Raw genomic sequence first — 57,671 nt, 5'->3', positions numbered from 1 at the left:
GAGCCGTTTACTGAGTTTTCGTCAGATAATCATATAAAAAATCTTCCAAACAGTAGAAATAATAACGTCCCAATTGTATAAATTGCAAAACGTGTTTGAATAGTTTAGAGAAGGAAATTTTTCTATAAAAGGAAACTTAAATTTAACTCCCGAGCAACAAATTTAGTTAACAAAAACTTATTAATAATAATTTAATAGTAATTCTATTTTACTTTTGCAGAAATTTTCTCTTAATTTTATACTAATAATATATCTTTGTTCACGAATTGAATTATTTTCACTTTATATTTTAAGAGGGAGTAGTCAAAAAATAGTTGTATTTTCAAGTTAATTTTTTGTAATTTTTCTTTTAAAAGCACTATTTGTTTACTTTTCATGAAAGCTATATTTAATTGAAAAAATCTAGTTCCCTATGGTTGAATCTAAATCAAAAAAAAATTTAAAAAATTTAAAAAATGATTAAAGTAGTTACTTTTGGTGAAATATTATTACGTCTTTCAACAGATGGTCATTTAAGATTTTCTCAAGCGGAATCATTTAAAGCAACTTATGGTGGGGGAGAATTTAATGTTGCTGTGTCTTTAGCAAATTTAGGTATAAATGCTGAATTCGTTACGCGATTGCCCAAGAATGAAATGGGAATGTGTGCAGTCAAAGAAATGCGAAAATTAAATGTAGGTCATGAAAATGTTTTGCTAGAAGGAGATCGAATAGGTATTTATTTTTTAGAAACGGGAACAGGTATGCGAGCTAGTAATGTAGTTTATGATCGAGCTCATAGTGCAATGGCTACTTTAGAAAAAGGTAAATTCAATTGGAAAGAGATATTTAAAGAAGCATCGTGGTTTCATTGGAGCGGAATTACTCCAGCGCTTTCTGAATCAGCTTCTGAAGCCTGCTTAGAAGCCATAGAAATTGCACACGAAATGGGAGTGTTTATCTCAACAGATTTAAACTATCGTTCGAAACTTTGGAAATATGGAAAGAATCCTACTGAAGTTATGCCAAAAATGCTGCAGTATAGTAACATTATTTTAGGTGATATAGATACTGCTTATTTTATGATGGGAATTGATACTGTAAAACCGGATTATAATGATAAAGAATCTTTGCTATCGTTATACGACGTTTTTTTTAAAAAATTTCCAAGTTTACAGTACATGGCAACTACTTTGCGGTATTCTATCAGTGCTTCGCATCAAAAAATAGGTGGCATATTGTACGATGGTAAAGAAATTTATAAATCAGATGTAGAGGAAGTTTTCCCTGTTGTGGATAGAGTAGGTAGCGGAGATGCATTTATGGGCGGTTTAATTTATGGATTAATTAATAAACCTTTAAATAAGCAGCATGCGCTAAACTTTGCTGTTGCAGCATGTTGCCTGAAACATACCATTTTAGGAGATTATAATTTAGCAACCAAAGAAGAAATCGAAAAATTAATTGAAGGTGATTTTTCAGGAACTGTTTCAAGATAAAAAAGATTTAATATGGCACAATTCACAAGAATTGAAGTGGCACAGGCAATGAAAGATACAGGGATGGTTCCTTTGTTTTTTAGTACTGATGTCAATTTAAGTAAAAATATATTAAAAGCGTGTTACGATGGTGGAGCACGATTGATGGAATTTACCGCTCGAGGTGATTTTGCGCATGAGATTTTCGCCGAACTTACAAAATATGCTATTAAAGAACTGCCAGGTATGATTATGGGTGTTGGATCAGTGACCGACGCTCCGGCGGCATCACTTTACATGCAGCTTGGCGCAAATTTTATTGTAACGCCTGTTCTAAGGGAAGATATTGCCGTTGTTTGTAACCGTAGAAAAGTATTGTGGTCTCCAGGTTGCGGAACTTTGACCGAAATCGCCAGAGCTGAAGAGTTAGGTTGTGAAATTGTAAAACTTTTTCCAGCTGACTTATATGGTGCAGAATTTATCAAGAACATTAAAGGTCCACAGCCATGGACTTCTATTATGCCTACAGGCGGAGTGGATCCATCCGCAGAAAGTTTAAAGTCTTGGTTTCAAGCTGGAGCAACTTGCGTGGGTATTGGCTCGCAACTTATTAGCAAGGAGATAATTGCTACAAAAAATTATGCCGAATTGACTAAACGAGTTAAAGAAGTGATAGAAATTATTTCGAAATTAAAGTAATTTTTGTTGAAGATATTTGTTAGAATCAAACGAAAAGAATGGATAATAATTTTTTAATTGGTTACAAAAAAATTAATTTTTACAGCAGCCAATTAATGATTTTTGCAATTTTTCATATAATGGGATCACTAATTATCCCTTTTGGATCTTAAAATATGAATTTTTAATTCGGTGAAATTTTTAAAGAAGTCATATAATTTAAAATCAAAATGTAAAAGCAGTACTAATTTGTTTTTGTTATAAAACAATGCTTTTTTCGTTAATATCTATTAGTAAATTTTCTTTCGTAATTATCTCTGCAGGAATTGTAACGATAACTTCAGGTATTTGAAATGTTGCCAAATATCTATAAATGATTTCGATACTTTGATAGCCTTGCTCGTATGGTTTTTGATTAATTAAAAAATCAATGATTCCCTCTTTTAGTAACTTGACATTATCATTAAGTAAATCATAGCCCAGAAACCTAATTGATTTATTTTTATCTAAGAATCGGGCAATATAATGTGATTTAGAATTAGGAATAAATATACCATCGTTATCATTCAGCTCTTTGATCTTGTTAGAAATTTTGATAGATATTTCAGGATCATTTATACTTATTTCGACAATTTCAATTTCTGGCTGGAAAAATTTTTGTTCTTTAAAAAAACAAGTAAATCCCTGAATTCTATTTACCACATTTGAATTTATGTTTTGTTCATTATAGATATTAAAAATTACATACTTTAAATTTAAAGACTTGCTTTGACCATAATGAATTAGCTTGCCCGCAAGCCTGCCACCTTGCAATGCATCTTGACCTAAATTAGTCAATGAACCGTATTTAGAGTCATTTGATCCAACTAAAACAAATGGAATCTTCTTTTTTTTACATTTCGCTAAAAACAACTTGAGTTGTTTATTTTGTGGCTGCGAAGTAATTAGTGCGTCGTATTTATTATCAAAAAAGTCTTTTTCTACATTTTTGAAACTCAATGTATCTACAAGATTAAAATAGAAGTAATCTACTTTTAAACCTAAATGTAAATAATTTTCTGTTGCAGCAACGGTACCTTTTATTAATGGATCCCAATAATCACCAACAGAATGCTCAGGTATTAAAATTGCAATTTTTGATGTTTTATTTAAAGATAAATTTCTACCATGCGCATTTGGGATAAAATTGCGCTCATCAATAATATTCTGAATTTTTATTCTCTTCTCTTCAGAAACGTAGCCTCTGTTGTTCACAACACGATCTACAGTTCCTCTTGAGACATTTGCAATTTTAGCGATATCATTAATGGTTAACGTTTTACTCATATAGAATTTTATTTATGATTAAGTCGAGAAATTCTCTACTTGTGCTTTGCATTATACTTTATTTAAAAAGCTTTAATTAAATATTTTAAAAATTAATACGAAGCAAATTATTTGAATTAGTTGAAATCATTAATAGTACTAATTTTATTTTTGTAATTTTTTCAATAATACTACTATTAATCACGCTCTCGTTCATCTCTAAATTTGAGGTGAGAGGTTTAACAATTTGTTAGACCACAAAATAAAACCTGTGCACAAGCACGGAACAAATAAACAAAAAATAATTAAAAGATAGTAACACGATGTAGAATTATCTTAAACGTGAATTAATTTAAAATTATACTTTTTTATTATTCCAACTTATTGACTTATTAATGATATTTATTTTGAATCGATTTGTTAAAATTTACGTAATCGATGTAGTGAAAATTGATATTTAGTCAAATGTTTTCCTGAAAGCATTATATAATTGTCAAAAAAAAAGTTAATGTTAAATCCATAATTATATATAACCCAATCAACTTCACTATTATTTAAATATTTCACAAAATTAGTTCTTAAAAATTATTTTATATAAAAAAAATTTGGATTATTTTAGAATTGCTGTATATTTGCCTTAACAATCTGTGCACGGGCACACATGAATAATTTTTATTAAATTTACTTTTTGAAAATAGTATTTATGTTTACTCTGGCTAAGGTTGTAACTAACCAAAAATTTAATATCAATTAAAGTATTATGAAAATGAAAAAGCAATTTATTCTTTTAGTTTCATTTATATTATTATTTGTTATGCAATCAATGATTGCACAGACAACTAATGTAAGTGGAGTAATTTTGGATCAGGCTGGCTTGCCTGTTCCCGGAGTAAATATTTCTGAAAAGGGTGCCAAAAACAATACCTTATCGGATTATGATGGAAAATTCTCCATTAATTCTTCAAAACCTAATGCGGTCTTAACTTTTTCCTTCATTGGATTTAAAACTAAGCAGGTCACCGCGGGCAGTTCAAAAACGCTGCGTATTGTGATGGAAGAAGAATCTTCAGTTCTAGATGAAGTTGTAGTAGTAGGTTATGGAACGCAGAAAAAGAAAGATTTGACAGGGGCTGTTGCTTCAGCAAATTTGAAACAGTTTGAAGATTCTCCAAACACTAGTATTTTACAATCGCTTCAAGGATCTCTTCCTGGAGTAACTATTGGACAGACCTCAACTGCTGGTGCAGAACCAACAATTTTAATTCGTGGTAGAAGTACTTTAGGCGGAAATACTGGCGTTTTAGTAGTCTTGGATGGTGCTATCTATCGTGGCGCTTTTACAGATTTGAACCCAACGGATATTGAATCGGTAGATGTATTAAGAGATCCCAGTAGTAAAGCAATTTATGGAGCTCAGGCAGCTAATGGAATCATTATGGTAACTTCTAAAAAAGGGAAGAAAAACCAAAAAACAGAGGTGAATTATTCTACTTTTTACTCTTTACAAACTCCAATTAAAAATAGAAGAACATTAAATAGGGAGGAATTTATTGAATCATCTAGGCTTAACCAATATACTAGAGGTTTTACTGCTGTTTCTGGTTTTACTGCTCCAAATCCAAATTATGATTACTTGAACGATAGTGGTGGTGCTTTTACCCCTGATGTTCAAAATTCAATTAATAGTGGAACGGATTTTAATTGGTTTGAAGCGGGACAAAATGCTAGTCCATATATTGTTGACCATCAATTTAGTGTAAAAGGAGGCAGTGAAAAAACTTCATTATTTCTTTCTGCTGGTTATACCGATCAGCTGGGTTGGATATTGAACGATAATTACAATCGAAAATCAGTACGTATTAACGTAGATCATCAGGTAAATACGTGGCTAAAAGTGGGAGTAAATACCTTTGGAACTTTTTCAGACCGTTCAGGTAATTCACCTAATTTACAATCATTTGTTTTAATGAGTCCTTTAATCGCTCCTACAACAAGCGATGGTAAGTTTGTAATAAATCCATCAGGAAGTTCTTTAACTAATCCTTTTTTACAAATTGAGGCAGATAACTTAAATAAGCAAAATAACATAGGTGCACAAGCCTATTTGTCTATCGATATTCCTGGAATAAAAGGATTAAATTACCGATTGAATTTTAACAATAATTACCGTTGGAATCAAAATTATAATTCAAATATTTATGAATCCAATGGTTTAGGAGCTGCGAGAAAAGAAAATTCTTACACTTTTGACACCGCCATGGATCATATAGTAAGTTATAACACAAATTTAGATAAAGATCGCAGGCATAATTTAAATGCTCAAATCATTTATGGGTATAATAAAATTGAAAATGAAAATACAGTAGCAGCGGCGACTCAGTTTGCTAATCAATCTTTAGGATATAATAATTTAGGGGTTGGTCTTATTCCCGTAATTCGATCAGGTGGTTATAGAGAGCAATTTTTGTCAACAACTGCCCGTGTTATTTACAACTATGCAGGAAAGTATTTGTTCAACGCTAGTATCCGAAGAGACGGTCACTCTGCTTTCTATCCAGGTAAACAAATTGGTTATTTTCCAGCAGCTTCTATTGGTTGGGTAATTTCAGAAGAAGGCTTTTTAAATAATTTCAAAAAAATTGATCAATTAAAGCTTAGAGCAAGTTACGGATTAAATGGAAATACTTCTCCACGTTACTCTTCTCAAAACACGTATTCGTCTAGAGTAAGAGATCAATATGTTTTTGGTGACAATGCGAATACAGTTAATAGTTTTGTTTTGGAAAGATTAATTAGTCCTGATTTAACTTGGGAAAAGACGGCTGGATATAACGCTGGACTTGATTTTGGATTTTTTAATAATAGAATATCTGGTAATTTAGATTATTATCTTTCAGACACTAAAGATATGCTCTTTGATCGATCATTAAGTGCCACTAATGGTGTAGATACTGATAGGATTAATATTGGCGGTATTAGAAATACAGGACTAGAAGCAGTTGTAAATTTTAATCCTGTAAGAACGGAGAACTGGAATTGGAATTTTGGTTTTAACATTTCTAAAAATGATAATTCAATTACTTCTTTGACAGGAAATGATATTAACAACGATGGTAAAGAAGATGATTTAGTTCAAAACGGATATTTTATTGGTAAAAGTATAGGTACGGTCTTTACTTATGTAGAAGATGGTATTTATCAGTTAGGCGATGATATACCAGCGGGACTTGAGCCAGGTGCATATCGTTTTAAAGATCTTGACGGCAATGGATTAATCAATGAGGCTGATAGAACACATATAGGAAGAAGAGAAGCTGATTATCAGTTTGGTATTACGAACAGCGTGACTTATAAAAACTTTTCATTACGATTTTTTATTAACTCTATTCAAGGTGGAATTAGTGAGAATGATCCTTGGGCTGGGGCTGGTGGTTTTTATGGAATAAACACTTTTGTTGCTAATAATAAATTTAGTGATATTGATTATTGGTCACCTAGTAATCCTAACGCCGAATATAACAGAGCCAATTCAGGATCATTAGTAAGTTACACTCCTTTTAGAGATAGAAGTTTTGTTAGATTACAAGATATTTCAGTAGCCTATGCATTCGATAAAGCACTTGTTAAGAAAGCTGGATTAGCCAATGTGAAGTGTTACGTAAGTGGAAAAAATATTGCCACTTGGACAAATTGGAAAGGTTGGGATCCTGAAACATCTTCAGGTTTAGGAATTTCTCCAATATTAGCTGGAAACAGAGCTGCATTTTCGGCCTTGCCCGTTATGATGAGCGTCAATTTTGGACTTGATATTACTTTTTAATTATTAAAAATTATTTTATGAAAACAAATTTAAATAAATTTTTTATAGGGTTGCTAGCTGTAGCTTCCTTCACATCTTGCAACGAGGAGGAATTTTTGAAGGAAATTCCTGTGGACATTTACACTGCTGAAAATGTTTTTAGCACTCCATCGGGTATAGAAGCTGTTTTAACTAATTTTTATGTAAGACAACGCTATATTTATTACGTTGGTGCTTCAGACGTGTCCTATACTTTATTGTATGCAACAGACGTTTTCTTTTCTGCACGTGGAGGATCTGGAACTAACGAGAAACCGGTATCATTACTTACCTCTTTAACACCTTCTACATATCCAGCAAAATTCTTTTATGAAGAAAACTTTAAAGTCGTAGCAGCGGCTAATTTATTAATTGATAATGTTAATAAATCAAACTTGACCGGAGAACAAAAAATAAAGGTGATTGCTGAGGCTAAATTCTTTAGAGGAAAGGCCTATCGAGATATGGTTTATTTGTATGGTGGAGTTCCATTAGTTACTGAATTTGCATCACAACCTGTTTTAAACAGAGTGCGTGCATCGCGAGAAGAAATTTTAAATCAGATGGTTTTAGATTTTACTGATGCAGCAAATGGAATGGATCCGATTAACAAAGTGAAAGATGGAAGGGTTTCTAATATAGTAGCAAGTTTTTATTTGGGAGAAACTTTAATTGCATTAGGACGAAATGCTGAGGCTGTTACAGAAATTTCAAAAGTATGTAATGATCCTAATGTAGGGTTGATGACTGCCCGATTTGGTTCTCGTCGTAATGTTTTTGGTAAAGATGTATTTTGGGATTTATGGCAAAAAAACAATCAAAATAGAGGGTCAGGTAATCGTGAGGCACTTTGGGTTTGTCAGTTTGAGGTAGATGTTCCAGGTGGACTTTTGCAGAATACCGGTTCTAATGGAGCAAATCAGATGGAACGCAACACCGTACCTGCAGTATGGAGTATTCGAGATCCAAATAATGCTCCGGGTTTCCTTGGTAGACGTTCTAACGACAATGTTGGTGGGAATGGAGTTGGTTTTATGCAACCCCTTGCCTTTACTACCAATTCAGCAAATATGACAGGTGGAGGAATTTGGCCTAATAACTATGTCGGAGATATGCGCTGTAATGATAACAATTTAATTAAAGATGCTATATATGACAATCCAGCGTCTACGTTTTTCGGACAAAGGGTATCTTTGAACAGAGGAAAAAACATGGGAGCTCTGACTACAAACTTGGCTGCAAATGCACTTGCAGGTGCGTGGAGATTTTATCCTTGGTTTGTTAAAGCAACTACTCCTGGAGATCATCCTTCTGGACTTACTGATCCAGCTAATCCGCTTCTATTATCAAATTTTGCTTCTGCTACTTACCATGATAACTATTACCTTCGTTTATCAGAAGCTTTTTTATTAAGAGCCGAAGCTCATTTAAACCAAGGAAATACACCACTTGCTGCAGCCGATATAAACGTGGTTCGCAGACGAGCTGGCGCTATTGATGTATCAGCTGGACAGGTGGACTTAGACTATATTTTAGATGAGCGTACAAGAGAAATTAATTTAGAGGAGCAGCGTCAAATCACATTGCGTCGTGTAGGAAAATATAAAGAGCGTTTATTGAGATACAATTGGCAAACTGGACCAACTTATCTTCCAAGACATGATTTATTTCCAATACCTCAAAGTGAAATTGAAGCGAATACAGGTGCTGTACTTACACAAAATCCTGGTTACTAAAAGCAAAATTGCTAATAAACAAGCCCTTTTAAGTGGGGTTTGTTTATTACCATAAAAATGATATCCCATTTTTCACCTTGAAGAAAGATAGAAGACTACAAACCAAAGCTTTTTTTTAAACTTTAAATAGTACACTTGATCAGTGAGAATTTAATTAAGTTTTTTAAAAGACAATGCAACTATCTGAGCTTTTCCTTAACGGCTTTATTCTATTAATTTTTTTTATTATTTACATGTCAAATTATAGTTTCCTTGGTGAAAATTATTTTTTAGAAAATTCGGCTGCAATACATTTATTTCATAATGTTGCTAAGGATTTACCAATTATCGATTATCACAATCATTTAAATATAAATCATTTACTAGACAATCAAAAATTTGACAACATAGCTCAAGTTTGGGTTGTTAATGATCCATATAAACACCGTGCAATGCGCATTGAAGGTGTACCAGAATATTTTATTTCTGGCAATGCTACAGATAAAGAGAAGTTTATGGCCTGGGCAAATGTCTTTCCACAAACAATAGGAAATCCATTGTTTCATTGGTCGTGTTTGGAACTGAAAAAAATCTTCGGAATAGATTACCTTTTAAATGTTGATAATGCAGAAGTAGTTTGGAATCACTGCAATAAACTACTTGAAACGGATGATTTTAGAAACAATTCGTTGTTAGATAAGTTTAATGTAGACACGCTGTGTACGTCTGATGATTGGTTTGATGATTTATCAAAGCACAAAAATGCTACTGAAAATGCGAATTTTATAGTATTACCGTCTTTAAGAAGCGATGCCGCATTAAATATTGAAATGTGGATTTCAAATGGATTTATCGAACGATTAGAAGAGAGTACTACTATCGCAATTAGTTCTTTGGAGAAATTGCAAGAAGCTCTTGAAATAAGAATTCAATATTTCAATGAAAATGGATGCAATTTAGCAGACCAAGCATTGGATTCAGGCTTTAAATTTAGATTGCCAGCGTTAAATGAGGCGCAAGCGTTGTTTAAAAAATGGCTTTTAGAAAAAAAACTTACTAATGAAGAAGTTGTTGGTTTTAAATCCTATATTTTAAATTTTATAGGTAAATCTTTCGCCCAAAAAGGATGGACCTTACAGTTGCACATTGGAGCGCATAGATTTACTAGCTCTCGATTACGAGAATTAGCAGGAAGTGCAGGCGGGTATGCTGCTATAGGAAATACAGCTGATATTTCTGGAGTAGCAAGTTTACTCGATTCTTTAGAAAAAGATAAGCTGTTACCTAATATTATTCTGTTTACGCTAAACCCTGCCGACAATAGTACTTTTGCGACATTGACAGGTTCATTCTCTCAGGATAATGTACCAGCAAAAGTGCAATTTGGACCAGCTTGGTGGTACAACGATCATTTTGATGGAATTAAAAATCAAATAATTGCAACTGCAAGTTATTCAATATTACATAGGTTTATTGGAATGACTACTGATTCACGAAGTATTTTGTCATTTTCGAGACATGATTATTTTAGAAGAATTCTTTGCAATATTATAGGAGAATGGGTTGAAAAAGGCTTGGTGCCCAATGATGAAATTTTACTGAAAAATTTAGTTACAAATATATGCTACACCAATAGCAAAAATATGATAGAAAATGGAAAATAGAAATGAAGGTAAAGTAGCTGTTGTTACAGGAGCAGGAGGCACTTTATGCTCAGAAATGGCAAGGAGTTTAGCAAGTCAAGGTTACAAAGTAGCGCTTTTAGGAAGAACTATAGAAAAGCTTAAAATTGTAGAAGAACAAATCCAGAACAATGGAGGAATTGCTGTTTCAATTAGTGTGGATGTTTCCGATAGACAATCCATAATTAGCGCTAACGAAATAATCAAAGAAAAATTAGGGATATGCAGTGTTTTAATCAATGGTGCCGGTGGGAATCAACCAGATGCATTAACAAATATTACGGAGTTTGATGAAAGAGAACTGGAAGAAACTCCAGAGGTTAAAGGTTTTTTTAATCTTGATATGGACATTTTTCAAAACGTGATTAATGTAAATACTATGGGAACTGTCATTCCATCTTTTGTTTTTGGAAAAGAAATGGCAAAACAAAAAGAAGGCGTGATAATAAATATCGCGTCTATGAATAGTTATAGGCCATTAAGCAAAGTAGGCGCTTATGGAATGGCAAAGGCGGGTATTGCTAATTTCACACAATGGCTCGCTGGATATTTAGCTCCTGCTAATATTCGTGTAAACGCAATTGCACCAGGCTTTTTTTTAAATGAGCGTAGTTTAAAAATAATGTATAATGAAGATGGATCACAAACTGATCGTGCAATCAATGTTCTAGGGCATACGCCAATGAAACGTTTTGGTGAGGCCTCGGAGCTGATTGGTTGTATGAACTGGTTAATAGATGCAAATGCAGCTGCATTTGTCACAGGAATAGTTGTTCCCGTTGATGGGGGGTTTTTAGCTTCATCAGGAGTTTAATTTAAATATATAGATATTATGAGTGTAGATCAATACAAGAAAGAGGTTAGCATGATGAAATTGGATAAACTCATTGAAATGCGTGAAAGTATTTCAAAAGTTACATTCCCTATTTCTGATAATGAGTTATTGAGTAGGTTTGAAGAATTGTATACCGGTGCAATTAATGATGTTTTGAGAGAATATTGTTTATTAAATCAAGCACTTCCTAATTATATTATTCCGTTAAGAGAATACCGCACAGTTGCCGGATTTGCTTTTACAGTAAAAAGTTCTTCAAGCACTAAAGTTTCTGGTGAGATGGAATTTCGCACTAAAATGCTCGATGAAATGCATGAAAACGCCTTTGTAGTTTGGGATAGCAGCAAAGATGAAGAATCAACCTCATGGGGTGGTGTGATGACTGCAACTGCTAAAGGGAAGAAAATTAAAGCAGCCTGTTTAGATGGAGGTATTCGAGATACACATCAAATTCTAGAAGCTGATTTTCCTGTTTTTTACAAATATCGTTCATCGAACGGAAGCTTAGGCAGATGTTTAATTACTGATTACCAAGTGCCATTACAAATTGGAACCGTAATATTAAAACCAGGAGATATTGTTTTAGGAGATGTTGACGGAGTTTTAGTAGTTCCAAGAGATATTGCTTATGATGTCCTAATACGTGCGGAAGAAATCAAGGAAAATGAAAAGAAAATTTTTGGATGGGTACATGAAGGACAATCGGTAAAAGATATTACTGATAAAGGTGGCTATTTTTAAGATAATATATTTAAAACAATAGAATGAAATTAGCTTTTTTATTTTTTGGAAATCAACCTGATGAGAAATGGCAGTTGTGCAAACAAATGGGCATTGAGTACGCTATCGCAAAATTAGCGCCTGAGCTTACAAATTTGCCATCAATTGATAATTTTGAGTCGTTTGAAAAATCTAAAGAAATTTATCAGAATCAAGGTTTTAAATTATGGGGGCTGGAGGGAGATCAATTTGATATGCACCGCATAAAGCTGGGATTAAAAGGAAGAGAAAATGATATAGAAAAGTATTGTAAAATGCTTGAAAATATGAACAGGTTAGACGTTCGCCTTCTTTGTTATAATTTCATGGCAACTGGTTGGTACAGAACTAATAAAAATATTAAAGAAAGAGGCAATGCAACAGTAAGTGGTTTTTCAATGAAAGAAGCACAACTGGAGCCACAGTCACCTTACGGGGTGTTTTCTGAAAACCAAATTTGGGATAATTATCAATGGTTTATTGAACGCGTGATGCCAGTTGCTGAGGCTAATAAAATTAAAATGGCACTACATCCAGATGATCCCCCTATTTCTCCTATACACGGAATTAGTAGGATATTAACTTCTGCAGAGGCAATTGATAGAGCTTTGTCTCTGTCAGATAGTTCGTCGCATGGCTTGACTTTCTGTCAAGGTACATTTACCACGATGAATGAAGATGTTTTGCAAATGATTCATAAGCATGGGAAGAACAATAAAATCTTTTTTGTTCATATTCGCGATGTTATTGGATCACCTGAAAATTTTAGAGAAACTTTTCATGATAACGGACCAACAGACATGCTAAAAATGATGAAAGGATATTATGATGTAGGTTTTCAAGGAGCAATTAGATCAGATCACGTTCCAACTATGGCGGGTGAATCCAATGAAAATTTTGGGTATGAAATGAAAGGCAACTTGTTTGGCATTGGGTATATGAAAGGTTTGATGGAAGTTTGTAGAACCAGTTAGTGTTTTCAATGAAAATGATTGATCAAATTATTTTCAAATATATAGGTGGCAATGCTACTTTTCAATTTTTGATTAATCTATTTTTATAGATATTTTTTAGAAGTAAGGTTCCTGTTTATATTAGGGTAGTATTATGATAGGCAGTTACATATTGTTAACGTTTTTATTTTTTTCGAACGGATTCTGATTTCTGACATAAATTTAATATCTCAAAAATGCTCTCAGGTAAATACAAAATTTTATATAATAAATTCACTCGTGTCATCGATGCAAATCGAGTATTCATCGATGAATTATCCACGCTGGCATATGGAACTGACGCCAGTTTTTATAGGCTACTACCTAAAATTGTTGTGAAAGCACAAGATGAAAATGAGGTGTCATTTTTATTAAAAGAATGTGCTGATTTACTAATTCCCGTGACTTTTAGAGCTGCTGGAACTAGTTTATCAGGGCAAGCCATTACTGATTCCGTACTCATAATTGCTGGATACCATTGGAAGAATTTTAAAATATTAGATGATGGAAAACAAATCCGGTTACAACCAGGATTAATTGGGGCAAGAGTCAATGGATTACTGGCAAAGTACAATAGGAAAATAGGTCCAGATCCAGCTTCAATAAATACTGCAATGATCGGCGGTATTGCAGCCAATAATGCTAGTGGTATGTGCTGTGGTACCGCTCAAAATTCTTATAATACTTTAAGTAGTATGCGTATTATTTTTTGGGATGGAACTTTATTAGATACGGGTTGCAGTGCTAGCAAAGAAGCCTTTTCAAAATCTCATGCTCTATTTTTGCAAGACCTTCTTTTAATTGTAAAGGATGTGCGTTCAAATCAAGAGCTATGTCAGCGAATTGAATCAAAATTTAAAATAAAAAATACAACAGGATACAGCTTAAATGCCTTGATTGACTTTAAAGATCCGTTTGAGATTATCCAGCATTTAATGATTGGATCAGAAGGTACTTTGGGCTTTATCTCAGAAATTACATATCATACCGTAATAGATCTGAAAAACAAAGCAGTAGCATTAGTGATCTTTAATTCAGTAGAAAATGCATGTAATGTTGTTTCCGTTTTAAAAAATATTGTTGTTTCTGCAGTAGAATTAATTGATTATGCAGGATTAAAATCTGTTAAAGATAAAGACGGAATGCCACAAGCGTTACAGAATTTACCTATTACTGCATGTGCTCTTTTAATCGACACGAGAGCAAATAGTGAAGATCACCTAAATAATCAAATATTGGAAATCATTAAAGTAGTGCCTAAGGAATTACTCTTATTTCCAATAGTTTTTACCACGAATGCAAGTGAATATGCTTTGTTGTGGGAAATTAGAAAAGGACTTTTCCCATCGATTGGAGCTATCAGAAAAATGGGTACCTCAGTAATAATTGAAGATGTTGCTTTTCCATTAGAAAATTTGGCAGTTGCAACTATTGTATTACAAGATTTACTTAAAAAATGGGGATATAATGAAGCAGTAATTTTTGGTCATGCCTTAGAGGGAAATATTCACTTTGTTTTTACTCAGAATTTCGATGTGCCTTCGGAAATTGAGCGATACTCTGGTTTTATGGATGAAGTTGCCAATATAGTGGTAAAACAATTCAACGGTTCTTTAAAAGCAGAGCATGGTACAGGACGTAACATGGCCCCATATGTTTTATTGGAATGGGGAGAACAAGCTTACGATTTAATGTATCGAATTAAAAAATTATTTGACCCTTATACCATATTGAATCCAGAGGTTATTCTTTCAAAAGATAGCGGTATTCATTTAAAAAATTTAAAACCTATTCCGCAGGCTGATCCAATAATAGATAAATGTACCGAATGTGGTTTCTGTGAACCGAATTGCGTTTCTGCCGATTTTACTTTATCCCCTAGACAAAGAATTGTCGCTTTTAGAGAGATAAGTCGCTTGTCAACATTTAAACAAGGAAAAAAGCAAAAAGAAATATTATTAAAGCAATATCAGTATAGCGGTAAAGATACTTGCGCAACAGATGGCTTATGCGCAGTAAGCTGTCCAGTAAATATTGATACAGGTAAATTGATTAAAAATTTAAGAACTGCAGAATTTAATTCGAATGCAAAAATCGCAAGATATGTTGCTGCTAATTTTTCCTTCGTACTTATAGTTGTCAGTAAATTGTTGGCAATGGCAAACTTTTTTCAAAAAGTACTAGGCAATCCCAACATGCTTGCAGTAAGTACAGCGTTTAGAAAAGTAAGTATAAAAAAACTTCCCCAATGGAATCAATTTTTGCCTAATGGAGCAGAGGCATTACTTTCGAATAAAATCAAGTCAAGTGAAAGTAGGAAAGTGGTTTATTTCCCTTCTTGTATAAATCGGACAATGGGACTTAGTGCTAATGATAAGAATGAAGAACAGTTAAGTCATAAACTTTTAAAGCTATTGAACAAGGCAGGATATGAGGTGATTTATCCGCAAAATGTTGCTAATTTATGTTGTGGAATGCCTTTCTTGAGCAAGGGATATAAAGATGTAGGGAATTTTAAAATCAGAGAAATAGAGAAAGCACTTTATATAGCGAGTGAAAATGGTAAACTTCCAATTATTACAGATATGAGTCCTTGTTTATTAACACTTAAAGAGAACAATTGTTTAGGACTTAATTTATATGAAACTGTTGCATTTATTGATGACTTTTTATTGCCTTACCTTACTGTTAGTCCTTTGAAGGATACCATAACAGTTTTTCCAGTTTGCAGTATAAAAAAGATGGGAATGACAGATAAATTAGAATCTGTCGCAAAAAAATGTGCAGAAAATGTTATAATGACTGAAACGACATGTTGCGGGTTCTCTGGAGACAAAGGATTTGATTTCCCAGAATTGAATCAATTTGGATTAAGCAAATTGAGGGACGACATTCCTGGTAACGTTACACGAGCTTATTGTACCAGTAGAACTTGCGAAATAGGTTTAAGTTTACACACTGGTTTATCTTATAAATCCATTGTTTATTTGGTAGACGAAGTAACAAAATCAATAAAGTAAAAGTTTTTTAATGTGCTTAAAAAGATTGAAAAGAAAGACAAAATAATTTGTAATTAAATGGTTAGTAAATAGGTTTAAAAATAGTAAAGGAATGAACAAACTACAAGAATTGGATTATATCACAATAATTATTTACATGCTTTTAATGGCAGGAATAGGTATTTTCCTTGGAAAATATATCAAAAACATAGGTGATTACTTTAAAGGTGGCAACGGAATTTCTTGGGTTGCTGGTGGTATCAGTAATTTTATGACAAAGTTTAGCACTTTTGTATTTGTTGCTTATGCAGGGATTGCTTATTCTGACGGCCTTGTGGCGATAACGATTATGTGGTCAACAATATTTCCGTCGTTAATTGCGGTTTTTGTTTATGCTAAGTTATGGAAAAGGGCAGGTATTATTAGTCCTGTCGAGTTTTTGGAAACTCGTTTTAATAGTTCCATTCGTCAAATTTTTTCTTGGGGTGGTGTCATGTTGAAGCTTTTGGATGATATGATTAAATTATATTCCATTGGAATATTTGTTATGGCGGCTTCTGGAATCCCTTTTCAAACAGCCATTATTTATTGTGGTTTAGTAGTTTCTATATACACCGTCGTTGGAGGATTTTTAGCGGTAATTGTTACTGATGTGGTACAGTTTGTAATTCTTCTTTTCTCAACTTTAATTTTAGTTCCGTTGGCGTACGACGCGGCTGGTGGAATTTCAAACATGCAAGAGGTTATTCCTGCCAATATGAATTGGTTTAATGGTGATCGAGGGATGCCAATTTATCTTTTAGTTTACTATGTAACTATTACGATTAAATATTTAGGAAACTGGACCTTTATTCAACGTTTTTACAGTGCGAAAACAGAAAAAGACGGACAAAAAATTGGAATATTATCGGCAGTTTTATTTCTTATTTTTCCCGTAATTTTTCTTTTTCCAGCAGTTGCGGCGAGAGTTATCCTACCTAACCTCGAAAACCCTGAAATGGCTTATGTTTCCTTATGCTTAAAATTACTTCCGCCAGGAATTATGGGATTAATGATTGCGGCTATGTTTGCAGCAACAATGTCAGTTTTAAGTGCTGAGTTCAATGTAACTGCCAGTGTGCTCACAAGAGATATTTACCAACGACTTTTTAGAAAAAATGCGTCACCAAGAGAATCTTTATGGGTGGCTCGAATTATGACTCTTGGCATAGGATGCGTCGTCTCATTTGGAGCTTTATATATTGAAAAGTTAGGAGGAGCTTTTGAGGTGAATCAGTATTTATCGGGTATTTTTTCAATTCCAATGATAATCCCTGTGATAATGGGTGTAATTTTCTGGAGACCGCAGCCGTGGGGTGCGCTTGCTTCAATGATTGTTGGGGTTAGTTTAGGTATATTTTTAAATTCGACAGACTATTTCAGTTGGGAGATGGCCACACTTATCGAAATTATAGTTTGTATTGCGATATTTATGGGGTCAGGATTTTTCTTGTCAACTGATCGAACGTATAATGAAAAAGTAAAAGCATTTTTTATAAAATTAGCAACACCGGCACCAAAGGATTTTGATGATGATAATAATATCGTGGGCGGATTATTAGGACTTTATGCGGTGGCGTTTGTTATAACTGGAGCCATGTTTATTGTTATGGGTATTCCATCAATCGAAGCTACGAGTGGAAAATTATCAGTTGGATCAGGAATAATTTGTGTAATAGGAGCATTAATTTTCTATCAAAAAAGTAGAAGTAATAAGCGAAATGCTTAAATCACTGCTACCATAAATATAATTTCTTTCTATAAATTAAGGTATCGCTATAAGTTGTATTAGAGCTTTTTTGCTCAACAATATTGAACACGATCATTTTTGAAGGTAGTTTGATCCTGCCTAAAAAGATTTGTCACAAGATTAAAGATTTGAAAATCATATAATTTTCAATTTATAAATCTGTTGCTTTTTGATTATTGTTAGTTAAATCTTTTACTGGTTTTTATTTCAATTTAATTTTTCTAAAAGCTTTAAAACGTACTAATAACTAAAATTTAAATTATGAATAAATTTCTTGCTATAAAATCCGAAGGGAAGGTATTGCTGCATTTAATGATTGCACTGCTAATTTCAAATGCAGTACTTGGACAAAATTTACCAGCTCTTGACTCTTCAATCCTTGATAAAAAATCTAATACTGTTTTTAAGCTTTCCAAAAATAGTTTGTACGAGTATAATAATGGTGTAAATAGTGAAGATAAAAATAATTTTTTAATCCATGAAATTGGTAAAAATAGCTTGATTACTTCTGAAACAAAGGTTGCTGCTAAAAGTCATTATGGAATTCAAGCTAACTTTAAAACCGAGGGCGATATTGAAAAAGGAGATCATCTTTTAGCTCGATTTGCTATTCGCTCCATATATGCAAAGCAGGAGTCAGGAGATGCAATTGTTTATTTTTTTGTGCAAACAGCGACAGGTTCTAAAGACAAAAGTATAATTATTGATATTAGTGCTGGTCCAGAATGGAAAGTAATTAATCTGCCGTTTAAGGCCTTAAACACAATGAAATCTGGTGAAGGTTTAATTAGTTTTAGCTTTGGGGCATTAGCTCAAAAGGTTGAAATAGCAAATGTCGAAATTATAAATTATAAAGACAAAGTTGCAATTGAAGAGCTTCCTGTGACTAGATTGTCATATAACGGTAGAGAAAAAGAGGCACCTTGGAGGCAAGAAGCGTTAAATAGAATTGCAAAATTACGAACTGCACTATTGCAGATTACAGTTATTGATAAAAAAGGAAAACCAATAATAGGAGCAGTGGTTAATGCAAAATTGATAGAGTCAAAGTTTATTTGGGGAACTGCAGTCAATGAAAGATTAGTAGCCCAGCGTTCACCAGACTCCGAACAATATAAAAATATATTAAAAGAATTTTTTAATACAGCAGTTATTGAAAATGGTTTTAAAGCAGGAAAATGGAGCGGAAATCCAGAGTCTAGGATAGAAACCATGGCTGCGTTCGATTGGCTCGAAAAGAATAATTTTCGACAGCGAGGGCATAATTTAGTTTGGCCTGCATGGAAATTTAATACTAAAGAATTTAAAGAACTAGCTATCAAAGATACAGCCGCGTTTTCTGCTTTTATAAAAAATGATATTGAGAAAAAAGTAGAACTCTTAAAAGGAAAAGTAATCGCATGGGACGTTGTAAATGAAATTATACATGAGCGCGATATCTTTAACTACCTTCCTGAAAATGCTGCAGTAAATTGGTATAAAACTGTAAAGAAAATAGATCCAAATGCCCAATTATTTATGAATGAATACGGAATGCTTAACAGTATTTCTAGTCCAAAATTTATTGATGAATATGTAGATCTAATTAAGAAAATGAGGAATGATGGTGCTCCTATTGACGCTATAGGAATTCAAGGTCACGTAGGAAGACAGCCCAGGGATCCCGCTCTTGTCCTCACTGATCTTGATAAATTTAACGAGTTGAATTTACCAGTTCAGCTTACAGAATTTGATATAAACATGACCGATGAAGAACTTCAAGGCGATTACACTAGAGATTTTTTAATAGCTTGTTACAGTCATCCTGCTGTTACTGGTTTTACAAAGTGGGGATTTTGGCAAAATGCGCATTGGAAACCGGATGCCGCAATGTTTAGAAAAGATTGGACTATAAAACCAAATGGTTTGGCATGGAAAGAATGGGTAACTACAAAATGGAAAACTGAATTTCAAGTTAAAACAGATAAGCAAGGTGCCATAAATAAAGCGGGACATCTAGGAATTTACGAAATAGAAGTGACTTTTGGGAAGGTTAAGAAAAATATTCAATATAATTTAACTAAGGAAAGTGAACCACTTACGGTGAAATTATAGAAAATATGAATAGAAATTATTTATTAATTTTTTACACATTAATTTGTTGTTTTAGTTTCTCTAAAACACTTGCGCAAACACCAAATAATTTTGAATTAGGGGCACAAGTTTTTATAGAACCGGGTCAAAACCAACAAGAAACCGAGCAATGGTTCAAAACTTTGAAGGAAAATGGCATGAATGTTTGCCGCATTCGAATGTTTGAATCTTATATGCGCAAGGCTGATGGGAGTTGGGATTTTAGTTTGTTCGACCGAGCATTTTTATTGGCCGAAAAATATGATATTAAAGTGTATGCTACTTTTTTTCCTGCCACTGACAAAGAGGATATTGGTGGTTGGAAATTTCCTAAAAATCAAACTCAGCTGCAAGAATTCAGTCGATATATAAAAAAATTAGTTATTCATTTTGGTCAGTATAAATCATTGTATGCGTGGGTTTTAATCAATGAACCTGGCGGAGGTTTAAACAATACTGAATTTTCAAATAAAATGAGAAGTGACTGGGACAAAAATAATCCGTCAATGGAGTATTTACCCAATGGATATCCTGTTTTGGTTGACATTCAGGAATATCGTTTTAAAAGATATATGACCTCATGGATGCTAAACTGGATCGCATCTGAGGTGAGAAAAAATGATTCAAAAGTAGGTTTGCATGTAAACAATCATGCGATATTTTCAAATGCTCAGGAGTATGATTTTCCTTATTGGAGAACTTTTTTAACAAGTTTAGGAGGTTCAGCGCATGCTAGCTGGCATTTTGGACAATTCAAAAGGCAGGAATATGCTTTAGCAATGTCTGCCAATAGTGAAATGTTACTTTCAGGCGCAGGCAGATTACCTTGGATGATGACTGAATTGCAAGGAGGGAACAACACCTTTAGCGCTTACAATCCTATGTGTCCCACAAAAGAGGAAGTTTCTCAATGGTTGTGGACAGTTATTGGTAGTCAAGGTTTAGGAGGTATTTTTTGGTCACTCAATGCAAGAGCATCGGGCATAGAATCTGGTGAATGGGCATTAGTTGATTTTCAAAATAAGCCTACCGAAAGGGTAACCGCTATCAAAAATGTTAGTGATTGTTTAAAAGAAAATAAAGCCGTTTTTCAAGATATTGAAAAAGCAGAAACAGGGATTAATTTACTATACATCAGAGAATCGATTTGGACAGAAAACATTATTACAAAAGGTTTGCCAGCTGAAAAAGATGGACGAAAAACAGAGATGAATGATCTTTTAGGTTATTTTCAAGCATTTTCAGAAATGGGAATTTCTCCAAATATTAAAGCCTTTGAAGAGTTTGATTTCACAAAAAATGATTACACAGGAGCTACAATAATTTTAGCAAATCAGTTGGCTGTTCCCAATAACTATAAAAGCCTTTTAGAAAGTTTTGTTGAAAAAGGAGGTAAATTAATTGTAGGTGGATTAACGGCTTTTTATGATGAAAATGTTCATAATACGATGCTCACAGGTTTTCCTTTTAAAGAATTGTTTGGAGGGGAAATTTCTGAATTTCGATTTTTAGAAACCCCGAAGGAGTTTACTATAAACAATCATCAGGTTTACGGCGAAAAGTGGGAAGCCTTTTTGAAACCCAATAAAAATGCTGAAATAGTATCTAGCGCTGGAGATAAAATTTACGCAATACGTTCAAAACATAAAAAAGGATCAGTTGTGTGGATTCCAACTTTATTAGGTGTTTATGGCAGAAGCCACTCTTGTAAACAATTGTCCGAATTACTGTTGTCAATTTGTGATGCTACCGTAGATTTTAGATTTAGTAACCATCATGCTAATGTATTAATGAAAACACTCAAAAGTGGAAATGGCTATGTGACGATAATAATCAATAAAAATAAAGAAAAACAAATAATAGACATACAAAAAAAAGATGTCAAGTTGCAGTCTAAAATTTTGTTTAATGACGGAGGGGGAACAATTATAAATGGCAAAATTAATATTAATCCCGAAGAAACGCTTGTAATACATTGGAAATAATAAGCTGGTAAAAGAAAACAAGTTATATAGAACGTCCACTATTTGAAATTGACTTTTAATAGGATATGGATTAAACCCATTAATTGAATATTTATAATCGAAAAATATAGCAGTAAAAAATGAAAAGTATATTTTTAGCATTTCTTTTTGCTTGTGCAAGTACTGGGACTGTTTTTTCGCAAGAGTTGTCTATTAATGGCAAATGGAAATACATCACAAATACTGATCAACCTGAATTTAGTAAGGCCAACTTTAATGATTCGAGTTGGGCTGATCTTGATAGATTAGAGTGGAAAGATGACATAAAAACTACAGCAGTTCGGGTTTTATGGCTGCGAAAAAAAGTTTTTATTCCGTCTAGTTTAAAAAAGGAATATGAAAAAACAGGATCGTTAAGTCTTTCTATGGGTAAAATTAGACAAAGTGATGAAACTTATTTGAATGGAAAATTAATTGGATCAAATACATCAGGGGACACAAATAGAAATTACTTAATTGAGCAAGATCATATTTTATGGGATAAGGAAAACATATTAGCAATTCGAATGACACATTGGGGACATTTTTTAATATCTAAAACACCTACTTTTAAATCAGCCTCAGCTGATCTATTTTTTAAATATTCAACTAATTTAAAAAATGGAGATATTGCAACACCTATTGCCAACGAATCTTTATATTATCAAATAAATATTAGTAATAGCTCTACTAAAATTTTAAAAGGAAAAGTAGTAGCTGCTTTTTACAGTTTCAAAGGTGAAAAGGTAAACGCTTTTGAAAAGGATGTTGAGCTTGTGGCAGGGACAAATACAATTACCTTCCTATATAAAGCTGTTACTCCTTTCATAAAAGTAGTTTATACATTGACAATTCCTCAGTTTCAATATTCTCAAAGTTGGAATGCTGAATATGGTTTTGAAAACATCGTTTACAATAAGACAGTGCCACAGACGGCATATTTAGTAAAGGAGAAATTTCAGAATCCAGAAATTAATCATTTAAAAATCGAAGGTTGGCTAGGTGAAAAAATTGATATAAATACAAAAAAGAGGTTATATAAAGTCGATGAAGAGGCAATTTTAACCGGATTTATAAATCGTCCTGGTGCACATTCTTGGATTGGGGAACATGTGGGTAAATTTTTAGAAGCCGCATGCAACACTTATGCTAACAATGGCGATGCTAGGTTGAAAATACAAATTGACAGGACAGCACAACAGCTCATTGCAGCTCAATTACAAGATGGGTATTTGGGCACTTATGATGAAAACAGTCATTGGACAAGTTGGGATGTTTGGTCTCACAAGTATAATATAATTGGATTACTAAGATATTATGAACTATCAGGATTTGAACCTGCATTACAAGCTTGCAAAAAAATAGGTGATTTAATATGTGCCAAATTTGGAGAAGATCCAGATCAAAAAAACATTATTAAATCGGGGGCGCATGTGGGTATGGCGGCGACCAGTATTATTGATCCAATGACTGACTTATATCGTTTCACCGGAGATAAAAAATACTTGGATTTTTGTTACTATATCATAAAAAGTTACGATAGCTCAAATGGACCCCGCATTATTACGGATCTCGATTCATTGAAGAGGGTGGACAAAATAGCAAATGGTAAAGCTTATGAAATGATGTCCAATATTGTAGGCATCATCAAGCTATATCGAGTTACAAACGATCCATCATTCTTAAAACCCGTGCTTTTGGCTTGGAATGACATCGCCTCCAAAAGATTATACATTACAGGAACAACGAGTTCAATGGAACATTTTCAAGATGATTTTGTATTACCAGGTGAAAATCATGTGCATATGGGCGAGGGCTGTGTTACCACTACTTGGCTTCAATTAAATTATCAATTATTTTGCACAATGGGAGATATTAAATATTTAGATGAGTTGGAACGTTCTGTTTATAATCATTTAATAGGAGCGGAAGATCCACAAACTGGTGGTGTGAGTTACTATACGGCTCTTATGGGCAAGAAGGAATATGGTACTAATATAACCTGTTGCATGTCTAGCATTCCAAGAGGAATTGCAATGATTCCTATGTTTGTAAATGGCGAAATTAATGAAACTCCTGCATTTCTATTTTATGAAGCGGGAGTTTATAAAACAAACTTAAGAGGTGGAGTAAAGGTGACATTTAAAACTACAACAAATCTCGCAACTGATGGCAAAATCTTAATATCAGTCAGTCCTTCTAAAACCGCAAAATTCAAAGTTTTATTTCGTAAACCGTATTGGGCAAAAAACTTCGTAATAAAGATTAATAATAAAATCGAGAATTCGGAAGGTGAATTAGTATCGATTGAAAGAACGTGGAAAAAAGGAGACCAAATCGAAATTAGCGTTTCAGTTCCTGTTGAAATATTAGAGGGCGGTAAAAGTTATCCAAACCGAATTAGCTTTCAATTAGGACCACAAGTCCTTGTTTTTGATCAAAAATTAAATAAAATTTTAGCTGAAGAAATTGTATTAAATAAGGATACAATTTCCTTGGTTAAGACCTCTGACAAAATATTACCAGAAAATTGGTGCGGAAATCAGGTTTACGCCATGGATGGCGAAAGTAAAGGTCAAGTTATAAAAATTTATTTGGTACCCTTTGCCGATGCAGGCCAGACTAAAGGAATAATAACTACTTGGTTAAAAACGAAATAAATCAACATGCAAAGAAAGATTTTAGTTGTAGGTAGTTCTAATACGGACATGGTTTATGAGGTTCGCTTAATAAAAGCAAATTCAATGAACAAGTTAGATAATGCCTCTTTTTATTTTAAGGCAATTTAAATAAAATAATAGTCCTGAATTATTAGATTAGCACAAAGAATAAATTATTATAATTAAATAAATATAAAAATGAATCACAAAAACGTCTGGGCAATTTTAGTGTTAATGATAGCAACATCGCAAACAATTGTTGCTCAAAATAAATCTATTTCCAATCCTAAAATAGAGGCTTTATTAAAGAAAATGACCTTGGAAGAAAAAATAGGTCAGTTGAATTTAGCCACTTATGTCAATGAGAACAACTCAACAAATTCCTTAAATGATCAAATTAAAAAAGGGGATATTGGCTCAATTCTTAAAAGTAACGGTGCCAAGAAAAATTATGACTTGCAAAAAATTGCTGTAGAACAAAGTCGATTAGGCATACCTATGATGTTTCAAGAAGATGTGATTCATGGATATCGAACTATTTTCCCAGCTCCTTTAGGAGAATCAGCGAGTTGGAATTTACAAAACATTGAAATGTCTGCTAGTATTGCGGCTAAAGAAGCTGCTGCTGGAGGAATTCATTTAACTTACGCGCCGATGGTAGATATTACAAATGATCCACGATGGGGACGAATTGTTGAGGGCGCTGGTGAGGATCCATATTACGGTAGTTTGGTTTCAGCCGCAAGAGTAAAAGGTTTTCAGGGTAAAAAATTTACTTCAGGAGAAAATGTTATGGCGTGCGTTAAACATTTTGCTGGCTATGGAGCAGCTTTAGCGGGGAGAGATTATAATATTTCAGATTTCTCTGAAAGGACTTTACGGGAAATTTATCTTCCTCCTTTCAAAGCAGCGATTGACGCAGGTGTAGAAAGTGTAATGTGTGCTTATTCCACTTACGATGGCGTACCAGCAACAGCCAACAAAAAGCTGCTCGATGACATTTTAAGAAAAGAATTAGGTTTTAAAGGCATGTTAATAACCGATTGGTCAACGATTAATAATCTTGTTAAAATTGGTGCGGCTGCGAATCAGAAAGACGCAGTACTGATGACAATAAACTCCGAAGTTGATCTAGATATGACAAGTGGATTGTATCTAAAGTATCTAAAAGAATTGGTAAATGAAGGTAAAGTTAAAGTCGCAGTCATTGACAAAGCCGTGAGAAGAGTTTTGATAGCCAAGCAAAAATTAGGTCTCTTTGAAGATCCTTATAAATTTTTTAACGAAGCACGTGAAAAAGAAACATTATTAAATCCTAAACATTTAGAATTTGCTAGAAAAACCGCAGTAGAAAGTATGGTTTTGCTAAAAAACAAAGACGGAATTCTGCCACTGAAATCGTCAGTTAAAAAAATTGCAGTAATTGGTCCTTTGGCTACCCGCAAAAAAGATATGTTTTCTTGGTGGGGAGGAGATTATTCTCAGGGAAAACCAGAAGATGTTGTTTCACTATTGGAAGGATTAAAGCAAACTGTTGGTAAAGATGTTGTAATTGAATATGCCGAAGGAATTATATTAGAAGGCTTTGAACCAAAAGGACTAGAATTGATTCCTGCAGCAGTAAAATTAGCCTCTCAATCAGATTTAGTTATTTTAGCATTAGGAGAAGAATACTGGATGAGTGGAGAAGGTGGAAGTATTTCCAATATTGATTTACCCGGTGCTCAGGAAGATTTGCTAAAAGCTATTGCAGAAACAGGAAAGCCTATCGTGACTGTGTTGTTTAACGGTCGTCCTTTTGATTTACAACTGGTAGAAAAACACAGTACTGCTATTTTAGAAGCTTGGTTTCCTGGAACAATGGCTGGTTTAGCGGTTTCGGATGTGCTTTTAGGGAAATACAATCCTTCTGGAAAATTAACTGTTTCATTTCCAAGAAATACGGGACAAATACCAATTTTTTATAATTACAAAAGAACTTCACATGATGTAAACGGACAACCAAATCCAAACCGATGGAATAATAAGTACTTAGATATTCCAGCAACGCCACTTTACCCATTTGGTTACGGATTAAGTTATACAAATTTTGAATATTCTAATTTAAAATTGTCTTCTGAAACTATTAAAAAAGGAGATAGTGTTGAAGTAAGTATAGAAATTACAAACACAGGTAAAATTTTTGGTGAAGAAGTCGTTCAATTGTATGTAGGTGATGATGTTTCATCAGTTTCAAGACCTATGAAAGAATTAAAAGGATTCAAAAAAATAGGCTTGCAGCCTGGCGAAAAACAAAAAATCGTGTTAACATTGACACCATCAGATTTATCATTTTATAATCAAGATATGAAATGGGTTCTTGAACCAGGAACCTTCACAATCATGGTTGGAGCTTCGTCTGAGGATATAAAATTTTCAAAAAAGTTAAATGTAATTGAGACAAAATAAATTCTGACACAAATTAGCGATAGCTTGTAAAAAATACAAGATATTTTATAACATTTTTTTTTTGAAAGGCTACTTCACAATACAGTGAGCTAGCCTTTTTCATATAAAGGTTCTACACTATTGTTAAGAATTAAACTTTTTTAAAAAAAGCTCTAAAATGAGATAAATCCTTTTAAATGCAAAAAATTTTTTAAATATCTTAGCTCTATATCTATTCCTTATTTTAAATGACTTTCATTTTTTACTGTTTCGCTTTAAGTCACGAAAAACAGTTCGCACAGGCACCAAGTGTGTAAAAATAGTTTTAATCTAGAAAATTCATCTAATTTAATTCTACCATTTTAATTCACAAATTAATATATTTCGAGACGTATTTTTCATCCTCTTAAGAACTGATAATGCTTTGTTAGTGATTGCATTTCTATTACGCTTTAAACTCAAATTATTTTAACCGTATAATTTTATCCTGTTGAATTATTAATGAAATTGACCACATTTGATTATGATATTCATTATAATTTTCGAATAATTAAATTATATCAGAAATAAATTTGGTTATAAATTTTATTATTCATTCTTTTGTTAGAACAATTAGGCATTCTTATAATTGTGTGCCCGTGCACATAGCAGTAAAGGTTGTCTCATTACCAAAACAAATTTAACTCTCCCTAATATTCTTCAAAATGAGTCTTGTAAAACAATTAATAATTATAGTGCTAACTTTCTTGACTTTTGGCTGTAGCCAAGCTCAAAATGCTGAAATAAAGTACCCGCTTTTAGGTAAAATCAAATCACGAAATGTTAAAGATATTAAAGCCTCAAATTGGATCATTGGTTGTGAAACACTTGATCGTGATTATGCTAATTATGATTCTTATAAAGATTATTTAGCGCCACTTGGAATTAAAAGAATTAGGGTTCAAACAGGATGGGCAAAGACGGAAACAGTAAAAGGTGTTTACGACTGGTCTTGGTTGGATCATATTGTAAATGATGCGACAAAAAAAGGATTACAGCCTTGGCTGCAGTTATCTTATGGAAACTCGATTTATGAAGGTGGCGGAGGCGTCAATTTATCAGCAGGAATTCCAAAATCAGAAGAGGCACTTAAAGCATGGGATAATTGGGTTACTGCAATGGTAAAACGTTATAAAAATAAAGTAGTAGAATGGGAGGTTTGGAATGAACCAAATTTTGGTGACAATACTATCAATTCTGCAAAAATTACAGCTGAATTAAATATTAGAACAGCAGAAATTATAAAAAAAATTCAGCCTGAATCGAAAATTTCTGGATTGGCCATGGGACATATTGATTTAGATTTTGCAGAAGATTTTTTTGAAATTATCGCAAGTCAGAAAAAGATGCATTTGTTTGATAACATGGTATACCATGATTATGTGTATAACCCCGATTCCAATTACGATAAAGTTGAAAAATTAAAAAGTTTACTACATAAATACGCCCCAAAAATGACTTTGCGACAAGGAGAAAACGGAGCTCCTTCCAAGGGAGGCAGTAATAGAGGCGCAATTGGTGATCATGATTGGTCAGAGATATCTCAAGCTAAGTGGAATACTAGACGAATGCTTGGAGATTTGGGTCATGACGTAGAAAACAGTTTGTTTACTATTATAGATATTGCTTACACAGGAGGTCCTATTACTAAACTAAATGTGAAAGGAATTATTGAATCAGATTCAACTAAAAAAGCCATCCGACTAAAAATGGCATACTATGCGGCTCAAAATGTGGCTTCGGTTTTTGATAATACGTTGGAACGTATTGAAGAGGTAAAAGAAACTCATAACAGGAATTATGTGCCTGAAAATCCACTTCATTTAGCGATTACTAAAAGTACCGACAGAAGATTTGAGGTTTACGCTTACCAAAACAAAGAGTCTAAACAGCAGTTGTTTACTATTTGGGAAAGCGAAGGAATTCCCTCCAACTCATTGGATAAAAAAACATTTGATTTTACAATTGCTAATGCTAATATTAGCGATCCAGTATATGTTGACATTATTACAGGTTCTATTTATCAAATCCCAAAAGATCAATGGTCAGTGAAAAATGCAGTTTATACGTTTAAAAATATTCCTATTTATGACAGTCCAATTTTAATTGCTGATAAAAGTCTAATTCAATTAAATCCGACAAATTAAATGCGAAAATACAGCATAGATTTTTATCTGTGACTTTTATCAAACAATCAACTAATATGAAATACTTATTTCTATTGTTTTTGTTAGCTAACTGGAATTCTATTTACAGTCAAGAGTTTGACAAAATGTCTGTTTTTCCTAACAAAGAGGAATATCCAGTCAAAAGCTATTCGAAGGAAAATACTTGGATATTTATTTTAGCTGGTCAGTCAAACATGGCTGGACGAGCGATTGTAGCTCCGAGGGATACGATTGCTAATGATAGAATAGTAGCAATTAATATTGAAAATAAAATTATAATGGCTAAGGAGCCAATCAGTTTTTTTGAATCGGACAAAAAGGGACTAAGTTGTGGACTTGCTTTTGCGAAAGAATTGATAAAGAATGTTCCAGATTCTATTTGTGTTTTGCTAATTCCCGCGGCGGTTGGAGGAAGTTCGATCGATAAGTGGATTGGTGATTCAATACATCGCAATGTAAAATTGCTTTCTAATTTAAAGGGTCAAGTTTCATGGGCAAAGAAAAATGGCATTATAAAAGGAGTTTTATGGCATCAGGGCGAAAGTGATGTTTTATCTAAAGAAATATTTAATTATAAAACCAAGTTAAAAAAGTTATTTACTGAATTTAGACGTACGACTGAAAATGATAAATTAATCATTTTAACCGCTGAAATTGGGATGTTTAGAAAAAATAATTCAAAAGAAAAAGTAATTAACAAACAAATACAGCAGAATGTTTTTTTAGAGCCGTATGCCTTTTTGGTAAAAAGTAAAGATTTTAAAAGTATTGGAGATGATTTACATTTTGATTCTAAATCTCAAAGGATGCTTGGTAAACGATTTGCCCAGAAATATTTAGAAATTATACGCAAGTAGATTTTTGTTATTAAGTGAGAGCGGTATGCAGAATATGTTTTGAATCTCATTTTATTACAGTTAATGGTGAAATTAAATAAAAAGCAACAGCTAAATGCATAAAAAAATTTGGTTTCATTTATCCATAATGGATAACGAAATATCATAAAAAGTTCTAGATATAAAATCAGTAATTGCAAAATAGTAATAATAAAATGAGAAAAAGAATAATACTAACTTCAAGTTTTTTTTTAACACTGTTGATCATGAATTCGTGTTCAAACAAGGTTTTACACGCTCATTCTTTTCAGGATTCAACTTTGCAATTGGAGGAACGAGTAGATAATTTAGTTTCTCTTATGACTATTGAGGAAAAAATCAGTCAAATGGTAAATAAATCGCCAGCCATTCCTCGTTTAGGGATTCCTGCATACAATTGGTGGAATGAAACATTACATGGAGTTGCTAGAACGCCATATCATGTAACATCCTATCCTCAAGCTATAGGAATGGCTGCGGGCTGGAATCCATCGGCAATGCAAACCATGGCTGATTATTGTGCAACTGAAGGACGAGCTATCTATAATGATTCTCAAAAAAAAGGAAATACTGGTATTTATTTAGGTTTGACTTACTGGTCTCCGAATATAAATATTTTTCGTGATCCACGATGGGGTCGAGGCCAAGAAACCTATGGAGAAGATCCATTTTTAACTGGCTCCTTAGGTAAAGCCTTTGTGAGAGGTATAGAAGGTGATAATCCTAATTATTTAAAAGCATCGGCATGTGCTAAACATTATGCAGTACATAGCGGTCCTGAATGGAATAGAAGTACGTTTAATGCGGAAGTGTCAGATTATGATTTATGGAACACATACCTGCCAGCTTTTAAAGATTTAATTGTTGATGCAAAAGTAAGTGGAGTTATGTGTGCTTATAATGCATTTGATGGGCAGCCCTGCTGTGGTAATGATAAATTAATGACTTCCATTTTAAGAGAAAAATGGAATTTTAAAGGATACGTCACATCGGACTGTGGGGGAATTAATCATTTTTGGAAAACTCATAAAACCCATCCCAATAAAGAAAGTGCCGCCGCAGCCGCGGTATTGCATGGTACTGATTGTGAATGTTCGGGCGATCCTGCTTACAATGCCTTATCAAAAGCACTTGCAGATGGGTTGTTGACAGAAACCGAAATCAATACCTCAGTTAAAAGGTTATTTACCATCAGGTTTCGTTTAGGGATGTTTGACCCTTTATCTAAAGTTCCTTTTTCAAACATTGATTTGAGTGCCTTAGAGGCGAAAGAGCATAAAGCACATGCGTTAAAAATGGCACAAGAATCTATGGTTTTGTTAAAGAATGAAAGTAATACATTACCGATAAATAAAAACATAAAAAAGATAGCGATAGTAGGACCTAATGCAGCAGATGAGTCTGTTTTATTATCAAATTACTATGGGTTTCCATCAGAGTTAGTATCTGTCTTAGAGGGGGTTAAATCAAAATTTAAGGGTGAAATAATTTATGAGCAGGGAGTAAATATAGCAGATAATGAAGTGTTTAAATCGCAGTATAAGCCGAGCCAATTTAATTATAAAGGGCAACAAGGTTTTAATGGAGAGTATTTTAAAAACACAAAATGGGAGGGTGTACCAGCTGTAGTAAAATTAGATAAAAAGATTGATTTTCAATGGGGTGATGGTGAACTTGTTGCCGAAGGTGTGATCGCCAATAGTATTTCAATGCGTTGGACTTCGGAATATATTCCAGACAGTTCAGGAGAAGTATCTTTTGCTTTACAAGGAGATGACCGCTGCAAACTATTTATTAATGGTGAAAAGAAAATTGAAACCGATTTAAAGACGGGATATTATACTTTCAATGCGATTAAAGGACAAAAATATAAAGTAGTAATTGAGCATTTGCAATATACAGATAATGCAGAAATTAAATTTGATGCAGGTAAAATTGAAAAACTATCACCCGAACAAATTGCGGAACGTGTAAAAGATGCAGATGTTATTGTGTTTGTAGGAGGGATTTCGGCAAAGTTAGAAGGAGAGGCCATGCCAGTTTCTGTAGAAGGATTCAAAGGAGGAGATAGAACAAATATTGAATTGCCAGCAGTTCAAACGGCAGTTCTAAAAGCTTTAAATGCAACCGGGAAACCTGTGGTGTTTATTAATATGTCTGGTGGTGCTATGGGGTTTGAATGGGAAGCCGAAAATATTCCAGCAATTATTCAAGCGTGGTATCCAGGACAGGAGGGAGGAGAGGCTATCGCAGATGTCTTATTTGGAGATTATAATCCCGCAGGTCGCTTACCGGTCACTTTTTATAAAAATGTTAGTCAATTACCTGATTTTGAAGATTACAGTATGCAAAACAGAACCTATCGTTACTTCAAAGGAGAGCCATTGTATCCCTTTGGTTTTGGATTAAGTTATACTACTTTCGAATATAATGAGCTTAAAATATCAAATGCTTCTAATAGCGATGAAATTATTATAGAAGCTAAAGTCACAAATACAGGAGATAGAAATGGCGATGAAGTTGTGCAATTGTATGTTACCAATAAAAACAATGACAATAATAATTCTATCAGAGATCTTAAGGGTTTTGAACGTATTGCATTAAAAGCTGGTGAGAGCAAAAAAGTTGTTTTTAAAATTAACAGAGATAATGTTTCTGCTGTAGATAATAATGGGGATAGTAAACCTTTGAACGGAATTTATGAATTTTCGATTGGCGGAGGCCAACCTACTGAAAAATCAAGGTTAATAAACAAAAATGTTATGCTCCAAAAAGAATTTTATTGATTGCAATTTTAGAATATTTTTAAAAAGAAGTTGCAAAGTAATAGTATAACTATTGCTGATTATATAACAGGATTAAAACACAAATAAAAAATTTGATTAACGTCTAAAATATAAGAAAATGGAAAAAAATTATTTTAAAAAAATGAAATTCAAGCTTATTTTAGTATTTCTTCTAAGCTTAATGTCTGGTCATTTATGGGCCACAGACTATTATGTTTCAGCACTTACCGGTGTTGAAGAGAACAATGGATTAACACCTGCTACTGCTTTTAGAACCATTCAAAGAGCTGCCAACTCGACTAATCCAGGTTCAACGGTATATATTATGGATGGAAACTACAATAGCACTAATGGACCATTATTAACAATTAATAGAAGTGGTAATGCTAGTAATTACATCACTTTTAAACCCCTCGCTGGGCATTCACCAAAGTTAACGGCATCAGGAAACGTATGGGATGCTGTGGTAATTGATGCGTCTTATATTGTTTTTGAAGGTTTAGAGTTGGAGGGTAATAATGCCAACCTTACGCTTGCAGGTGCGCAAGCATCTTACGAACAATCTAAGATATCACCGCCTACTTTTAATGCAAATTTTAATACGAACGCTATATCGGTAGCTAAAACAGGAAATCCACATCACATTATCATTAGAAATTTAAAAGTTCATGATTTTCCCGCAGGAGGCATTGGTGTTGGTGCAGCAGATTATATCACTATAGAAAACAACCTAGTTTACAACAATTCTTGGTATACTATGTATGCTACCAGCGGGATAAGCATTTTTGGGCCACAAGCAATTGATGCCGTTACTACTTACAAAATAATCATCCGTGGTAACATTTGTTACGGCAACAAAACCCAAATTAAATGGAGAAGGTCTTTAAGTGGAGTTGATAATTTATCAGATGGAAATGGAATTATTATAGATGCAAATAACGGAACTCAAGGTAAACCAGTCTACACAGGTCGCACATTAGTAGAAAACAATGTGTCCTATAATAACGGGGGAAGCGGTATTCATGCTTATCAAGCTGTAAGAGTTGATATCATCAACAATACCGCATACAATAACGGAACGGTAGTGGGCTATGCAGAGATTTTTGGACAGGAGTGCAGTGATGTAAAAATATTTAACAACATCATGTTTGCCCGCACAGGAGGAAACTGCAATGCAAATGATGCTGGTGCTGTCTACGACTATAACTTGTATTTTAACGGGCCATCTTTTAGAAATGGGTCTAATGACAAAACTGGCAATCCAAACTTTGTTACCGTAGCGTTAGATGCGACTGCAAACTTTCGGTTACAAAACACTAGCCCCGCGGTTAACAATGGGAGTAATACAGCGGGACAGTTTGCTGCCAACGATGTTTTAGGGCTTGCTCGTCCAATAGGTTTTGCTAGTGATATGGGCGCTTATGAAAACCCAACAGTTATTGCACGTCCAGAAATGCTGGTAAAACAAGGAATTGTAAATATTCCTGACAATACTGGAAGTTTTGATTTTGGTGATGTTGCATCGACTGCTCCTCAAATAGTAACATTTACCATCCAAAACATTGGTGATTTAGTGCTAAACTTGACAGGTACGCCAAAGGTTGTAGTTGCAGGTACGGGATTTTCACTAGAAACAGATGCGCCTGCCACGGTCTCTGCTAATGGTTCGGTAACTTTTCAGGTAAGATTTGCCCCTACGTCGGTGGCGGTATTTCCAGGCACGGTAAGCATTGCCAATAACGATGCTGACGAGAATCCTTATAATTTTGCAATAACGGGCTATGGTTATGATGGTACTAAAATATTGCAAACTATCACATTTAATTCATTGCCGACAAAAGTGGTTAACGAGGCAGATTTTAATCCTGGAGCCATTTCCTCTGCGGGTTTACCAATAACTTATACGAGCTCTGCAGGTGGCGTGGCAACAATCGTATCTGGTCAAATTCGTTTGGTAAATCCAGGTACTACTACTATTACTGCGTCACAAGGTGGTGATGGCAATACAAATCCTGCAAAAAGTGTGACTCAAATACTCACAGTAATACCTGTGCTTCCACCTGCTGGCACAAATATGGTTACTAACCCAACCTTTGATGCAGATACCACAGGATGGAGCTTAACGTATCGTAATGGCGGGGCTGCCACTATAACTTCTGTGGCTTTGCCTCCGTCAACGACAAATGTAGGTAAGGTTACTGCTTCTAGCCTAGGTACAACTACTGGAATTGATAACATACAATTAAGTACGAGAGTATTTTTAGTAAAGGATAAAAACTATATAATATCCTTTAAAGCAAATGCTGATGCGGCTAGGGTCATTACATTTAGATTATTGCAAGACGTATCGCCTTTTGGCACCCTTCACACTATTGGCAATATTCCATTAACAACCACGCAAACGAGTTATGGACCGTACACTTACACCAGTAGTTTTACAGGCTTTGTTGCACTAAGGTTTTTTGTAGCGGGTGTAAACATACCTGCATATTTTGATGATGTTTCAATTGTAGAGGAAAATCTTACTCTTTCAGTAGATAAATTTGAGGCTTCGACTGATGTTGTATTTGCGTATCCTAATCCTGTGAAAGATTTATTAACAGTCTATTTTTCTGGAAAGTCAAAAGATAATATGACTTTAGCTTTATACGATTTACAAGGTCGTGTACAAAAAGAAAATAAATATTCTCAAATAAGTGAGGGCACAAATGCAGTTGAATTTAATGTAGATTCAATTATAAACGGAATGTATTTTTTAAAAGTATCTGATGATAACGGTTTAATTAAAACGTTAAAAGTTATGATTCAGAAATAATATTTTAATAAACAGAGTAATTCATTTTATGTTTGTCATTCTGAGCTCGCTCTAATTAACTGGTCAAAGGATTTATTCCGCACGATAGTTATGCGAGCTTTAAGTGAATTATAAATATGTACTTTTTTTGCATTTTTTTATATGGGAAGTATTTCTCAAACATATTTTTGTAAATAAGCTATTTTAAACATAAGTTTTTATAATAAATAAATTTTTTCACAATCAATAATATATCACTAAATGAAAACAACAGCACTAACAATACTTCTTTTTTTGGCTCAAATTACGATTGCTCAGTCTTACCCCGTTGGTAAATTAGATTTAAGTATTGAAGGCGAGGATAAAAATTTTAGTCGTGCTGTAAAAGTTACTACAATTGCTCCGGGTATTGAAGAAGTTGAAATTAGTCTATCTACTCAAAAGAAAGCAATTCCGGCGCCTATCACAATCAAGTTCAAGCAAGCTTCAATTGATATTCAAAGTTATTTAGGTCCTTACGGTGCCGATGGTTTAAATGAACCAACATCACTTTATCATTACCCAATTTCGAGGATGATACCTGTAAGTTTTAACGCTAAACCAGCTTTTACCTCAGCTATGATGGATCAGCCCAGCATGACCTTAATCAATAATGATAATACGAATCGATTAACACTTGCTGTATCTGAACTGGTTTATCCAACTACTTTACAAATTGGTGAGAATGAAGAAAATGGTGTAGGATTTGATATTAAAATTGGACTTTTTTCTTATGTAACCACCGCTTTAGAATCCTATAAAGTGAAAATTCGATTTGACAACAGGGCAATTAATTATAACGATGCACAGACGGATTTACTAGAATGGTGGAAAGTTGAAAACCAATTAAGTTTTGCTTCAATCCCTAAAAAAGCGCACGCTCCTTTTTATTGTACTTGGTATGCTTTAAAAACAGATGGATTAAACGCCAAAAATATAGAACAACAAGCAGAACTTGCTGTAAAAATTGGTTGTGAGACAATAATTGTTGATGATGGATGGCAAAAAGCTTATGATGCTAAATCAGGTTATTGTGCCTATAATGGCGATTGGAAAATTAATACTCAAAGATTTACTGATTTTAACCAACACGTTGAAAAAGTTCATGACCTTGGTTTGAAATATATGCTGTGGGTCGCACCAAGTATGATAGGTGAAAAATCAGAAATATATGAAAAACTGAAGGATAAAATGCTTTACAAGGCCGACTGGGCAAGCGCATGGGTTGTTGATCCACGTTTTCCAGAAGTGCGAAAACATCTTACTGATCGTTTGGTTTCGTTGCTAAAAGATAGTAAAATAGATGGTTTCAAAATCGATTTTATGGATTTGATAAATTCAAGATTCGCTCCTAAAAATCTACCAATGGGAAATGGTCGCGACTATGAAAGTGTTGAAGAAGCAACTGTAAAATTATTAGCAGATATATACAGTCAAACCAAAGCTATAAATCCTGATGTTCTTATCGAATACAGACAATTTTTTACAAATCCAGTATTGCAGCAGTATGCTAATATGTTTCGGGCGATAGATTGTCCTAACAATATATTAGAGAATCGTACGCGTACATTAGATGCTCGTAATTTAAATAAGCAAGTTATACACGCCGATCCACTAGCTTGGAACCAAAATGAAGATACAGAAATAGCAGCATTACAATTGTTACAAACCTTTCTATCCGTGCCGCAAATTTCTACAGATTTAACCAAAATGAGTTCATCTCATTTAAAAATGCTTCAGTTTTTGTTACTACAGTGGAAAGAATTTAATGAAGTGCTGACCCGAGGACAAGCTTATAATTATGGCCCAGAAGCAAATTACAGATGGTCAGAAGTATCTTTGGAAAATAAAACAGCAGTTGTTGCTTATCAGCCCACTGTGATATCGCCAAAGAATATAAATAAAAATTTGCTGATCGTTAATGCAACTCACAAAAATAGTTTGGTATTTGATTGCAACAAAGATTTCGGCATTCGCAATGTTTTTATTTACAACTGTACAGGTGAATTTATTCGAAAAGAAAAAATTAGATTCAATGGTTTGGTTAAAATTAATGTACCAACTGCGGGTATTATAAGAACAAATTAAATCATCTAAATAATGCTAGAGGTAAATTATCAAAAAGTAAATGATACTTAAAATTGAAAAAATTATAAATGAAATTACTGATTAAATGGAAAGCTTTTTTAATTCTTTTTTTATTATTATTTACGACTCTCAACAGTTTATCCCAAAATAATAGTAACGAATTAGTTGATTATGTGGACAACTTTATTGGCGTAAGAGATACTCACAGTAGTAATGTTATTGGCCCTCAGCTTCCAAATGGTAGTATAAATCCAAGTCCACAAACTCCTGGAGGTGATAATAAATATGATATGGATTGTTACAATATCAATCAACCCATAAGAGGATTTGGTCAACTTCATGTGAGCGGTTCAGGATGGGGAAAATATGGGCAAATTTTTTTATCGCCACAAGTTGGTTTAGCTGTTGGAGAAACGGAACATGACTCGCCAAAAGAAAATGAAAAAGCAACCGCTTATGAATATGGTGTAACACTTAGTCGCTATAAAATAAAAACAGAGGTAACTCCTGCAACACATTCGGCTATTTACCGATTTACTTTTCCAAAAACGGATAAAGCAAATATTTTATTAGATATATCGCATCAATTAGGAGATATAGCAACCGGAATGCCTGAAAAATATGTACACTTTATAGATGGTGAAGTACAATTTTCATCTAAAGGTGGAGACGAATTAAAAGGTTACGGCATATATACAGGCGGATTTTCTGATGGAAATTATAAAATCTACTATTGCGCAAGATTGAGTAAAAAACCTGCAACTATTGGAACATGGTATAATGGTGCTATTTCCGAGGGTTCACTTTTGCAGAAAGCACAGAAAAAAATGGATCGTATAGGTGCTTACGTTAATTATAATACAAATGAAAACGAGGAAATTTATTTGAAAATTGCCATTTCTTTTAAAAGTATTGAACAGGCAACTTCGTGGCTTGATTCAGAAATACCAGCTTGGGATTATAATCAAATTAAACAACAGGCTCGTGACAAATGGAATCATGAACTTAGCAAGTTAGTCGTTGAAGGTGGTACTGAATCTGAAAAGCGAATTTTTTACACTGCAGCTTATCATGCGTCTTTTCAGCCTAGGAATAAAACTAATGATACTAATATATTTGGCAAAGATGTTCCTGTGTGGGACGACCATTTAGCCGTATGGGATACTTGGCGAACATTGTATCCTTTGAAGGTATTAACAAATCCATCAATGGTAAGCGGTACTATCAATTCATTTATTGCTAGGCAAAAGATCAATGGAAGAGTTAAAGATGCTTATGTAGCACTGAATGACAAGGATGATGATCAAGGAGGAGACAATATAACTAATATTATTGCCGATGCTTATGTAAAAGGTGTGGAAGGAGTCGATTGGAAAGAAGCTTACAAATTAGTAAAATATCAGGCAGATAATAATAGAAAAGGTATTAGTTACGGTAGCAAGGCTGATAGCAGTGCCATGTACAAAAAATTAGGTTGGATTCCTGCTGGTAAAATGAGCTGCTCAGTCTCATTAGAATATTCGTATAATGACTTTTGTGCGGCACTTATGGCAAAAGATTTAGGTACTAAATCGGATTATAAAACGTACCTCAATCGCAGTAAACAATGGGTAAATCTTTGGAACCCTGATGCCGAAAGTGACGGATTTACTGGATTTATCGTTCCTAAAAAATGGAATGGTTCTTTTATCCCTATTGATATAAAGAAAGAGTGGGGATCATGGAAAAATTATTTTTATGAAGGCAATTCTTGGACGTACTCTTATTTTATTCCACATCAATTTGAAAAACTAGTAAAAATGTCAGGAGGAAAAGAAAAATTTTCCCAAAAACTGCAGTATGCCATTACAAATAATTTAATAAACTATGGAAATGAGCCAGCTTTCCTTGCTATTCAAGCATTTCATTATGCTGATCGATCTGATTTAGCTAGTTTTTACGTTAGAAAATTAATGAAAGAGCGTTTTTCAGAAGATGGTTGCATAGAAAACGAGGATAGTGGTGCAATGAGCAGTTGGTATATTTTTTCCTGTATGGGCTTTTTTCCAAATGCAGGTCAGAGCTTATATTATCTTACAGGTTCCACTTTTCCTAAAATCATATTAGAACTGGAAAATAAAAAAAAACTAATAATTACTTCGACTAATTTTTCTACTGAAAATATATACATACAATCTATTAAAATTAATAGTAAGCCTTGGCACAAGCCATACTTTACGCACGATATGATTAAAAATGGAGGAACAATTGAATTTGTAATGGGTGATAAAGCTTTTAAGAAATTTTAAAAAATTTAATATATGATGCAATTTAGAAAGTTAACAATCTGTTTGTTATTTATTTTGGTCAGTGCGATGCAAGCCCAACCTGTTAAACGCATTTATCTGGGTAATGATGACCACACCGATTTCATGTGGATAGCTAATGAAACCGATTATAATGCAGCATTTGTTAAAATGCTCGATTATTACTTAGACCAAATCGACGCAACTAAATCCAACCCCGAAGATTTTCAGGCACGTTTCAATTGTGATGGAAGTTATTGGATGCAGGCATACCAAAAGCAACGTACGCCAAAACAATTTGAAAGGTTGATCGCTGCAATAAAATCAGGACATATTAGTATGCCACTTCATCCATTGATCAATTGTTATGGCGGTATGCCAACTGAAGCGGCTTTTCGTGGAATGTTCTACGCTGGTCAAATAGAACGAAAGCATGACTTAAGATTTTCGATGGCCGGAAGCATGGAAAATAATACCATACCGCTAGGAATGAGTTCTATTTGGGCTGGTTCAGGAGCCAAATACAGCTGGTATGGAATAGGAGGATATGGTAGTCAGTTGAGCTACGATTACAGAGCAGATCGACGAAATCAACTTTATAAATACACTGGCCTTGACGGTTCTGGAGTATTGATGAAATGGTATATGTACGATGAAAAGAAAACCGCTCCTCTAGGCGGTTATGCCGAAACTCGAACTGCTATTCCCGCTAAAAATCCCGTACAGGAAATTAGTACTATGATTCCTCGTCTTGAAGCTATGTGCGATACTATTTCTGCTAATTCAAAATATCCTTTTAATGCAGCAGCAGCATTTGGATATGGTCATGATGATTTAGAAACCTATCTCTCGCCTGAGTTTATTCAAGTTGCCAAAAATGGCACAACGCCAAGCAGAAAAGTTCGTGTTGCTATTTTAGAAGATTTCTTTAAAGATATTGAGAAAAATTATCCAAATCTTCCTTCTGAAACAGTTACTTACGGTAATGAATGGGATTTATTGTCTGCTTCTATGAATGAAACTACGGCAAAAATGAGACGATCAACTGAAAAACTCCGTTCGGCAGAAGCCCTAGCGAGTATTGTTGGTATTAATCAACCTGATTTTGACAATGATTTAGAGGATTTAAAAAATACAGCATGGAATTCTTTTGCTTCTTATTGGGAACATGACTGGACCGGTGATAGCAAAGTAGCGATGGAACAACGTCCTGCTTGGCAAATAAAAATGCAAGAAAACTTGACCGTTTATACGGATTCGTTATTTAACCGGTCTCGTAAAAGTTTAGGAAATCAATTGCAGAAATCTAAAAATCCTCGTTTTTATGTCTTTAATCCTTTAGGCTGGTCAAGAAGTGATGTGGCTGATTTTGAATGGGAAGGCGATTATCCATTTAAGGTTATCGACCTTGAACAAAATCAAGAAGTAAGCAGTCAAATTATAATGAAGTCAGGTAAAAAATACATTCGTCTATTGGCTTCCAATATTCCATCTGTAGGCTACAAAGTTTTTGAAATCAAAAAAAGAACAGCTAAAAAAGTTGTAAATGAACTCACAGTTGCCAATGAAACTATCAGTAATAAATACTATCAGTTGACTCTAAGTCCTTCAGGTGCCATAACAAATATTATTGATAAGCTTTCCAATCGTGAAATGGTGAAACCCGCAAAAGGCAAATACTTCAATGATCTTGGTGTTGAAGATATTAACCATGGGAGTCCAATTGTAGTAGAAAATTCTGGGCCAATTTCAGTTACTTTAAAGGCAGTTTCCGATTTGCCAATTAAGCATACAACGAGAGTAACTCTCTTTGCTAATAGTCCGGATATTGTAATAGAAAATAGTATTGAAGGCAATTTTGATGATGTAAAAACGTGGTCATTTTCATTTAATCTCAATAATCCTACAACACAATTTGAAGAACTTGGTGCTGTATTGAAAGCCCGACTTGAAACAAATGGTGGACATTATGCTTCTCAAAATGCGCGCTACGATTGGCAAACATTCAATCATTTTGCTGATTTAAGTGAAGAAAATTATGGAATAACTATTTCTAATTTAGATTGTAGTTTCTTTAAACTTGGAGAAAGTTCCATCTATTCTCTTGATGAAAATGCGTCACAAATTCATGCTTTGGCAGGTGGCAGGATCGATAAAAAAGTAGAAGATGGAAATTATTTAGGTTTTCCAAAACAAAATGGGGAAGTAAATTTCAATTATAATTTTGCTGTAACCAGCCATCAATCTAGCTTTGATGCGACCGCTGCGATGAAATTTGCAATGGAACATCAAAATTCATTCGTAACTGGAATCGTGGAAGGTGCGAAAGGAACCTCAAAGAAAACTTCATTTTCATTACTATCTGTATCGAATCCTGATATTTTACTATGGAGTGTAAAACCTTCAGAGGAAGGTATTGAAAACGGATTGATAACGCGTTTCTGGAACATGAAGAATACTGCACAAACGGCTACAATTACCCTAAAAAGTCCAATTACCGAAGCATGGAAAACAACTCACATTGAAACAAATGAAATGAAATTAATTCCGTCTGTTGACGAATTAAAAGTAGATTTTAAACAAAACCAAATAAATACTTTCAGAGTTTTAATAAAATAATGGAACGTTTTAAATCTAAGTAAACAAGAATAAAATCAAATAGGTTGAAACTATTTCTACTTAGTAAAAATTAAAAAAAGCTTTAAAACTAATAACCTTAAAGCCAAGTGCATAATCAATAAAGAATTCAATGAATAAATTTGTAGTAGGAATAGATATTGGCGGAACACGAACAAAAATAGGTTTAGTAGATCTTAAAATTGGGAAAGTTCTGGATTTAAAAATCGTACCTACTGAAACTGTTGACGACAGGCTGTTTTTGAAATATATAGTAAAAACTGTGGCAAATTTAAAGCTAATTGTAGCAGAAACTAAGGCTGAGATTGTAGGAATAGGATTTGGAATACCAGGTTTTGTTTTTGAAAATGGAGTGGTCGATTCCACTTACGGGTTTCTTGAATTTATGGAAGATTACCCGCTTAAAGACATTATACAAAATACTATTGGATTGCCTTGTCTATTAGATAACGACGCAAGATGCATCGCTCTTGGAGAAGCGTTGTACGGAGCAGGTAAAAATTCTAAACGTATATTGGTGCTAACATTAGGAACTGGTCTCGGTTTTGGATTTGTAACCAATGGCAAATTTGAAACTACTTTACCTTATGCGCACATGGGCGGTCACATTAGTATTGGACACACCACTTTTAAATGCTACTGCGGAAAACAAGGATGTTTAGAATCGCTGGTTTCAGCCACAGGAATCATTGCATCAGCAAAGCGACTGGGATGGGAAACAAAATTCCCCGATCTTCCGCTTAAAGTGGAAACGATTTTCGAAGCAGAACAGCAGGGCAATACAATTGCTGTTCAGATTGTTTCCGATTTCATCGCACAACTAAAAACAGGTATTCATAATTACATTAACTTATTCGCCCCAGATATTATTGTTATTGGTGGTGGCGTTTCAAAAGGGATGAAACCATATCTGGAAAGGCTTTCGGTAGATGATTTTTTAAAACCATACAAAAATTACCATGTCAACATTGTGCTTTCTGAACTTGATGAACATTCAGGAATACTTGGTGCGGCAGCTTTATTCAATTCATAAATGCAGAAACTATGATGTCAAATAAAATAATTGTAATGCAAGTATTCCCATATTATTTTTTCATTTTTTTGGGAATTTGTGTGTTGAGTTTCTCGAATATTGCTGCACAAACTAACAACAAACCAACAACTTATTATGTTGCACTAAACGGAAGCGATAGTAATTCAGGCACCAAACTTAATTTGCCATTGGCTAAGACGATGAACGAATGGTCGGATTACAGTAAAAAATTTTTCCAACCAACTATCTCTGATGTTGAAGTGACAAATGGAACTTGCAAAATAACCTTCTATGTTTCAGGCAGTGCCAATGATTATGCACTAATTGATGATGTGTGCTTGTTTAGATATTAATTATGCTAATTTAAATTTTAAGTAAATGAAGAATTACTTTAACAATAGAATGTGGCTTGTATTTGCCGTTCTAGCTGCCTTTTGCTGGGGAGTTTGGGGCATATTAGCTAAATTTATCTCTAGCGATATAAGTCCGTATGTCAATCACTTGCTGTTTACTATTGGAATGGTATTCACTATTCCATTTGTATTAAAAAAATGCAAATTGAAAGAAGCAAATAGTAAAGGTATTCTTTGGGGTTTAGTAGCTGGAGTTTTAGCGATAGCAGGTAACATTGCGGTATATCAATCCTTTGCAAACGGCGGTTTAGCTGCTGTGGTTATTCCAGTGACGAATTTGTATCCGTTAGTTACAATTCTTATAGCGATAGCGGTGCTTAAAGAGAAAATGCATTGGCTTAACGCTATCGGTATTTTAATTGTTATTCCTGCAATTATCATGTTGTCAGGTCAGTCCCAAATTTTCGATGATCCATCACTTTTTTTCTCTAATCTAGGATTAAACTTGTGGTTGATTTTTGCGTTAGTAGCGCTGGTTTTTTGGGGATTATTTAGTGCTGCTCAAAAGGTTACCAGTAATTATATTTCGCTTGAATGGTGTTATTTGAGTTTTATTACTTCATCGGTTTTAATAGCTATCGGCTTTATACTATTTGGACTAGTTGAATTTAATTTCAGTAATCAAACACTGTTTATAGGGTCATTAGCCGGAATGTTAAATGGACTGGGCGTCTTGGCTAGCTTTGCTGCATACAGTGCGCAGGGAAAGGCTTCACAAGTAACCACTATAGCGGGAGCACTGCAACCAGTATTAACGATCTTATTAGCAATTACTTTTTTAGGAGAGAAACTTGGAAATATAGAAATTATTGGAATCTTTTTAGCAATTGTTGGTTCTTTATTTCTCTCAGTCGAAAAAGAAAAAGAATAAATTTTTTAAAATATAAAGAGATGGGTGTAATTTTATTTTAATGTCAAAAGATATTAAAATTAAAGTATCAAATTAATTACTTAGGGTAAAGTAATCGATCTATTTAAAGATCATAAATTATAGTAACAGTCAATACAAAAGAACATGAAAAAAATGTTAGCCGAAATTAATGAAATTCCTGCAAAAGCGGTTGAGTTTCTCAAGCAATCTCCTGTATATTCTTTACCTCTTGGTGTGCCGTATTTAGGAATGGGCTCTTCTTATTTTGCACCATTAGCATTCAAGTATATGGGTGTGGAAATTCGGCCTGAAATTGCGTCGGAGTTTTATAATTATCAAAATAATAATACGTTTATCCCAATGGGTGTCATTATTTCGCAATCAGGAAGAAGTACAGAAGCTTTATGGTGCACCTCACTATTTAATAAATATATTGGCATTTCAAACTATGTCGAAAATGCGCTATGTACAAAACCCAATGTTGCAGCGTGCATTAACTTATTAGCAGAAGAAGAGCAATATTCTTCCTCTAAAACTTATGTCAACACTTTACTAGCATTGTTTAAGGGTTTTGGCTTTGATGCTACTGATGCAGTAAAACTTTTAGAGAAAAAGATGCCTGACTATGATAAAAAAGGAGAGCAAATGGCCAATCAGGTTTATGAACTGATTAGCAAAAAAAATATTCACGGTATTTATATAACTGGTAGTGGACCAAATGTGGGAACAGCTATGCAAGCCGCTTTAATCATGAGTGAAAGTACAAAACTTTCATTTCAAGGTTTGCCAATGGCGCAATACGATCACGGACCAAAAGAAACTGCAAAAAATAGTATTGTAATTCAAATTGTGGCTAAAGGTAAATCTTATGAACGAAGCCAGTTATTAAATCAAAAAATTATTGCTTCCGGAGCTCATGTAATTACAGTTGAAGAAATGGAAAGCGATGAAAATTTTTCCGTACTTCATAATATTGTACCATTTAATTTTATGTCTTATTATCTTGCCTTAAAACTAGGAATTGAAGATACATTTATGGTTGGTGGCAAAGTAACTGAAGTAGAGTAGAGAAATATAATTACACTTCCAATCTTGTTCTAATTGCTAAAATGATATGTATTTTCAAATGAACTATTGCTATTTTTAATAAGTTTTTGAAAACAATAGTTTTTTTTAACCTAATTTTTATTAATTAAATAATTTTTCAGTAAAATATTTTTGTTTAGTATAATTTTTTATATTTGTATTTATTATGTGCCCGTGCACACATTATTATTTCAATTTATAAATGTGAAAAAATAAAAGATATCAAGTTAGAAGTATCTAAAATAATTAACGTGCATTGAGAATTTAGAAATACAGATTATATCAATTCCATAAAGACATCAAAAAATGAATAGGAGAACTAATTTAGTTGTAATTACTTTTTTCTTATCGCTAAATATTTTATTTGGTCAAGAAGTTTACAAAAACAAGAAAGCACCAATTGAAAGTAGGATTAAAGACTTAATTAAGAAAATGTCACTAAATGAAAAAATTCTACAATTAAATCAGTTCACTTTTGGAATTAACAATAATCCCAACAATATTGGAGAAGAAATTACCAGTTTACCGCCAGGTATTGGATCTGTTATTTATTTTACGGGTGACCCAGTACTGCGAAATAAACTTCAAAAGAAAGCAATTGAGGAATCAAGGTTAGGGATTCCTATACTTTTTGGTTTTGATATTATCCATGGATTACGTACCGTTTACCCCATTTCATTAGGTCAGGCTAGTTCTTGGAATCTTGAATTAGTAAAATTGAACTGTGCTGCAGCCGCCAAGGAATCTGTGCTGTCTGGAATTGATTGGACTTTTTCTCCAATGGTTGACGTGGCGCGAGATCCACGCTGGGGTCGTGTTGCAGAAGGCTACGGAGAAGATCCGTATGTAAATGCAATGTTTGGCGTAGCAAGTATAAAAGGGTATCAAGGAGAAAATCTCTCAGATCCTTTTTCAATTGCCGCATGTTTAAAGCATTATGTAGGATATGGTTTGAGTGAAGGAGGACGTGATTATACGTATACCAATATTTCACGACAATCGCTTTGGGAAACGTATATGTTGCCTTACGAAGCAGGTGTAAAAGCAGGAGCTGCAACTTTAATGAGTGGATTTAATGATATTAGTGGCGTACCCGCAACCATAAATCAATACACTTTAACAGACGTTTTAAAGAAAAGATGGGGTCATGATGGATTTGTAGTTTCGGATTGGAACGCGATTGAGCAATTATTAAATCAAGGAGTTGCTAAGGATAAAAAAGAAGCGGGTTTAAAGGCATTTAATGCGGGAGTGGAAATGGATATGAAAGATGGAATATATCTAAAATATTTTAAAGAATTAGTTGAAGAAAAAAAGATTTCAGTTGCAAAAATTGATGAAGCTGTAAGCAGAATTTTGCGTGTTAAATTTCGTCTGGGTTTGTTTGACGAACCATATACAATAATAGTTGATGAAAAAGATCGCTATTTGCAAAAGCAAAGTAAGAGTTTAGCGCAAAATCTAGCGGAAGAATCAATGGTTCTGCTAAAAAATAAAAATACGATTTTACCTTTAAGACCATCTGTAAAGAAAATTGCCTTAATTGGTCCAATTGCTAATGACAAGGAGAATATAATGGGTGCTTGGTCATTTAATGGAAAAGCAACTGATGTAGAGTCTATTTTTGAAGGGTTTAAAAGTGAATTTGGTTCTGGAACACAAATTAACTATGCAAAAGGATGCGATTTCGATGGCACGGATGAAAGTAAATTTTCTGAAGCCATTACAGCTGCGAATAATTCAGATGTTGTAGTAGTTTGTCTTGGTGAACTAAAAACTTGGAGTGGCGAGAATGCATCAAGATCCTCTATAGCTTTGCCTGCTATCCAAGAGAAACTAGTTATGGAACTCAAAAAAACAGGCAAGCCAATAATCTTAATCTTGTCAAGTGGAAGGCCTCTTGAATTGGTCAGATTAGAGCCTTTAGCCGATGCAATAATAGAAATATGGCAACCTGGAATAGCTGGAGGAACGCCTTTAGCAGGAATTGTTTCTGGCAGAATAAATCCGTCAGGAAAGTTGGCAATCACTTTTCCTTTAACAACAGGACAAATTCCAACATACTACAGCATGCGTCAAAGTTCAAGACCTTTTGACAAACAAGGACATTATCAAGATATTCCAACAGAGCCGTTGTACTGGTTTGGACATGGATTAAGTTATACCAACTTTGAATATGGTAAAGCCAAATTATCTACAACTAAATTAAAAAAGGGAGAAAAATTAAAAGTATCAGTTGTAGTTAAAAATTCAGGAGAATTTTCAGGGAAAGAAACCGTGTTATGGTATGTATCTGATCCTGTTGCAACTATTTCAAGGCCAATAAAAGAATTAAAGTTTTTTGAAAAGAAAGAAATAAAAGGTGGAGAAGAATATGAATTCATTTTTGAAATTGATCCCGTTCGTGATTTAAGCTATCCTGACGAAAACGGAAATCAAATACTAGAAGCAGGTCTTTTTTACATTCATGTAAATGATCAAAAAATAGAAATTGAACTGCTATAACTGATTAAAGGAAAATAATAGTATAATTTTTCTAGTTTTTAATTATCCGAATATTTTTGAAATCGAATATATTAAATCCCGAAAGCACATTAATTACATCAACGCAATTATTAATAATAGCATTACAATAAATTATGTATCACATAGGATATGACATAGGAAGTTCTTCAATTAAAGTTGCAATTGTTGAGGCTGCAACTGGAAAACAAGTTATTGTTTTAAGCGAACCACAAAATGAAATGGAAATTGTTTCGCTGCATCCAGATTGGGCCGAACAAAATCCTGAAATTTGGTGGCAGCACATTTGTCACGCTACAAAAAGAGCAATTAAAGAGGCTAACATCGATGCTACAAAAATCAAAGGAATTGGTATTTCCTATCAAATGCACGGATTAGTTATCGTGGATGAAAACGGTAATTCCCTACGCAATTCTATCATTTGGTGTGATAGTAGAGCAGTTGCAATAGGTCAAAAAGCATTTACTGAACTTGGCGAGGACAAATGTTTAACACATTTAGGCAATTCACCCGGAAACTTTACCGCTTCTAAACTTAAATGGGTGAAAGAAAATCAGCCTCATCTTTATAATAAAGTGCATAAATATATGTTACCAGGCGATTATATTGCTTTTCGATTTACTGGTAAAATGACAACTACTAAAAATGGTTTATCCGAAGGAATACTTTGGGATTACAAAGAGAACAAAGTAGCAAACTGGTTGTTAGAATATTATGGAATTGATCCATCGCTGACACCATCTATAGTAGAAAATTTCAGTAATCAAGGGGAATTAAATGAAAAAGGCGCTCTAGAATCTGGGCTACATTTAGGAATTCCCATTGTTTATAGAGCGGGAGATCAACCTAATAACGCATTGTCTTTAAATGTTTTAAATCCCGGAGAAGTAGCGGCTACTGGAGGAACTTCAGGTGTTTTTTACGCTGTGACTGATTCATCCACTGGCAAAAGTACACGTGTAAATAACTTTGTGCATGTTAATTATCAACAAAAAAGTCCTAGAATTGGAAAATTACTAAATATCAATGGTGCAGGAATTCTATACCGATGGTTGCGCACGAATCTACATGATGATAGTTACGAATCGATGAATCTAAAAGCTAATACTGTGGCAATTGGTTCCGATGGTTTGATGGTTATTCCTTTTGGAAATGGCGCAGAGCGAATGTTTAATAACAAAAACATTGGAACTAATTTTTTAAACATAAACTTAAACATTCATAGCAGTGCACATTTATACAGGGCAGCTCTGGAAGGAATAGCATTTGCATTTGTTTACGGAATGGAATGTTTAAAAGATGATAATGTCAAAATAGATGTAATTAGAGCAGGAAACGATAATTTATTTCGATCTGAATTATTCTCCAATACAGTTGCTACTTTGATCGGACATGAAATTGAAATATATAATACAACTGGAGCAGTTGGTGCAGCGAGAGCGGTAGGTTTAACTGATGGTGATTTTAAAAAGTTCAGTTCGAATATTGAACAAAATGATCACGTAAAAACATATTTCCCATTGCAAAACAAGGAAGCTTACATTGAGGCGTATCAAAAGTGGAAAAAGGAATTAGAATATATAATCACACATAAAAAATAATACAATGGTAATTTTAGGTAACAAAGAATACTATAAAGGAATTGGCAAAATTGAGTTTGAAGGTAAAGATTCAGATAATCCATTGGCTTTCAAATTTTATAATCCAGAGCAAATAGTAGCAGGAAAAACAATGCAAGAGCACTTTAAATTTTCCATTGCTTATTGGCATACATTCTGCGGACAAGGATCTGATCCATTTGGACCTGGAACACAAAAATTTATTTGGGATCAATCTTCTAATCCACTTCAAGCGGCAAAAGATAAGGCCGATGCGGCTTTTGAATTTATTTCAAAAATGGGTTTTAATTATTTTTGTTTCCACGATTATGATTTAATTCAAGAAGGAGCAACTTTTGCTGAATCAGAAAAAAGATTAGCATTGATCACCGATTATATCAAACAAAAAAAAACAGATTCAGGAATAAAATTACTTTGGGGAACAGCTAACTGTTTTTCCAATCCGCGATATATGAATGGAGCAGCTACTAATCCAGAATTTAACGTGTTAGCCAGAGCGGGCGGACAAGTAAAACTGGCGCTTGATGCAACAATTGCCTTAAATGGAGAAAATTATGTTTTTTGGGGAGGTCGTGAAGGCTATATGTCTTTATTAAATACTGATATGGGACGCGAATTAGATCACATGGGACAATTTCTTATAAAAGCAAGAGATTATGCACGCTCTCAAGGATTTAAAGGAAACTTTTTTATTGAGCCAAAGCCAATGGAGCCAATGAAACATCAGTATGATTTTGATTCTGCTACGGCAATTGGTTTTTTAAGACACTATGGTTTAGAGAACGATTTTAAAATCAATATCGAAGTTAATCACGCGACTCTTGCGCAGCACACCTTTCAACACGAAATTGAAGTTGCAGCAAAAGCTGGAATGTTAGGAAGCTTAGATGCAAACAGAGGCGATTACCAAAATGGATGGGATACCGATCAATTTCCTAATAATATACAAGAAGTTACAGAGGCAATGTTGGTGTTTTTGAAAGCTGGTGGTTTACAAGGTGGCGGCGTTAATTTTGATGCGAAAATTAGAAGAAACTCTACTGATATGGAAGATGTGTTTTTAGCTCATATTGGTGGTGCAGATACTTTTGCGAGAGCTTTATTGACCGCAGATAAAATCATAACATCATCGCCTTATGAAAAATTAAGAATGGATAGGTATAGTTCATTCGATTCAGGTAAAGGAAAAGAATTTGCCGACGGAAAACTGGGCTTACAAGATTTGTATAATATCGCTCACGAAAATGGCGAACTTCCATTAAAAAGCGGAAAACAAGAGTTATTTGAAAATATAATAAATCAACATATTTAAATCTTTCTGGTTATTTGCAGCTTTCTTGTTGATTTATTTTTACCGATGGTTTGTTTAAATAAATAATTCTTGTAGAAAGAACGTGATTTTTGTTGCTTAAATACTTGACAAGCTGCAATTCCAGATTTATAATTACCATAAATACATTTTTAACTTTATCTAATTTTAGTATATGAATTCACTTCAGATTTATGATTATATTGTATTCTTATTTTATTTTTTTGTTGTAGCTGGCTATGGTTATTATGTGTACAGACTTAAAACTAATAATTCAGCATCAGCTTCGCACAACTTTTTTTTAGCCGAAGGTTCACTTACATGGTGGGCAATAGGAACTTCATTGATAGCTTCAAATATTTCTTCAGAGCAGTTCATTGCCATGTCAGGAAACGGCTTTAAAATGGGGCTTGCCATTGCCACTTATGAATGGATGGCCGCGTTAACTTTGATAATTGTGGCTGTTTTTTTTATTCCTGTATATTTAAAAAATAAGATTTATACGATGCCTCAATTTTTGAGTGAAAGATACAATGGTAATGTAGCGATGATCATGGCCGTATTTTGGTTACTACTGTATGTAATTGTTAATTTAACTTCGATTCTTTATTTAGGAGCGCTTGCCATCAATGGTATTTCAGGAATTGAAATTAATTTATGTATGTATGGGCTCGCATTTTTTTCAATAATTATTGCTTTGGGAGGAATGAAAGTAATTGGCTATACCGATGTGATTCAAGTGGTTTTTTTGATATTTGGAGGACTAGTAACTACATATTTAGCATTAGATAAAGTAGCAGAATTAAATGGACAAAGTGGTGTTGTTGAAGGATTTAATTATATGATGAGCCAATCTTCAGATCATTTTCACATGATATTTAAAAAGGAAAATGAAAATTACCCTAGTTTACCAGGTCTGACTGTGTTATTTGGAGGTATGTGGATTGTCAATTTAAATTATTGGGGTTGTAACCAATATATAACCCAGAGAGCATTAGGAGCGGATTTAAAAACAGCGCGTAGCGGAATTTTATTTGCAGCATTTTTGAAATTATTAATGCCAGTTATAGTTGTTTTGCCAGGAATCGCTGCATACGTTTTATATACAAAAGGTGGTTTGCAAACCGAAATGTTAGGTCCTGACGGAATCATTAATCCAGATCGATCTTATCCGGTTTTGCTAAATCTATTACCGGTAGGTTTAAAAGGACTGTCATTTGCAGCGCTAACAGCCGCCGTAGTGGCATCACTTGCTGGAAAAGTCAATAGTATTTCTACTATTTTCACGCTTGATATTTTTAAGAAAAAAATTCAACCAGAAGCTTCCGAGTTAAAAATGGTTAAGGTGGGCAAAATTACTGTTGTAGTAGCAATGCTTCTTGCGGTGATAATTGCTCCATTTTTAGGAATCGATAAAAAAGGAGGTTTTGAATTCATTCAGGAATATACTGGATTTGTAAGTCCGGGAATATTTGCAATGTTTATACTTGGCTTTTTCTGGAAAAAAACGAGTTCTAATGCGGCTATGTTTGCTACAATTGGAGGGTTTATACTCTCGGTAATATTTAAATTTTTACCTAGATTCGTGAATTTAGAGTTTTTAAGTAGCTCAGGATTTTCCACATTGGTAGAGCAAAAAGATAAAACTATGGCGTACGAAATTCCATTTTTAGACCGAATGGGATTTGTCTTTCTTATTTGTGTTGTGTTTATGGTAATAATTAGTTTGATTGATCACAAAAAAGGTGTTGTTGTAAAAGGCTTAGAAATTGATACAAAAATGTTTAAAGTTAGTAATGGTTTTGCAGCTGGTGCAATGATCGTTTGCGGAGTTTTAGTGGCTTTGTATTCTATTTTTTGGTAGGTAAATAAACAGTTTGAGCCGGTTTATAAAATTTAATTAGTAATAAGGAACAAATTTTAATTATTTTTCATTTTTGTTTAAGCTCTAAATTTTGTTAGTGCTTTTATACATTTAATTATATATACCAAACTCATATAAATTTAAATAATAACCAAATGTTACATCATAAAACAAATGCGCAGGCTGAAATATTTGGATCAATGCCTGATGGTGCAACCGTTTATTCTTATGAATTAAGTAATCAAAACGGAATGAAATTGAAAGTTATTACTTACGGTGCTACGATAACTTCACTAAAGATTCAACTAGAAAACGGACATTTTATTGATGTTGTTCTAGGCTTTGACACCTTAAACGATTACATAAAGTCTTTTGAGTTAAAAAGCCCTCCTTATTTTGGTGCTACAATCGGCAGATTTGCAGGAAGAATTAAGAACAGTACCTTTAGTTTAAATCAGAAGGCAATATGTTTAAATAAAAATAATAATAATCATTCGCTTCACGGAGGAAACAAAGGATTTAGTCAAAAGCTATGGAATATTGAAAGTATTAATGATGATATGAATTCATCCATCACGTTAACATATGCTAGTCCAGACGGAGAAGAAAATTATCCCGGAAACTTGCTTGTTTCAGTAACTTACAGTTTGTCGAATCAAAACGAATTAATTATTAAATATAAGGCAGTTTCAACAGCCGATACTATTGTTAATTTAACGCATCACAGCTATTTTAATCTCGATGGACACCAATCGAATTTATCCGAACAAGAGCTGTTTGTGAATTCCAATCTTTTATTAGAAACTGATAGTGAATATATACCAAGCGGTAACTACATAAACTTAGATAACCATGCATTCGATTTTCGAGAAACAAAAAAATGTCCATCAAAAATTGACAATACATTTGTTGTAAAAAACCAAAATACAATTGCTGCATCGCTTTTTAGTAAAAACAATAATTTAAAAATGACTGTCGAAACCAATCAGCCCGGAGTGCACATCTATGTTGGTGGTAATTGTTTCAATCTACTAAAAGGCAAGGGGAGCACTGATTATGATGCGGTCAGTGGCATTTGTTTTGAAACTCAAAATTTTCCCGATGCGCCCAATCATAGCAATTTCCCAAGTTCGATATTAAAAAAAGGCGAATGCTATCAGCATAAGACTATTTATAAATTTCGAATACTGTGATACAAAATTAAAAATTTGAGATCAATTGAACCATCAATGTTTAATCTTTTTGGCAAACAATAAAGAACAGAATTTGATAAAAAAACATACAAATGAATGAAATGTTAATTAACAAAACAACCACTTTTTTCCGCGAAATTTTTACTTCCTCTCCAGAAATAATTGTGCTCTCACCGGGAAGAATCAACATTATTGGGGAACATATCGATTATAACGATGGATTTGTTTTGCCGGCGGCCATTGATAAAATTATTTGTTTTGCTTTCCAAAAAAACAATACAAATCAATCCAAAATAATTGCAATTGATCTTAATGAGGAATTTGTTATTGATTTAGCAAAACCAATGCAATTAAGCGATACGGTTTGGACGAATTATCTCCGAGGCGTTATTGAACAACTAAACATAAAGGGTTTTCAGCTCGAAGGTTTTAACTGCGTTTTTAGCAGTAATATTCCTGTAGGTTCTGGTTTATCCTCGTCGGCAGCATTAGAATGCGGTTTTCTGTATGGAATTAATGAACTATTTAATTTGAACATCAAACCCATTGATATTGCGCTATTGGGACAAAAAGCCGAGCATTGGGTAGGTATCAACTGTGGAATTATGGATCAGTTTGCGAGCGTGATGGGTATAGAAAATAAAGTTTTAAAAATTGATTGTAAAACATTGGAACATCAATATCATGACGCTAATTTTAACGATTATTCCTTGATTTTGTTTGATAGCAACGTTAAACATTCGTTGTTCTCCTCAGCTTATAATACAAGACGTGAAGAGTGTCAGGAAGGACTTTCTATACTCAAAAATAATTTTCCTTCTGTTAATAGTTTCCGCGATTGTACGGAAGATCATATTTTAAGTTTACGAAATGTAATTAGCGAAAACGTGTTTAAAAGATGTCATTTTGTAATAAAAGAAATCGAGCGTGTATCTTTAGCTTGTGCAGCTTTAGATTCAGGTAAAATTGAAACTTTGGGTAAACTAATGTATGAAACACATGAAGGATTATCAAAAGATTATGAAGTGAGTTGCGCTGAACTCGATATGATAGTAGCAACATTAAAAAAAGAAGAAGCAGTTGTAGGTTCCCGTTTAATGGGTGGCGGTTTTGGCGGTTGCACCATTAACTTAATAAAAAAAGGTCATGAAGCAATTATAAAAGACAAGCTTTCTGCTTTATATTTTGATACTTTTGGAATAGAATTAAAGATATACGAGGTGAAAATCGGTAATGGAACCTCTTTATATAATCCCCTGTAAATGAAAAATTTCGATATTAATGAGGATCCTCACAGACGTTATAATCCGCTAATCAATGAATGGGTTTTAGTCTCTCCTCATCGTGCCAAACGACCTTGGCAAGGACAGAATGAAACAATTTCTGCTGAAGTTTTACCAGAATATGATCCTAGCTGTTATTTATGCCCAGGTAATACACGAGCTAATGGGGAAGTAAATCCTATGTATGAAGGTTGTTTTGTTTTTCAAAATGATTTTGCTGCGATGAAGCAGGATGAAATAGTGTACGAGGAAAGCGAAGAGAATACCTTTTTTAAAGCACTACCAGAGAGAGGAATTTCTCGTGTTGTTTGTTTTTCGCCCAACCACAACATCACTTTACCTGAAATGCCGCTTGGTACAATTGAAAATATTGTTCGAACTTGGCAAAATGAATACACAAGTTTAGGAAGCATAGATTATATCAATCATGTTCAAATTTTTGAAAATAAAGGAAGTGTTATGGGCTGCAGTAATCCGCATCCGCACGGACAAATATGGGCACAATCATCTTTACCAACTGCCGTGGAGAAAACACAGCATAATTTAAAAGTTTATTATGATACACACGAAAGAAATCTTTTGCAAGATTATCTAAATGAGGAATTAAAATTGAATGAAAGAATTGTAATAGAAAATCAACATTTTGTAGCGTTGGTTCCATTTTGGGCAGTTTGGCCATTTGAAACGATGATAATTAGTAAACGACATTTGGGCAAAATAACTGATTTTACAGCTTCGGAAATAACAGATTTTTCCTTGACTTTGAAACAGCTCACAACTAAATACGATAACTTATTTAAAACTTCATTTCCATACTCATCGGGGATTCATCAAACACCTACTGACGGTTTATTGCATCCCGAATGGCAGTTTCATATGCATTTTTATCCGCCTTTATTACGTTCTGCAACAATAAAAAAATTTATGGTTGGTTACGAAATGATGGGCGAATCTCAAAGAGATATTACAGCGGAAAAGAGTGCTCAAATGTTAAAAGAACAGTCTGATTTACATTATAATAGTTAGTGTAAAGAATAAAAATATAAAAATTGGTTTCTAAGAAAGATTAGGACAATAACCAGCTAAAATTAATAAGTTTAAAAATATTTATAATCTCTGCATCTTGATAAGTAAATGCACGTATTTAAATTTAAATAGATAACTTAAATCAATAATCAGTAAGGCGTTACTATAATCAGTATATCACACAATGAATATTTTGTACTTTTAATTTTTTAATTCGGATGTGAAATGGTAGTAAAACAATTGCATGAATAAATTGAAATTTTTTATACTTCTGCTTGTAATATAGAACATTTTAGGACAACTTTCGATCAGTTTTTCAGCTTATAAAGTTTTAATGATTCAGATATCTAAAAATGTTTTTGCAAAGAGGAGGGAAGGCCTGCTAACTTTATTCTATGCTGCGACCTATTCACGATGCAACTTTTTCAAAAACTTAAGATAGTTTTTAAGTTTTAATTTTCTGTTGCGCGGCTGAAATCGGAAATAACT

34 protein-coding genes are annotated in these 57,671 nt (G+C 33.7%); 33 read left to right on the top strand and 1 reads right to left on the bottom strand.

The window, feature by feature from the left end; genetic code table 11:
- Positions 1–455 precede the first annotated feature (455 nt).
- On the top strand, positions 456–1,478 hold the full coding sequence (locus BUA03_RS12715) for a sugar kinase (protein ID WP_066082797.1): 1,023 nt from the start codon (positions 456–458) through the stop codon (positions 1,476–1,478).
- 12 nt (positions 1,479–1,490) lie between these two features.
- Positions 1,491–2,156: a bifunctional 4-hydroxy-2-oxoglutarate aldolase/2-dehydro-3-deoxy-phosphogluconate aldolase gene (locus tag BUA03_RS12710; RefSeq protein ID WP_066082799.1), complete on the top strand. Its 666-nt coding sequence runs from the start codon at positions 1,491–1,493 to the stop codon at positions 2,154–2,156.
- Between the two features lie 237 nt (positions 2,157–2,393).
- On the opposite strand, the gene BUA03_RS12705 is transcribed toward BUA03_RS12710, so the two are convergent.
- On the bottom strand, positions 2,394–3,461 hold the full coding sequence (locus tag BUA03_RS12705) for a substrate-binding domain-containing protein (protein ID WP_066082802.1): 1,068 nt from the start codon (positions 3,459–3,461) through the stop codon (positions 2,394–2,396).
- Positions 3,462–4,206: 745 nt separating this feature from the next.
- Between BUA03_RS12705 and BUA03_RS12700 the strand changes: the two genes are divergently transcribed.
- From BUA03_RS12700 to BUA03_RS12555, 31 genes are all read left to right on the top strand, one after another.
- Positions 4,207–7,260: a SusC/RagA family TonB-linked outer membrane protein gene (locus tag BUA03_RS12700; RefSeq protein ID WP_169807452.1), complete on the top strand. Its 3,054-nt coding sequence runs from the start codon at positions 4,207–4,209 to the stop codon at positions 7,258–7,260.
- 17 nt (positions 7,261–7,277) lie between these two features.
- The gene (locus BUA03_RS12695) at positions 7,278–9,014 is read left to right on the top strand and encodes a RagB/SusD family nutrient uptake outer membrane protein (protein WP_066082805.1); all 1,737 of its coding nucleotides are present in this window, start codon (positions 7,278–7,280) and stop codon (positions 9,012–9,014) included.
- Between the two features lie 233 nt (positions 9,015–9,247).
- Entirely contained in the window at positions 9,248–10,657 is a 1,410-nt protein-coding gene (gene uxaC / locus BUA03_RS12690; protein ID WP_066082808.1) for a glucuronate isomerase, read from the top strand.
- Entirely contained in the window at positions 10,647–11,489 is an 843-nt protein-coding gene (locus BUA03_RS12685) for an SDR family oxidoreductase (RefSeq protein WP_066082810.1), read from the top strand. Before uxaC ends, BUA03_RS12685 begins: the two co-directional genes overlap by 11 nt.
- Before the next feature lie 18 nt (positions 11,490–11,507).
- Positions 11,508–12,251: an RraA family protein gene (locus tag BUA03_RS12680; protein WP_066082811.1), complete on the top strand. Its 744-nt coding sequence runs from the start codon at positions 11,508–11,510 to the stop codon at positions 12,249–12,251.
- Positions 12,252–12,274: 23 nt separating this feature from the next.
- Positions 12,275–13,243, top strand: coding sequence for a mannonate dehydratase (locus tag BUA03_RS12675; RefSeq protein WP_066082813.1), 969 nt, complete (start codon positions 12,275–12,277; stop codon positions 13,241–13,243).
- A gap of 215 nt (positions 13,244–13,458) precedes the next feature.
- Complete coding sequence (locus BUA03_RS12670; RefSeq protein ID WP_066082815.1) at positions 13,459–16,281, top strand: FAD-binding and (Fe-S)-binding domain-containing protein; 2,823 nt, start codon at positions 13,459–13,461, stop codon at positions 16,279–16,281.
- A gap of 91 nt (positions 16,282–16,372) precedes the next feature.
- Complete coding sequence (locus BUA03_RS12665) at positions 16,373–18,028, top strand: sodium:solute symporter family protein (protein WP_066082817.1); 1,656 nt, start codon at positions 16,373–16,375, stop codon at positions 18,026–18,028.
- A gap of 282 nt (positions 18,029–18,310) precedes the next feature.
- A complete protein-coding gene (locus tag BUA03_RS12660; RefSeq protein ID WP_066082820.1) occupies positions 18,311–20,143 on the top strand; it encodes an endo-1,4-beta-xylanase in 1,833 nt (610 codons plus the stop codon).
- Between the two features lie 5 nt (positions 20,144–20,148).
- Positions 20,149–22,146 carry a beta-galactosidase trimerization domain-containing protein gene (locus BUA03_RS12655; RefSeq protein ID WP_066082822.1) on the top strand — a complete coding sequence of 666 codons (1,998 nt, stop codon included), beginning with the start codon at positions 20,149–20,151 and terminating at the stop codon, positions 22,144–22,146.
- 119 nt (positions 22,147–22,265) lie between these two features.
- Positions 22,266–24,824 carry a beta-L-arabinofuranosidase domain-containing protein gene (locus BUA03_RS12650; protein ID WP_066082825.1) on the top strand — a complete coding sequence of 853 codons (2,559 nt, stop codon included), beginning with the start codon at positions 22,266–22,268 and terminating at the stop codon, positions 24,822–24,824.
- A 6-nt stretch (positions 24,825–24,830) separates the two neighbouring features.
- The gene (locus tag BUA03_RS17100) at positions 24,831–24,953 is read left to right on the top strand and encodes a hypothetical protein (protein ID WP_262489221.1); all 123 of its coding nucleotides are present in this window, start codon (positions 24,831–24,833) and stop codon (positions 24,951–24,953) included.
- A gap of 69 nt (positions 24,954–25,022) precedes the next feature.
- On the top strand, positions 25,023–27,272 hold the full coding sequence (bglX, locus tag BUA03_RS12645) for a beta-glucosidase BglX (RefSeq protein WP_066082827.1): 2,250 nt from the start codon (positions 25,023–25,025) through the stop codon (positions 27,270–27,272).
- 683 nt (positions 27,273–27,955) lie between these two features.
- Positions 27,956–29,437, top strand: a complete 1,482-nt coding sequence (locus tag BUA03_RS12640; RefSeq protein ID WP_066082829.1) for a glycoside hydrolase family protein — start codon at positions 27,956–27,958, stop codon at positions 29,435–29,437.
- 56 nt (positions 29,438–29,493) lie between these two features.
- Positions 29,494–30,315: a sialate O-acetylesterase gene (locus BUA03_RS12635; RefSeq protein WP_066082831.1), complete on the top strand. Its 822-nt coding sequence runs from the start codon at positions 29,494–29,496 to the stop codon at positions 30,313–30,315.
- 245 nt (positions 30,316–30,560) lie between these two features.
- Positions 30,561–33,119, top strand: a complete 2,559-nt coding sequence (locus tag BUA03_RS12630) for a glycoside hydrolase family 3 C-terminal domain-containing protein (protein WP_211266396.1) — start codon at positions 30,561–30,563, stop codon at positions 33,117–33,119.
- 118 nt (positions 33,120–33,237) lie between these two features.
- A complete protein-coding gene (locus BUA03_RS12625; protein ID WP_066082835.1) occupies positions 33,238–35,934 on the top strand; it encodes a choice-of-anchor D domain-containing protein in 2,697 nt (898 codons plus the stop codon).
- A 240-nt stretch (positions 35,935–36,174) separates the two neighbouring features.
- Complete coding sequence (locus BUA03_RS12620) at positions 36,175–38,040, top strand: glycoside hydrolase family 36 protein (RefSeq protein ID WP_066082837.1); 1,866 nt, start codon at positions 36,175–36,177, stop codon at positions 38,038–38,040.
- Between the two features lie 68 nt (positions 38,041–38,108).
- Positions 38,109–40,328: a GH92 family glycosyl hydrolase gene (locus BUA03_RS12615; protein ID WP_066082839.1), complete on the top strand. Its 2,220-nt coding sequence runs from the start codon at positions 38,109–38,111 to the stop codon at positions 40,326–40,328.
- 12 nt (positions 40,329–40,340) lie between these two features.
- Entirely contained in the window at positions 40,341–42,944 is a 2,604-nt protein-coding gene (locus tag BUA03_RS12610) for a glycosyl hydrolase-related protein (protein ID WP_211266397.1), read from the top strand.
- A 130-nt stretch (positions 42,945–43,074) separates the two neighbouring features.
- Positions 43,075–43,995, top strand: coding sequence for an ROK family protein (locus BUA03_RS12605; RefSeq protein ID WP_066082841.1), 921 nt, complete (start codon positions 43,075–43,077; stop codon positions 43,993–43,995).
- 11 nt (positions 43,996–44,006) lie between these two features.
- Positions 44,007–44,348 (top strand): hypothetical protein, encoded by a 342-nt coding sequence (locus tag BUA03_RS12600; protein ID WP_139255659.1) that lies wholly within the window; start codon positions 44,007–44,009, stop codon positions 44,346–44,348.
- A gap of 25 nt (positions 44,349–44,373) precedes the next feature.
- Complete coding sequence (locus BUA03_RS12595) at positions 44,374–45,279, top strand: DMT family transporter (RefSeq protein ID WP_066082845.1); 906 nt, start codon at positions 44,374–44,376, stop codon at positions 45,277–45,279.
- A 144-nt stretch (positions 45,280–45,423) separates the two neighbouring features.
- Positions 45,424–46,347 (top strand): SIS domain-containing protein, encoded by a 924-nt coding sequence (locus tag BUA03_RS12590; RefSeq protein ID WP_066082847.1) that lies wholly within the window; start codon positions 45,424–45,426, stop codon positions 46,345–46,347.
- A gap of 324 nt (positions 46,348–46,671) precedes the next feature.
- The gene (locus tag BUA03_RS12585) at positions 46,672–48,870 is read left to right on the top strand and encodes a glycoside hydrolase family 3 N-terminal domain-containing protein (protein WP_066082849.1); all 2,199 of its coding nucleotides are present in this window, start codon (positions 46,672–46,674) and stop codon (positions 48,868–48,870) included.
- Between the two features lie 134 nt (positions 48,871–49,004).
- Entirely contained in the window at positions 49,005–50,489 is a 1,485-nt protein-coding gene (locus tag BUA03_RS12580) for a xylulokinase (protein WP_066082852.1), read from the top strand.
- Positions 50,490–50,493: 4 nt separating this feature from the next.
- Positions 50,494–51,819 (top strand): xylose isomerase, encoded by a 1,326-nt coding sequence (gene xylA, locus BUA03_RS12575; protein WP_066082853.1) that lies wholly within the window; start codon positions 50,494–50,496, stop codon positions 51,817–51,819.
- Between the two features lie 172 nt (positions 51,820–51,991).
- A complete protein-coding gene (locus BUA03_RS12570) occupies positions 51,992–53,680 on the top strand; it encodes a sodium/sugar symporter (RefSeq protein WP_066082854.1) in 1,689 nt (562 codons plus the stop codon).
- 155 nt (positions 53,681–53,835) lie between these two features.
- Positions 53,836–54,873: an aldose epimerase family protein gene (locus tag BUA03_RS12565; protein WP_066082856.1), complete on the top strand. Its 1,038-nt coding sequence runs from the start codon at positions 53,836–53,838 to the stop codon at positions 54,871–54,873.
- A 92-nt stretch (positions 54,874–54,965) separates the two neighbouring features.
- On the top strand, positions 54,966–56,135 hold the full coding sequence (gene galK / locus BUA03_RS12560; protein WP_066082858.1) for a galactokinase: 1,170 nt from the start codon (positions 54,966–54,968) through the stop codon (positions 56,133–56,135).
- A complete protein-coding gene (locus tag BUA03_RS12555; protein WP_066082860.1) occupies positions 56,136–57,182 on the top strand; it encodes a UDP-glucose--hexose-1-phosphate uridylyltransferase in 1,047 nt (348 codons plus the stop codon).
- Positions 57,183–57,671 lie beyond the last annotated feature (489 nt).

Origin of the sequence: Flavobacterium fryxellicola (assembly GCF_900143245.1) — a bacterium.
Lineage (GTDB): Bacteria > Bacteroidota > Bacteroidia > Flavobacteriales > Flavobacteriaceae > Flavobacterium > Flavobacterium fryxellicola.
Note: the sequence above shows the minus strand (reverse complement) of the source record. Positions and strands in the feature narration are given on the sequence as shown.

Coding starts and splice junctions, on each gene's coding strand:
- BUA03_RS12715 (WP_066082797.1), top strand. CDS start 456: ATGATTAAAGTAGTTACTTTTGGTGAAATATTATTACGTCTTTCAACA.
- BUA03_RS12710 (WP_066082799.1), top strand. CDS start 1,491: ATGGCACAATTCACAAGAATTGAAGTGGCACAGGCAATGAAAGATACA.
- BUA03_RS12705 (WP_066082802.1), bottom strand. CDS start 3,461: ATGAGTAAAACGTTAACCATTAATGATATCGCTAAAATTGCAAATGTC.
- BUA03_RS12700 (WP_169807452.1), top strand. CDS start 4,207: ATGAAAAAGCAATTTATTCTTTTAGTTTCATTTATATTATTATTTGTT.
- BUA03_RS12695 (WP_066082805.1), top strand. CDS start 7,278: ATGAAAACAAATTTAAATAAATTTTTTATAGGGTTGCTAGCTGTAGCT.
- uxaC (WP_066082808.1), top strand. CDS start 9,248: ATGTCAAATTATAGTTTCCTTGGTGAAAATTATTTTTTAGAAAATTCG.
- BUA03_RS12685 (WP_066082810.1), top strand. CDS start 10,647: ATGGAAAATAGAAATGAAGGTAAAGTAGCTGTTGTTACAGGAGCAGGA.
- BUA03_RS12680 (WP_066082811.1), top strand. CDS start 11,508: ATGAGTGTAGATCAATACAAGAAAGAGGTTAGCATGATGAAATTGGAT.
- BUA03_RS12675 (WP_066082813.1), top strand. CDS start 12,275: ATGAAATTAGCTTTTTTATTTTTTGGAAATCAACCTGATGAGAAATGG.
- BUA03_RS12670 (WP_066082815.1), top strand. CDS start 13,459: ATGCTCTCAGGTAAATACAAAATTTTATATAATAAATTCACTCGTGTC.
- BUA03_RS12665 (WP_066082817.1), top strand. CDS start 16,373: ATGAACAAACTACAAGAATTGGATTATATCACAATAATTATTTACATG.
- BUA03_RS12660 (WP_066082820.1), top strand. CDS start 18,311: ATGAATAAATTTCTTGCTATAAAATCCGAAGGGAAGGTATTGCTGCAT.
- BUA03_RS12655 (WP_066082822.1), top strand. CDS start 20,149: ATGAATAGAAATTATTTATTAATTTTTTACACATTAATTTGTTGTTTT.
- BUA03_RS12650 (WP_066082825.1), top strand. CDS start 22,266: ATGAAAAGTATATTTTTAGCATTTCTTTTTGCTTGTGCAAGTACTGGG.
- BUA03_RS17100 (WP_262489221.1), top strand. CDS start 24,831: ATGCAAAGAAAGATTTTAGTTGTAGGTAGTTCTAATACGGACATGGTT.
- bglX (WP_066082827.1), top strand. CDS start 25,023: ATGAATCACAAAAACGTCTGGGCAATTTTAGTGTTAATGATAGCAACA.
- BUA03_RS12640 (WP_066082829.1), top strand. CDS start 27,956: ATGAGTCTTGTAAAACAATTAATAATTATAGTGCTAACTTTCTTGACT.
- BUA03_RS12635 (WP_066082831.1), top strand. CDS start 29,494: ATGAAATACTTATTTCTATTGTTTTTGTTAGCTAACTGGAATTCTATT.
- BUA03_RS12630 (WP_211266396.1), top strand. CDS start 30,561: ATGAATTCGTGTTCAAACAAGGTTTTACACGCTCATTCTTTTCAGGAT.
- BUA03_RS12625 (WP_066082835.1), top strand. CDS start 33,238: ATGGAAAAAAATTATTTTAAAAAAATGAAATTCAAGCTTATTTTAGTA.
- BUA03_RS12620 (WP_066082837.1), top strand. CDS start 36,175: ATGAAAACAACAGCACTAACAATACTTCTTTTTTTGGCTCAAATTACG.
- BUA03_RS12615 (WP_066082839.1), top strand. CDS start 38,109: ATGAAATTACTGATTAAATGGAAAGCTTTTTTAATTCTTTTTTTATTA.
- BUA03_RS12610 (WP_211266397.1), top strand. CDS start 40,341: ATGATGCAATTTAGAAAGTTAACAATCTGTTTGTTATTTATTTTGGTC.
- BUA03_RS12605 (WP_066082841.1), top strand. CDS start 43,075: ATGAATAAATTTGTAGTAGGAATAGATATTGGCGGAACACGAACAAAA.
- BUA03_RS12600 (WP_139255659.1), top strand. CDS start 44,007: ATGATGTCAAATAAAATAATTGTAATGCAAGTATTCCCATATTATTTT.
- BUA03_RS12595 (WP_066082845.1), top strand. CDS start 44,374: ATGAAGAATTACTTTAACAATAGAATGTGGCTTGTATTTGCCGTTCTA.
- BUA03_RS12590 (WP_066082847.1), top strand. CDS start 45,424: ATGAAAAAAATGTTAGCCGAAATTAATGAAATTCCTGCAAAAGCGGTT.
- BUA03_RS12585 (WP_066082849.1), top strand. CDS start 46,672: ATGAATAGGAGAACTAATTTAGTTGTAATTACTTTTTTCTTATCGCTA.
- BUA03_RS12580 (WP_066082852.1), top strand. CDS start 49,005: ATGTATCACATAGGATATGACATAGGAAGTTCTTCAATTAAAGTTGCA.
- xylA (WP_066082853.1), top strand. CDS start 50,494: ATGGTAATTTTAGGTAACAAAGAATACTATAAAGGAATTGGCAAAATT.
- BUA03_RS12570 (WP_066082854.1), top strand. CDS start 51,992: ATGAATTCACTTCAGATTTATGATTATATTGTATTCTTATTTTATTTT.
- BUA03_RS12565 (WP_066082856.1), top strand. CDS start 53,836: ATGTTACATCATAAAACAAATGCGCAGGCTGAAATATTTGGATCAATG.
- galK (WP_066082858.1), top strand. CDS start 54,966: ATGAATGAAATGTTAATTAACAAAACAACCACTTTTTTCCGCGAAATT.
- BUA03_RS12555 (WP_066082860.1), top strand. CDS start 56,136: ATGAAAAATTTCGATATTAATGAGGATCCTCACAGACGTTATAATCCG.